The sequence below is a fragment of the Saccharothrix lopnurensis genome (genome assembly GCF_042658445.1).
In the GTDB taxonomy this organism is placed as follows: domain Bacteria; phylum Actinomycetota; class Actinomycetes; order Mycobacteriales; family Pseudonocardiaceae; genus Actinosynnema; species Actinosynnema lopnurensis.
This window is the reverse complement of the sequence record NZ_JBHSQO010000019.1, coordinates 56,313-112,185: the sequence shown is the minus strand read 5'-3', so window position 1 is coordinate 112,185 and position 55,873 is coordinate 56,313. Positions and strand designations below refer to the sequence as shown.

The 55,873-nt window shown below is 70.5% G+C and carries 57 protein-coding genes and 2 pseudogenes (2 of these 59 only partly in view); 15 read left to right on the top strand and 44 right to left on the bottom strand.

Annotated elements, in window-relative coordinates; genetic code table 11:
* The 17 genes from ACFP3R_RS20170 to ACFP3R_RS20090 all read right to left on the bottom strand — a co-directional run.
* Window positions 1-1,025 carry the 5' portion of a vWA domain-containing protein gene (locus ACFP3R_RS20170; protein WP_380637845.1) on the bottom strand. Its footprint begins 754 nt before the window's first position, so 1,025 of the gene's 1,779 nt are visible here — the first part of the coding sequence; the start codon lies at window positions 1,023-1,025; the stop codon falls past the left edge of the window.
* 47 nt (window positions 1,026-1,072) lie between these two features.
* Window positions 1,073-2,308, bottom strand: coding sequence for an AAA family ATPase (locus tag ACFP3R_RS20165; RefSeq protein ID WP_380637843.1), 1,236 nt, complete (start codon window positions 2,306-2,308; stop codon window positions 1,073-1,075).
* Between the two features lie 50 nt (window positions 2,309-2,358).
* Complete coding sequence (locus ACFP3R_RS20160; RefSeq protein WP_380637841.1) at window positions 2,359-2,484, bottom strand: hypothetical protein; 126 nt, start codon at window positions 2,482-2,484, stop codon at window positions 2,359-2,361.
* Between the two features lie 1,086 nt (window positions 2,485-3,570).
* Window positions 3,571-6,618: a BTAD domain-containing putative transcriptional regulator gene (locus ACFP3R_RS20155; protein ID WP_380637839.1), complete on the bottom strand. Its 3,048-nt coding sequence runs from the start codon at window positions 6,616-6,618 to the stop codon at window positions 3,571-3,573.
* A gap of 51 nt (window positions 6,619-6,669) precedes the next feature.
* Complete coding sequence (locus tag ACFP3R_RS20150) at window positions 6,670-7,107, bottom strand: hypothetical protein (RefSeq protein ID WP_380637837.1); 438 nt, start codon at window positions 7,105-7,107, stop codon at window positions 6,670-6,672.
* Between the two features lie 51 nt (window positions 7,108-7,158).
* The gene (locus ACFP3R_RS20145; RefSeq protein ID WP_380637885.1) at window positions 7,159-7,548 is read right to left on the bottom strand and encodes a hypothetical protein; all 390 of its coding nucleotides are present in this window, start codon (window positions 7,546-7,548) and stop codon (window positions 7,159-7,161) included.
* 68 nt (window positions 7,549-7,616) lie between these two features.
* The gene (locus tag ACFP3R_RS20140) at window positions 7,617-8,051 is read right to left on the bottom strand and encodes a TadE/TadG family type IV pilus assembly protein (RefSeq protein WP_380637835.1); all 435 of its coding nucleotides are present in this window, start codon (window positions 8,049-8,051) and stop codon (window positions 7,617-7,619) included.
* A gap of 83 nt (window positions 8,052-8,134) precedes the next feature.
* Window positions 8,135-8,587, bottom strand: coding sequence for a TadE family protein (locus ACFP3R_RS20135; protein ID WP_380637833.1), 453 nt, complete (start codon window positions 8,585-8,587; stop codon window positions 8,135-8,137).
* A gap of 5 nt (window positions 8,588-8,592) precedes the next feature.
* Window positions 8,593-8,760 carry a hypothetical protein gene (locus ACFP3R_RS20130; protein WP_380637832.1) on the bottom strand — a complete coding sequence of 56 codons (168 nt, stop codon included), beginning with the start codon at window positions 8,758-8,760 and terminating at the stop codon, window positions 8,593-8,595.
* Window positions 8,761-8,830: 70 nt separating this feature from the next.
* Window positions 8,831-9,739 carry a type II secretion system F family protein gene (locus tag ACFP3R_RS20125; RefSeq protein WP_380637831.1) on the bottom strand — a complete coding sequence of 303 codons (909 nt, stop codon included), beginning with the start codon at window positions 9,737-9,739 and terminating at the stop codon, window positions 8,831-8,833.
* Window positions 9,740-9,744: 5 nt separating this feature from the next.
* The gene (locus ACFP3R_RS20120) at window positions 9,745-10,668 is read right to left on the bottom strand and encodes a type II secretion system F family protein (protein ID WP_380637829.1); all 924 of its coding nucleotides are present in this window, start codon (window positions 10,666-10,668) and stop codon (window positions 9,745-9,747) included.
* Window positions 10,665-11,927 (bottom strand): CpaF family protein, encoded by a 1,263-nt coding sequence (locus ACFP3R_RS20115; RefSeq protein ID WP_380637884.1) that lies wholly within the window; start codon window positions 11,925-11,927, stop codon window positions 10,665-10,667. The genes ACFP3R_RS20120 and ACFP3R_RS20115 overlap by 4 nt, the downstream gene beginning before the upstream one ends.
* A 218-nt stretch (window positions 11,928-12,145) precedes the next feature.
* On the bottom strand, window positions 12,146-13,051 hold the full coding sequence (locus ACFP3R_RS20110; RefSeq protein ID WP_380637827.1) for a P-loop NTPase family protein: 906 nt from the start codon (window positions 13,049-13,051) through the stop codon (window positions 12,146-12,148).
* A complete protein-coding gene (locus ACFP3R_RS20105) occupies window positions 13,051-13,758 on the bottom strand; it encodes a hypothetical protein (protein ID WP_380637826.1) in 708 nt (235 codons plus the stop codon). The genes ACFP3R_RS20110 and ACFP3R_RS20105 overlap by 1 nt, the downstream gene beginning before the upstream one ends.
* A 119-nt stretch (window positions 13,759-13,877) precedes the next feature.
* Window positions 13,878-14,717, bottom strand: coding sequence for a hypothetical protein (locus tag ACFP3R_RS20100; RefSeq protein ID WP_380637824.1), 840 nt, complete (start codon window positions 14,715-14,717; stop codon window positions 13,878-13,880).
* Window positions 14,711-15,280, bottom strand: coding sequence for a hypothetical protein (locus ACFP3R_RS20095; protein WP_380637823.1), 570 nt, complete (start codon window positions 15,278-15,280; stop codon window positions 14,711-14,713). The genes ACFP3R_RS20100 and ACFP3R_RS20095 overlap by 7 nt, the downstream gene beginning before the upstream one ends.
* 63 nt (window positions 15,281-15,343) lie before the next feature.
* Window positions 15,344-16,000, bottom strand: a complete 657-nt coding sequence (locus ACFP3R_RS20090; RefSeq protein ID WP_380637821.1) for a prepilin peptidase — start codon at window positions 15,998-16,000, stop codon at window positions 15,344-15,346.
* Between the two features lie 129 nt (window positions 16,001-16,129).
* On the opposite strand from ACFP3R_RS20090, the gene ACFP3R_RS20085 reads away from it, so the two are divergent.
* Both ACFP3R_RS20085 and ACFP3R_RS20080 read left to right on the top strand, forming a co-directional pair.
* Window positions 16,130-18,520, top strand: coding sequence for a tetratricopeptide repeat protein (locus ACFP3R_RS20085; RefSeq protein ID WP_380637819.1), 2,391 nt, complete (start codon window positions 16,130-16,132; stop codon window positions 18,518-18,520).
* A gap of 11 nt (window positions 18,521-18,531) precedes the next feature.
* Window positions 18,532-19,833, top strand: a complete 1,302-nt coding sequence (locus ACFP3R_RS20080; protein ID WP_380637817.1) for an FAD-binding protein — start codon at window positions 18,532-18,534, stop codon at window positions 19,831-19,833.
* Window positions 19,834-19,902: 69 nt separating this feature from the next.
* Here the strand turns inward: ACFP3R_RS20080 and ACFP3R_RS20075 are convergent, their stop codons facing one another.
* The 8 genes from ACFP3R_RS20075 to ACFP3R_RS20040 form a co-directional block, all read right to left on the bottom strand.
* A complete protein-coding gene (locus ACFP3R_RS20075) occupies window positions 19,903-20,721 on the bottom strand; it encodes a helix-turn-helix domain-containing protein (RefSeq protein WP_380637815.1) in 819 nt (272 codons plus the stop codon).
* Window positions 20,722-21,089: 368 nt separating this feature from the next.
* Window positions 21,090-21,404, bottom strand: coding sequence for a transcriptional regulator (locus ACFP3R_RS20070; protein WP_380637813.1), 315 nt, complete (start codon window positions 21,402-21,404; stop codon window positions 21,090-21,092).
* A gap of 27 nt (window positions 21,405-21,431) precedes the next feature.
* Window positions 21,432-21,707, bottom strand: coding sequence for an HC3 family zinc finger protein (locus tag ACFP3R_RS20065; protein ID WP_380637811.1), 276 nt, complete (start codon window positions 21,705-21,707; stop codon window positions 21,432-21,434).
* A complete protein-coding gene (locus ACFP3R_RS20060) occupies window positions 21,704-22,522 on the bottom strand; it encodes a helix-turn-helix domain-containing protein (protein ID WP_380637809.1) in 819 nt (272 codons plus the stop codon). The genes ACFP3R_RS20065 and ACFP3R_RS20060 overlap by 4 nt, the downstream gene beginning before the upstream one ends.
* A 120-nt stretch (window positions 22,523-22,642) precedes the next feature.
* A complete protein-coding gene (locus tag ACFP3R_RS20055) occupies window positions 22,643-23,494 on the bottom strand; it encodes a hypothetical protein (RefSeq protein WP_380637807.1) in 852 nt (283 codons plus the stop codon).
* A complete protein-coding gene (locus ACFP3R_RS20050) occupies window positions 23,491-24,111 on the bottom strand; it encodes an AAA family ATPase (RefSeq protein WP_380637806.1) in 621 nt (206 codons plus the stop codon). The genes ACFP3R_RS20055 and ACFP3R_RS20050 overlap by 4 nt, the downstream gene beginning before the upstream one ends.
* Complete coding sequence (locus ACFP3R_RS20045; protein ID WP_380637804.1) at window positions 24,105-24,749, bottom strand: 3'-5' exonuclease; 645 nt, start codon at window positions 24,747-24,749, stop codon at window positions 24,105-24,107. Before ACFP3R_RS20045 ends, ACFP3R_RS20050 begins: the two co-directional genes overlap by 7 nt.
* Window positions 24,746-25,732 carry a radical SAM protein gene (locus tag ACFP3R_RS20040; RefSeq protein ID WP_380637802.1) on the bottom strand — a complete coding sequence of 329 codons (987 nt, stop codon included), beginning with the start codon at window positions 25,730-25,732 and terminating at the stop codon, window positions 24,746-24,748. Before ACFP3R_RS20040 ends, ACFP3R_RS20045 begins: the two co-directional genes overlap by 4 nt.
* A 327-nt stretch (window positions 25,733-26,059) precedes the next feature.
* Between ACFP3R_RS20040 and ACFP3R_RS20035 the strand changes: the two genes are divergently transcribed.
* From ACFP3R_RS20035 to ACFP3R_RS20025, 3 genes are read left to right on the top strand one after another with little or no spacing between them, the layout of a single operon-like run.
* Window positions 26,060-27,553 carry a helix-turn-helix transcriptional regulator gene (locus ACFP3R_RS20035; RefSeq protein ID WP_380637800.1) on the top strand — a complete coding sequence of 498 codons (1,494 nt, stop codon included), beginning with the start codon at window positions 26,060-26,062 and terminating at the stop codon, window positions 27,551-27,553.
* 38 nt (window positions 27,554-27,591) lie between these two features.
* A complete protein-coding gene (locus ACFP3R_RS20030; protein ID WP_380637883.1) occupies window positions 27,592-28,668 on the top strand; it encodes an asparaginase in 1,077 nt (358 codons plus the stop codon).
* Entirely contained in the window at window positions 28,613-29,149 is a 537-nt protein-coding gene (locus tag ACFP3R_RS20025) for a PPC domain-containing DNA-binding protein (protein WP_380637798.1), read from the top strand. Before ACFP3R_RS20030 ends, ACFP3R_RS20025 begins: the two co-directional genes overlap by 56 nt.
* Window positions 29,150-29,162: 13 nt before the next feature.
* On the opposite strand, the gene ACFP3R_RS20020 is transcribed toward ACFP3R_RS20025, so the two are convergent.
* Window positions 29,163-29,939, bottom strand: a complete 777-nt coding sequence (locus ACFP3R_RS20020) for an IS630 family transposase (RefSeq protein WP_380637796.1) — start codon at window positions 29,937-29,939, stop codon at window positions 29,163-29,165.
* A gap of 282 nt (window positions 29,940-30,221) precedes the next feature.
* On the opposite strand from ACFP3R_RS20020, the gene ACFP3R_RS20015 reads away from it, so the two are divergent.
* A complete protein-coding gene (locus ACFP3R_RS20015) occupies window positions 30,222-31,433 on the top strand; it encodes an IS256 family transposase (RefSeq protein ID WP_417750600.1) in 1,212 nt (403 codons plus the stop codon).
* A gap of 75 nt (window positions 31,434-31,508) precedes the next feature.
* Here the strand turns inward: ACFP3R_RS20015 and ACFP3R_RS20010 are convergent, their stop codons facing one another.
* Complete coding sequence (locus ACFP3R_RS20010; RefSeq protein ID WP_380637792.1) at window positions 31,509-32,015, bottom strand: integrase core domain-containing protein; 507 nt, start codon at window positions 32,013-32,015, stop codon at window positions 31,509-31,511.
* Between the two features lie 879 nt (window positions 32,016-32,894).
* Between ACFP3R_RS20010 and ACFP3R_RS20005 the strand changes: the two genes are divergently transcribed.
* The gene (locus tag ACFP3R_RS20005) at window positions 32,895-34,010 is read left to right on the top strand and encodes a hypothetical protein (protein ID WP_380637790.1); all 1,116 of its coding nucleotides are present in this window, start codon (window positions 32,895-32,897) and stop codon (window positions 34,008-34,010) included.
* Between the two features lie 18 nt (window positions 34,011-34,028).
* Here the strand turns inward: ACFP3R_RS20005 and ACFP3R_RS20000 are convergent, their stop codons facing one another.
* On the bottom strand, window positions 34,029-34,880 hold the full coding sequence (locus tag ACFP3R_RS20000) for a helix-turn-helix domain-containing GNAT family N-acetyltransferase (RefSeq protein WP_380637788.1): 852 nt from the start codon (window positions 34,878-34,880) through the stop codon (window positions 34,029-34,031).
* A gap of 101 nt (window positions 34,881-34,981) precedes the next feature.
* Here ACFP3R_RS20000 and ACFP3R_RS19995 point away from each other — a divergent pair, with 101 nt between their 5' ends.
* The 4 genes and pseudogenes from ACFP3R_RS19995 to ACFP3R_RS19980 all read left to right on the top strand — a co-directional run bounded on the left by ACFP3R_RS19995 (window position 34,982) and on the right by ACFP3R_RS19980 (window position 40,416).
* Window positions 34,982-36,307 (top strand): FAD-dependent oxidoreductase, encoded by a 1,326-nt coding sequence (locus ACFP3R_RS19995; protein WP_380637787.1) that lies wholly within the window; start codon window positions 34,982-34,984, stop codon window positions 36,305-36,307.
* Window positions 36,294-37,493 carry an MFS transporter gene (locus ACFP3R_RS19990; RefSeq protein WP_380637785.1) on the top strand — a complete coding sequence of 400 codons (1,200 nt, stop codon included), beginning with the start codon at window positions 36,294-36,296 and terminating at the stop codon, window positions 37,491-37,493. Before ACFP3R_RS19995 ends, ACFP3R_RS19990 begins: the two co-directional genes overlap by 14 nt.
* 151 nt (window positions 37,494-37,644) lie before the next feature.
* A pseudogene (locus ACFP3R_RS19985) lies at window positions 37,645-39,736 on the top strand (PhoX family protein).
* A gap of 191 nt (window positions 39,737-39,927) precedes the next feature.
* Window positions 39,928-40,416, top strand: coding sequence for a hypothetical protein (locus ACFP3R_RS19980; RefSeq protein ID WP_380637784.1), 489 nt, complete (start codon window positions 39,928-39,930; stop codon window positions 40,414-40,416).
* Here ACFP3R_RS19980 and ACFP3R_RS19975 read toward each other — a convergent pair.
* The 13 genes and pseudogenes from ACFP3R_RS19975 to ACFP3R_RS19915 form a co-directional block, all read right to left on the bottom strand.
* Window positions 40,394-41,365 (bottom strand): NAD(P)-binding domain-containing protein, encoded by a 972-nt coding sequence (locus tag ACFP3R_RS19975; RefSeq protein WP_380637881.1) that lies wholly within the window; start codon window positions 41,363-41,365, stop codon window positions 40,394-40,396. The two genes, ACFP3R_RS19980 and ACFP3R_RS19975, sit on opposite strands and share 23 nt — an antisense overlap.
* Window positions 41,366-41,376: 11 nt before the next feature.
* The gene (gene arsB / locus ACFP3R_RS19970) at window positions 41,377-42,441 is read right to left on the bottom strand and encodes an ACR3 family arsenite efflux transporter (protein WP_380637782.1); all 1,065 of its coding nucleotides are present in this window, start codon (window positions 42,439-42,441) and stop codon (window positions 41,377-41,379) included.
* Complete coding sequence (locus ACFP3R_RS19965; protein WP_380637780.1) at window positions 42,438-42,737, bottom strand: ArsR/SmtB family transcription factor; 300 nt, start codon at window positions 42,735-42,737, stop codon at window positions 42,438-42,440. Before ACFP3R_RS19965 ends, arsB begins: the two co-directional genes overlap by 4 nt.
* 424 nt (window positions 42,738-43,161) lie before the next feature.
* Entirely contained in the window at window positions 43,162-43,479 is a 318-nt protein-coding gene (locus tag ACFP3R_RS19960) for a hypothetical protein (RefSeq protein WP_380637890.1), read from the bottom strand.
* Between the two features lie 197 nt (window positions 43,480-43,676).
* A pseudogene (locus ACFP3R_RS19955) lies at window positions 43,677-43,922 on the bottom strand (MerR family transcriptional regulator); the annotation flags it as partial.
* Window positions 43,923-44,093: 171 nt separating this feature from the next.
* Window positions 44,094-44,279, bottom strand: coding sequence for a hypothetical protein (locus ACFP3R_RS19950; protein WP_380637778.1), 186 nt, complete (start codon window positions 44,277-44,279; stop codon window positions 44,094-44,096).
* 714 nt (window positions 44,280-44,993) lie between these two features.
* Complete coding sequence (locus tag ACFP3R_RS19945) at window positions 44,994-45,320, bottom strand: ArsR/SmtB family transcription factor (protein ID WP_380637776.1); 327 nt, start codon at window positions 45,318-45,320, stop codon at window positions 44,994-44,996.
* 54 nt (window positions 45,321-45,374) lie between these two features.
* Window positions 45,375-46,175 (bottom strand): response regulator transcription factor, encoded by an 801-nt coding sequence (locus ACFP3R_RS19940; protein WP_380637774.1) that lies wholly within the window; start codon window positions 46,173-46,175, stop codon window positions 45,375-45,377.
* A gap of 1 nt (window position 46,176) precedes the next feature.
* Window positions 46,177-46,947: a phosphate ABC transporter ATP-binding protein PstB gene (gene pstB / locus ACFP3R_RS19935; protein WP_380637879.1), complete on the bottom strand. Its 771-nt coding sequence runs from the start codon at window positions 46,945-46,947 to the stop codon at window positions 46,177-46,179.
* 131 nt (window positions 46,948-47,078) lie between these two features.
* Complete coding sequence (gene pstA, locus ACFP3R_RS19930) at window positions 47,079-47,972, bottom strand: phosphate ABC transporter permease PstA (RefSeq protein WP_380637772.1); 894 nt, start codon at window positions 47,970-47,972, stop codon at window positions 47,079-47,081.
* On the bottom strand, window positions 47,972-48,958 hold the full coding sequence (gene pstC / locus ACFP3R_RS19925; protein ID WP_380637771.1) for a phosphate ABC transporter permease subunit PstC: 987 nt from the start codon (window positions 48,956-48,958) through the stop codon (window positions 47,972-47,974). The genes pstA and pstC overlap by 1 nt, the downstream gene beginning before the upstream one ends.
* Window positions 48,955-49,929 carry a PstS family phosphate ABC transporter substrate-binding protein gene (locus tag ACFP3R_RS19920; RefSeq protein WP_380637769.1) on the bottom strand — a complete coding sequence of 325 codons (975 nt, stop codon included), beginning with the start codon at window positions 49,927-49,929 and terminating at the stop codon, window positions 48,955-48,957. Before ACFP3R_RS19920 ends, pstC begins: the two co-directional genes overlap by 4 nt.
* A gap of 158 nt (window positions 49,930-50,087) precedes the next feature.
* Window positions 50,088-50,438, bottom strand: a complete 351-nt coding sequence (locus ACFP3R_RS19915) for an ArsR/SmtB family transcription factor (RefSeq protein ID WP_380637768.1) — start codon at window positions 50,436-50,438, stop codon at window positions 50,088-50,090.
* A gap of 88 nt (window positions 50,439-50,526) precedes the next feature.
* On the opposite strand from ACFP3R_RS19915, the gene ACFP3R_RS19910 reads away from it, so the two are divergent.
* Window positions 50,527-51,165 (top strand): arsenate reductase ArsC, encoded by a 639-nt coding sequence (locus ACFP3R_RS19910; RefSeq protein WP_380637766.1) that lies wholly within the window; start codon window positions 50,527-50,529, stop codon window positions 51,163-51,165.
* Between the two features lie 13 nt (window positions 51,166-51,178).
* Here the strand turns inward: ACFP3R_RS19910 and ACFP3R_RS19905 are convergent, their stop codons facing one another.
* Window positions 51,179-51,838 (bottom strand): arsenate reductase ArsC, encoded by a 660-nt coding sequence (locus ACFP3R_RS19905; protein WP_380637765.1) that lies wholly within the window; start codon window positions 51,836-51,838, stop codon window positions 51,179-51,181.
* Between the two features lie 118 nt (window positions 51,839-51,956).
* On the opposite strand from ACFP3R_RS19905, the gene ACFP3R_RS19900 reads away from it, so the two are divergent.
* Genes ACFP3R_RS19900 through ACFP3R_RS19890 form a run of 3 tightly spaced genes read left to right on the top strand, consistent with a single transcriptional unit; the run spans window position 51,957 to window position 54,490 of the window.
* Window positions 51,957-53,366 carry an FAD-dependent oxidoreductase gene (locus ACFP3R_RS19900; protein ID WP_380637763.1) on the top strand — a complete coding sequence of 470 codons (1,410 nt, stop codon included), beginning with the start codon at window positions 51,957-51,959 and terminating at the stop codon, window positions 53,364-53,366.
* Entirely contained in the window at window positions 53,363-54,046 is a 684-nt protein-coding gene (locus ACFP3R_RS19895) for an arsenate reductase/protein-tyrosine-phosphatase family protein (protein WP_380637761.1), read from the top strand. The genes ACFP3R_RS19900 and ACFP3R_RS19895 overlap by 4 nt, the downstream gene beginning before the upstream one ends.
* 33 nt (window positions 54,047-54,079) lie before the next feature.
* The gene (locus ACFP3R_RS19890; protein WP_380637759.1) at window positions 54,080-54,490 is read left to right on the top strand and encodes an arsenate reductase ArsC; all 411 of its coding nucleotides are present in this window, start codon (window positions 54,080-54,082) and stop codon (window positions 54,488-54,490) included.
* 41 nt (window positions 54,491-54,531) lie between these two features.
* Here the strand turns inward: ACFP3R_RS19890 and ACFP3R_RS19885 are convergent, their stop codons facing one another.
* Entirely contained in the window at window positions 54,532-55,146 is a 615-nt protein-coding gene (locus ACFP3R_RS19885; protein ID WP_380637758.1) for a hypothetical protein, read from the bottom strand.
* Window positions 55,147-55,211: 65 nt separating this feature from the next.
* Window positions 55,212-55,873, bottom strand: partial view of a flavin-containing monooxygenase gene (locus ACFP3R_RS19880; protein ID WP_380637877.1) — the 3' portion only. It continues 373 nt past the right edge of the window; 662 of the gene's 1,035 nt are visible here — the last part of the coding sequence; its start codon lies off the right edge, out of view — the gene reads right to left on this strand; it ends in the stop codon at window positions 55,212-55,214.

Here is a 55,873-nt window from a genome sequence, read left to right as displayed (position 1 = left end):
CCGTCGCGGGTACCGCCGGCCGTGAATACCTTCCGTGCCGCCTGCCGGGCGGCCTGGTCGGCGGCGGCCTCGCGCGCCCTGCGTGCGGCGGCGACGGCGGCGGGGTCCTCCGGTGCCTTCTCCCCCGCCACCGCCGCCGCCACGGTGTCCACCACGGCGGCGATCGCGCCCGCCAACGGCGACGGGGTGCCCGATCCGCTTCCGCCGCCGGTGCCGCCGGACGGGTCGGGCGTGCCGGACGGGTCGGGTGCCGTACCGGGGTCGGGGTCGCCGGTGTCCGGGTCGGTGCCGACGATCTCGCACCACCGCCGGCCGAGGGCGAGCATGGTCCCGCCGTCGTCGTCGGCGGTGCACACCGCCCGGGTCCACACCTTCCGCAGCTCCAGCAGCGTGTCGACACCGAGCACGTCCCGCACCACCCGGGCGACCGGGGCGACCTCGACCCTGGTCAGCACGCCGGCTTCCGCGCGTCCCAACAACAGCGCGGCGGTGTGGGCGGCATGGGCGCGGGTCATCTGCGGGGCGGTGGCGGGGTCGGCGTACAGGTGCAGGTCGGCGGCGACGATGCCGCGCACGCACGCCCGCAACCAGTGCCGGTCGTCCGGACGGCGCAAAAGGTGCGCGCCTTCCATGCGGGGCTCCTCCAGCAGCATGGCGGCGGCGACCACGCCGGGCGGGGCGTCGCGCGGGGGCTCCCACCGGGTGTGGCGGGCGTGTCCGCACTCGTGGGTCAGCGCACCCCACGCCGGGGCGTAGCGGGACCGGTCGGACAGGTTCGCGGGGTCCACCGTGGCGGGGTCCACCCCGAGGTGGTCGCCGTCGACCTCGATCAACGCGCGGGCGGGGTAGAAACACGCCGGGGCACCACCGCCCGCGCCCGGGGCGACACGGACCACGAGGTCGTCCCGGTCCGCGATCACGGGGACCTCGTCGGCGAAGGCGGCGGACAGGGCAAGCCATTCGGGGCGGGCGGGGAACACGGCGGCACCGAGGGCGTCCGGGTCGGTGGCGAAGTGGGTGCTCACGGCTACGGGTCCTTTCACGACGGTTCGCGGGTCGCCGGGGTTCGGGGTCACCGTTTGGTGGGGGTGATGCGGGCACCGAGGGCGAGCGGGGTGACGGTGCGGCCGAAGGCGTCGCGCACCACGGCGGCGACGGTGTCGCGGTCCTCCTCCGGCGCAATGCCCACCAGGTTCGCTGCGGCGGCGTCGGTGCCCAACACGGCGGCGATCTTCTTGAACGCCAACAACTCGCGCAGTTGCGGCGACCACCCGACCTCGCCCTTCTCCTGCCGGGTGGCCAGGTTGCGCGCCACCCGCACCGCCTTGCGGTCCACGCCCAACTGGTCGGCCAGGTCGTAGTCCGACGACACCCGCACCTGCACCGAGAACCGGGACGACAGGGCGTCGGTGAGCACCGCCCCGTGCACACCCGGGTTGTGCCCGGCGACCACGTAGAACCCCGGCGCGGCATCCACGACCTCACCGCCGTTGGCCTTGACCACGATCTGTCGGCGGCCGTCCATCGCCGGGTACACCACCGCGAGCACGGTCGGCGGGATCAGGGTCGCGTCGTCGACGAACAACGGCACGCCCTCGCGCATCGCCCGCACCAGCGGACCGTGCACGAACACGAACTCCCCGCCCGGCGTCTTGGTGTAGTCCCCCACCAGGTCCGCCACCACGGTGTCCCCGTCACCCTGCACCGTCACGCAGTCCGGGAACGCCGCCTCCACCACGCTGGTCTTCCCCGTCCCCGGCGGCCCGTACAACAACGCGGCCACCCCCGCCTCCCGCAACCGCCGCAACGCGGTCACATCCGGCAACGCCGTGCCCGCCAACAGGCGCGGGTGGTACTCGGTGCCGTTCGGGCGCAACACCGGACCCGTCACCACGCCCGAACCCGCCGCCTTCCTCCTCCCGCCCGCGCCGGACGGCGCGGGCGGCGTCGCGGTCGTGGTGGGCGGTGCGGCGGAGGGCTTCGGGCGGGGTGTGCGCGGTGGGGCGGGGACGGCGGCGGACGCGGCGGCGGACCCCGTGGTCGAGGTCGCCCGGTAGCTCAACGGCGCGGACGAGACCACCTCCGCCTCGCCCCGCTCCGCCAGCACCCGGCAGGCGTTGCCCACCGCGCCCGACGACCGGTTCAACGTGTGCGCGATGGTGCCCGGGGTGAGACCGGTGCCCGCGCTGTCGACCAGGACCCTGGCGACCATCGCGCGCAGTTCACCACTGCGCAACCGGGACGCCGACCCGCCCGCCGCGACGGGTGCGGGGGTCGCGGGCACTGCGGTGGGGGTGGGCGTGGTCATCGTGGGTGTCCCTTTCGGTCGTGCCGGGGTCGTGGTCGCGGGCGTGTCGGTCAGGTGGTGGCGTAGCCGTCCCGGTTGCGGTGCGTGCGGGTGCGGGGTCCGTCGTGCCCGGTGCTGTGCCGGCTGTCGGAGGTGATCGGGGAACACGTCACCGGCGTACCGGTTTCGGTGTCCATGAAATGCGTGACCATTTCGACCCCCGGTTCCCGTGATGTGACATGGCTCGCGCCGGGCGTGGCATTCGCCGTGGTTCCGTTCCCTTCGACTGCAATTCAATTATGACTCTGCTCCGCACGCCAATCAATGGTTCGGCGGCCCATTTTCAAGACTCTTTTGAAATGTCACCCGATCGGAGTTGCCGAAAATATCCGACATATTCGTGCACACACAATCCCGGATGTCATGCGTCCGCATTTACGCAGGTCGACAACACGCCAAAAGGAGCCGGTACGAAGACGGGCCACCGAAGCGTCGATGCGCACAGAGGGGTTGGGAATTGTTGGACGAGGGTGCGGGAGGCAGGGGCGGGGGAAGGTCCTGGGAGGCCGAAGGGGAGACGACCGGGGCGACGGCCGGACGAGCACCGTCGACCGCAGGGCCGTCCCGATGTGTTCCCCGGCTTGCGGGCAAGCGAGTCTGGGATACCAGCGGATCCCTCTGCGACCTTCCTACCTGGAGCTTTGCAAGTGGCAGGGGGTGGCGTTCTAACAGGATCCCCAACCTGATCCCCAATGTGATCCCCTATATGAACCCCCAACGGAAGTCACTGTACGTACAAACGATCTCCACTCCCGTCACGTACAGCGATCGCCTTGTGCGGTGAGCCCAACGACAGCGACGACGTGGTTGTGCAGGCGGCGACCGAGGCGGCGCGCCTCACGCTTCCCGGAAACCACCTCGACCACAGGCGAATCCCTTGCCACCCCGGCGGCACTCCGGGGAGACTTGCGAAGTCGGCTCGAGACTTTCCGCACGGTCAACTCTTATCCATCGTCGAAGATCTGTCGGACATGCACGTCATCCAGCACGATAGCATTCATTCACATACCCCTCTAAAACACTCGAAAGAACTCTGCGGCGCACTCGAGTTTTGTCGAGACTTTTCGGCGGGATCAACGAGGATGTTCTGGCGGACTTTCCGGTGGAGTCGTGCACGGGCCGGCGACCGGCCGGTGTCGCTCCGTTTTCCTGCACCGTCCGGTCCGGCTTTCGCGGGGCGGGTACCGCCGACGGACAGGCGGTGTCCCGGCTCGGTGCGTTCGTCATCCGGTCCCGCGGTGTGCGCGGTCGGTCTTCGACGGGTGGGGGTTGTCGGTGTCGTGGCGGCGGCGCAGCCGTTCGGCCAGGTCGACGGTCTGCGGGGTGGGCCGGTCCTTGATCTCGGCCAGCCGGGTGGTCAGCAGGGTCAGGGTGCGCGGGATGGCGTCGAGTTGGTCGAGGCGTTCCTGCAGCCGCATGATGTCGCGGTAGATCAGCTCGTTGTGCGGGTCGAACGCCCGTGCCACCTCCAACAGGTCCAGCGTCCGCCGTGGGTCGTCCTCGACCAGGGCGCGGGCGAGGGCGGCCACGGCGTCGATGGCGTCGCGGCGGATGGCCTCGCGGGCGGTTTCGAGCCACTCGGTGCTCAGCCCGTCGGCCAGCGGGCCGGTGTAGTCCTCGACGATGCGCCGGTAGGCGTCGATGCGGTCCTTCTCGGTGGTGGCGGTGCGGCGGGCGGTCACGGCGTCGGCGAAGCGGTGGTAGTCGACCTCCACGAGGGCGGGGTCCAGGCGGCAGCGGCCCTCACCGGTGAGCACCACGTCGGACACCGCGCCCCCGGTCGCCGCGGTCAGGGCGCGGCGCAGCCGGGTCAGGCCGGTGTTCATGGTGTTGGTGGTCTTGTCCGGTGGGCTGGTGGCCCACAGGGCGGCGATGAGCGCCTCGCGGCTGGCGCCGTCGGGGTGCAGCGCCAGGAACACCAGCAGCTCGCGCGTGCGGGGTTGGAACGCCGAGGTGATCTCACGCTCCTCCCCCTCCATGTCCCCCGTTCCGGGGCGCCACCACATCCGCGGCGGTCCCAGCACACTGATCCGCAGGGGCGGGAGAGCCGCGTCGGGAATGTCGCCTGTTCGGTCGCGCTCGGCGACGGCCCGGGAGGTCCCGGGGTTGATCGGCTCGACAACACCGGGCGCGCCGGCGCCAGCGGTGGGTATGCCTGTTCGTTGTTCCCGCGTGGCTGTAGGCCGGCCTGGGTGTGGATGAAGGATTTCCAGGTCGGTGTCGGTTCGTGGGGGCTTGTCGATGGGGACGGCGGGTTCCGAGGCGGTGTCGCCGGGGAGGTGCTGCTCGCGTAGCCCGGCGCCCGGCTCCGGCTCGGTGTCGAGGTCGGGGGCGGGGTTGGCGTGGTGCAGCAGGGTCATCAGGTCGGCGGCGTGGTCGGCGCCGAGGCGGAACACCGTCGTGCCGCGCAGGGGTTCGCCGAGGCCGGGGCTGGTGGTGGAGACGGTGCCGTCGGCGCGGACGTAGGCGGTGATGCCGGCGGGCCATGGGCCCAGCAGCAGGCCGGTCACGCCGACACCGCATCCGTTGTCCAGGACCGCTTGCAGACGCCGATGCCGGTGCTCGGGCGTGCGTGTCACGAGCACGAAGGGCGGCCGGTCCGTGCCGTGCGGTCGTCCGGACCGGCCGGTTCGCATCAGGGTTTCGGCTTCCAGGGCATCCAGGGCCGTGTCCAGGTCCGCCGCCACGTGCACGTTTGCCGGCAGCGGTGCCCGGGTCGCCCGGCGGCCGAGCAGCGGGGCGAGGTCCTGGGCCGGAACGATGATCCGGGCCGCTTCGGTCGTCGTGGCCAAGACGGTGATCAGCAGGGCGCGGGCCGCGGCGGCGGCACCCGCGCCGATCAGCCCCAGGCCCCGCGCCGCGGCCAGGCTCAGGGCGATCTCCCGGCCATCGCGCACACCCACGGAGAACACCGGCCGCTGCTGGTCCCAGGCCGCGTCGTCGGAGTCGGGCACCACTCGCGGTGCCGGTGCGCGCTGCGGTCGTACGTCCGTCGGACCCGGGTCCGGGTCGTCGGGGTCGGGCTCGTTGTCGGGGTCGGGCTCGTTGTCGGGGTTGGGCTCGTCGTCGGGGTTGGGCTCGTCGTCGGGGTTGGTGCGCAGGTGCGCCAGTCGCAGTTGGTAGACCACGGGTGCGACGGGCAGGTCGGTGCGGTCGCCGCTGCCGGGCCGGTAGCGGCGGCGGTGGCGTCTGCGGGCGAGGGTCAGCGCGGCGCTGACCGCCGAGGCCAGACCGAGCCCCACGAACAACTCCTCGCCCCAGCCGAATCCCGGCTCGTCGGGTGCGTCGGGCGCGTCCGTGTCCGGCTGCGCCTGCGGGGGTGGCGCTTGTGGGAGGTGGGGTGTCCGCGTGGTCGGGGAGGCCGGTGTCGTCGGGCTGCCGGGTGACGGGGTGCCCGGCGAGGGCGTCGTGGGGGGCGGAGCGGGCCGGTGGGGAGGCGTCGGGGGTGCGGTGGCGTTCTGGGGCAGGGCCATTTCCTCGCCGGGGAAGATGAGGCCGGGTCGGGTGAAGGTGCCGCCGTCGGGTTGGGGTTTGCCCTTGTTGAGTTCGTAGATCTCGGGCCAGCGGTGGCCGTCGCCCAGGGTGCGTTGCGCCATCCGCCACAGCGAGTCGTGCAGGCCGGTCCGAGGGTCGTAGGGCAGCACCACGGCCGACGTCGCGGGAGTGCGCCGTACCGGCGCGCCGGTACCGGGATGGTCGGGTGCGGTGGGGGTGGCCGATCGGATGTCCTGGGCGCCCTGTGGCGGCGGGTGCTGCCGGATCGGTGCGGTCACCACCACCTCGCAGGTGGTGCCGGGTCCGGTGGTGGGCAGGTTGGCGGGGGTGGCGGCGGCACGGTGGCCCAGGATCGAGATCAGGGTCGCGCCGACGAGCACGGCGGCGATCCGGCGCATCGGTCCGGCCGCGGGCACCTGCGGGATGCGTGCGTGGCGGGCCACGTCGGCGGCGCAGCGGACGGTGTCGAGGGTGAAGCGGGCCCACAGCAGCCACCCGGCGCAGGCCAGGACGTCGAGCAGGAACACCGTGCTCATCCGGGCCGACAGCACGCCCCGCACGTCGGCGAGGGAGGGCAGGTGGTCGGGCAGGGGCCAGCCGATGAAGTGCACCAGCGCCCACGGCAGCCCGGCCAGCAGGCCGACCAGGAGCGCGGTGGCCGCCAGGGCTCGGGCCGGGCCGGCGGCGGCTGCGAGGAGGCGGCCGGTGGCGCGCCACGCGGGTGTGCGCGGTGGTCGTCGCGGTTCTCGGCGGGTGGTGCGCGGTGCTGTGGTCACGGCGTGCTCGATTCCGCGGCGTTGCCGGGGCTGATGCGTGGCGGGCCCGTCTCACCGGACCTGGTCTGCGACCCGCGCCGGCGGGTCGGAGACCTCGGCGGTGGTGAGCGCTGGCTCGCGGGCTGTGGGTGTCCGGCCGGTCGCGGGGGTCCTCGACGTGGCAGGTCCGGGGGTGGGTTCGTGCGGGGTGCCGGCCGCGGTGGTGGAGAACTTCCGGCGCCTGCCGCGGGTGGGTTTGCGGCCGGCGAGCCATCCGGTGAGGTCGGCGACCTTGAGATCGGTGAACTCGGCCAGTTCGTCGAGGTCGATGACGTCCTGGGCGTCGGCGAGGACGTCGCCGAGTTCGCGTTCGACCTGGTCGAGTTGGTCGACGACGGCGGCCCGGCGTCGGGCCAGTTCACCGACCCGTTGGGCGGCGGCGGCTCGGCGGGTGCTGCGGGCGGTGTCGGCGGTCTCGACGCGCCGCCGGATTTCCTCGGGTGTGGTCATTGCGCTTTCTCCTTGATCGTGGTCGCGGCGGCAGGGGGGTGGGGTGAGGTGTCATGGTTCGATCGCGGTCACGCCGCGTTGCGGATGGGCACTGCCCCGCCCGTGCACCCGCAGCGAGCCGATCCCGACCAGGCCGAGCAGCTGGGTGGGGTGGGCGGCGGTCACGGTGACCGTCACGGTGTCGCCGGAGACGGTGACCGTGCCGGTGGCGCCCTCGGCCGCCAGGTGCGCCCGGGCTGCCGTCACCGCCTGGTCGGGCATCACCCGGAAGGTTCCGGTGTCGCGGTAGGCGGTCAGGTCGATGGCCTGGGCGCCGGCGCGGGCGGCGGCCTCGGCCTGACCGGTGGCGCGCACCGCCGCGGCCAGGGCCAGACCGCCGTCCAGGGTGAGCCCGGCCAAGGCGAGGACGCCGGTGGTGAGCACGACGACGAACGAGGTCACGTGGCCCTCGTCGGCGTGCCGCTGGCGGCGTGGGGCCGTCGGCTGCCGGTGCGGCCGGTCGCGGTGGCTCACGGCGTGCTCCCGGTGTTGGTCGAGCGCCACGTGTCGACCGGTTCGACGGCGTCGGCGGTGAGCCGGGTGCCGCCGGGTACGCCGAGGATCAGGGCGTCGCCGAAGTCGACCTGGCAGGACACGGTCACCCCGACCGTGCCGCCGGGGCGCAGGCCGCCGGTGGCGGCGGTCACCGACAGGGACGCGCAGGACACGCCGGCCTGTGCCAGCGCGTTCGCGGCCGTGGAGCGGGCGGCGGCGGTGGCGGCGGCCGGGGTGCGTTCGATGCTGGCGGCGCGGGCGGCCTGGTGGGCGGCGTCGTCGAGGCGGATGCGGGCGTCCACGCCCCGGTGGACGAGCACGCCGACGAACACCAGCAGCATGATCAGCAGCGGGGTGGCGAGAGTGATGTCGGCGGCCACGGAGCCGTCGTCGGCGCGCCACCATTCCACCAGTGTCCGGCGATCGGCACGGCACCGGTCCGGGCGTCGCGGTGGCCTGCGGGGTGTGTGCGCGCGTGGTTGGTTCGCCATGGTCATCCGCCTCTCGGGTCGGGGACGAAGCGCTCGACCGGGCCGTCGGCTTCGGCGTGCACGGGCAGGCGCAGGAACGGCACGACCGGGGTGGCGGTCCCGGTGACGCGCACCGACGCCGAGGTGGCGCCCCGGTCGGCGGTGACGGCCGCGCCGCGCAGCGGACCACCTGCGAGCCGGTCGAGGATCCGCCGCGCGCTCGCCGTGCCCGCCGCGGTGGTGCCGTGCTGGGCCCGTGTGGTGGCCAGGCCCTGTGCGGCGGCGGCCTGGGCGATGTGGGTGGCGTGCGACCAGAGCGCGAACTGCACGATGGCCAGCAGCATCAGCACCAGCAGCGGGGTGGCGATCACCAGTTCCGCGCCGACCGAGCCGCGCTCGCCGCGCAGCGCCCGCCGGGTCCGGTCTGCCCACCTGGCACGCCCCGGTGCGGTGGGGACGGCGTTCTCGTGGCTCATGGTGATCACAAGGTGATGCCGTTGGCCTTGTCGGTGACCTTGGCGACGACGATCGCGATCACGGCCAGCGCGGCGACGACGAGCAGCGCGGTCACCAGGACGGTCTCGGTCGAATACCCGGCCTCCGGGTGCCGGCGCAGCTGCTCCCAGCGGGCTCGCAGTACCGTCCACATCGCTTGCACCTGCGGGTTCATCGTGTTCTCCTTCGTTGCGGTTCACGGGTTCGCGGTGTGCTCGCAGGGGTCACAGGCCGTTGAGGACCTGGGTCAGCGCCGGGTAGGCGATGAAGACCAGGAAGCCGAGGAACAGGGCCATGACGGGCAGGCTCATGCGTTCGGTGGCGGCGTGGGCCCGGGCTTCGGCGTCGGTGGTCTGGTGGGTGCGCAGCGCGTGGGCTTTGGCGGCCAGCGAGGCGCGGACCTTGGCGCCCTCGGTGCCGGCCAGGCTGACCGAGGCGGCGAGTTCGGCCAGCTCGCTGATGTCGAGTTCCTCGCCGAGGCGGCGCAGCGCGGCCCACGGGGTCGTGCGGGTCAGGCGGGCGGTGTCCAGGGCGCGGCGCAGCCGGTCGAACGCCCAGCCGCGGCCGACGGTCACCGAGTCGCCCAGGGCGCTGTCGACCCCGGCGCCGCCGGACAGGGTGATCCACACCAGGTCCAGGTAGGCCGACAGGGCGTGGCGGAACCCGACGCGCAGCCGGGCCGCGGCGGCACGGGCGTGCAGGTCGGGCAGCACGAACCCGAGCCCGGCCGACACCAGAGCGGCGATGACCGGGAACCCGAAGCCCGGGTCGAGCCCGGCGGCGGCGAGGACCGCGGTGGGCAGGGCGGGCAGCAGCAGCCCGGTGACCGCGAGGACGGCCTTCTCCGCCAGGTGGGTGGAGGGCGGGCGGCCGAGGACGGCCAGGTCCTTGCCCAGGCGGGGGCCGGGCAGTCCCAGGGCGCGCAGCGGGGCGACGGCGGGGCGGCCGAGCCGGGCGACACGACCGGTGTCCTCGGCGGCCGGGATCGGCGCAGACGCGGGTGGTGTGGGGGTGGGGGGTGCGGTGGCTCGGGTCAGCACGGTGCTCAGGGCCGGGCGGGGCGGGAACAGGGAGACCGCCAGGGCCCACAACCCGATGCCGCAACCGGCGCCCAGGGCGACGGGGGTGATCATGGTGTTCACTGTCGGCCTCCGATGGTCGTCGCCACCGGCCGCGGGGCGGTGGTGTCGTGGTCCGTGCCGGTGGACAGGAAGCGGTCGGGCCGGGTCACGCGGGCGATGCGGGACAGCCAGGCGAACCCGAGCACGAACAGCAGGCCGATACCCAGCAGCACGATCTGTCCGCTCGGGCTGTCGTAGGCGCTCATGTAGTCGCGGTTGAGCAGCACCACGGCGGCGGCGAACGCGCACGTGGTGCCGACGATGACCCGCACCGAGGTCCGGGTGCGGGCCCGTCCGGCCTCCACCCGCATCCGCATCGAGGCTTGGCCGCGGGCGGCGTCGGCCAACGAGCCGAGCAGGTCGGCCAGCCGGCGGGTCTGCTGTTCGGCGGCCAGTACCAGCGCGGCGATGACCAGGTCTCCGACCGGGTCGTCCAGCCGCTCCCCCAGCGCGCGCAGCGCGGGGGCCAGGCGTTGCCCGTTCTCGATGCCGGCGGCGAGTTCGCCGACCTCGCCGCGGATCGCGGCGGGCACCAGCGGGGCGGTGGCGAGGACGGCCTGCTCCAGCCCGGCGGCGGCCGACAGCGTGTCCCGCAGCATTTCCGTCCAGGTCGCGATGGCCTCGATGCGCGCGACCCGGCGGGCGTGCTCGGGGTCTGCGCCCAGCACCCGGGGCAGCGCCCAGGCCGCCAGGGCGGCCAGCACGGCACCCGCGACCCACCCGGTCAGCAGGCCGGTCACCACTCCGGCGGCCGCCGCCAGGCACAGGCGCGGGCCGCGGTGTCGATCGGCGGCGGCGCGGGCTCGGGCGCGGCGGGGGTGGTGGAGCACGACGCCGCGGCGGCCGAGGACCACCAGCAGCACCCCCAGCGCGGTGCCCAGGCCGAGCAGCGCGGCCGTGGCGGTCGTGGAGCCGAGGGTGGCGGAAGCCGCGGGGGTCATGGCGCCCACCAGCCCTCGGGGTTCTCCAGCACGCCGGGGTCGAAGCCGACGTCGACCAGGTCGTCGAGGGTGTCGCCGCGCACCGCGCCGGCCACCGGGCGGGCGCGGTGGTCGGGGCCGGGGCGGTAGACCTCGTTGGAGACCACCTGCGGGCCGTCGGCGCCGACGACCTCGCGGACGGAGGACACCACGCGGGTGCGGCGGTCCTGGGCGCGGGTCAGGTGCACCACGAAGTGCACCGCCGAGGCGACCAGCAGGTTCGTGGCCTCCAGCGGCAGCCGCTCCGCGCCCTGGGCGGCGTAGGAGGCCAGCCTGGTGAACGCGATCCGGGAGCTGGAGGCGTGCAGGGTGGCCATCGAGCCGTCGTTGCCCTGGGACATGGCGTTGCACATCGGGATGACCTCCGGGCCGCGGATCTCCCCGACGATCACCCGATCAGGGCTCATGCGCAGGCCCCAGCGCACGAGGTCGGCCTGGGAGACCGCGCCCTCGCCCTCGATGTTGGGTTCGCGGGCCTGGAAGGCGGTCACGTCGGCGTGGATGTCGGGGTCGTGGTCCAACCCGAGTTCGAAGGCGTCCTCGACGGTGACGATCCGCTCCAGCGGGTCCATCTCCGAGGCCAGCGCCCGCAGCAGCGTGGTCTTGCCCGCCCCGGTGCCACCGGTGATCAGGATGTTCTTGCGGGCTTTGACCAGCGCCCGCAGCAGCGCCTCCAAGCCGGGGTCGAGGGTGCCGCGGCGACGCAGCTCCGGGAGGGTGACGGTGAGGTAGCCGTGGCGGCGGATCGACACCGCCGTCACCCCGCCCGCGGTCAGGCCCATCACCGCGAACAGCCGCTCACCGCCGGGCAGCTGGAGGTTGACCGCCGGAGAGCCCTGGTCGAAGCGGCGCTCCTGGCTCGACGCCCTGGCCGCGAGCAACCGGACCAGGTCGGTGAGCTCCTCGTTGGAGCCGGCGATCGGAGCGGCTTGGGCGCGGCGGCCGTCGTTGTACTGCACGAACACCCGGTCGAAGCGGTTGGCGTTGACCGTCTCCACGGTCGGGTCCTCCAGCAGCGGCTGCAACCCCGCCATGCCGAACAACTCGTTGACCACCTCCCCCACCATCCGCTGCTCGACCTCGCGGGGCAGTAGCCGGCGGCCCGCGGCCAGCTCGCGCTCGGTGTGCACGCGCAACGCCTCGTCCAGCAGGCCCCGGGTCAGCTCGCGGCGGGCCTCGGGGGTGGCGGTGGTGCCGGTGCGGTCCTGCTGGTCGGCCACCCACCGCGGCAGCTCGGCGTTCACCCGCTCCCGCAGGTACCGCCGCAACCCGGTCGTCGCGGCCGAGAGGTCCACGGTGTCGTTCTCGGCATCCCGACGGTGCGACGCCACACCCGGACCGGATTCGGGGAGAACGTCGACGAAAGCGCTGAAGGGCTGCCGTTCGTGAGGCTGCTGACGGGGCCACGCCGCCGCCGGGCCGTGATCGCTCTGGTGGGTCATGACGCCCGACCTCCTCCGTGCTCGTGCCGATCGGGAACCGCGCCGGGTACGGGACGCAGGCCGTACGGCGAGACCGCGGCAGGCGGAACTCCCGGAATCGGGCACCAAGCCGCCACCGGTACCGAAGAGGCAGCAGGACCGGCCTGGTACGGGATGGGCACAGGTAGCCGGCCGTGAGCGGCCAGGTCAACAGCGACCTCGTGCGCGTAGCGGCCCAACGCCGAACGCGAGGGACTGTGCCGCCACCGGCGCGGGGTGTGCGGTCGCCCGCACAACGCGGCCGCACCGTACGGGTCGTGCGGCACCCGCCCCAGTGGCGTCACGCCGAGTTCGCGGACGACCTCAGCGCCGCTGTAGCCCTCACCGACCAGCAACAGCACCGGACGCGGACTCCACCGACCCACCGCGGGCAGCCGCCGCGGCAGGTGGGCGAGGTCCTCGGCGCGGGCGTGCGAGAGCAACACCAGCACATCGGCTGACCGCACGATCGGCAGCGCCGGTGAACCCGGATCCACGCGCCCGCAGTCAGCCACGACCACGCTGCCGGGCTGGTTCGCCGCCACGCGTAGGACACCGGGTCCATCCGTCGGGTCCGGGGCCAGCGCGGACAGCGCCGCGCGGGCCTGTTCGGCGTCCGGTGGCGCGGCGAGCACCGGCAGACCACCGGGAAGTCGCTGGGTGTGCCGCCACACCAGCTCGGGGTCGACGCCGTGCCTCGCGGCGGCCGCCAGGCTCACCAGACCGGGCGCCGAAGACAGCGAGAACCTCACTCCCAGGTCCCCACCGGACGGGTCGGTCTCCACCACCAGCACGCGAGACGGGGCGGGCCAGCGGGCCGCCAAGGCGACGGTGAACGTGGTCGCACCCGGCGAGCCCTTCAACGACAGCACAGCGACCAACATCAGCGATCACCCCGAACGGAGAGCACGACGATCGACAACTGCCCGGCCGCCACCGCGGCCACCTGACGGGCCGCAGCCTCGGACAGCTGCACCGACACCACGGCGGTCTGCGCGTCGGGCGCGGTGGTCACGCCGACCACCACCGCCGGCCACACCGGGCCGCCCTCACCGGGCGGGCCGGTGGCGGCACCCGCCTGACCCGGTACGAACACCACCGCCACCCGCGCACCGGCGGCGACCTCGGGCGGGAACTGACCGGGCTTGAGCGCCAGCGCGGCAACGGCCTGGCCGGCCACAGGGACAAAGGCAGCGCCGACCGAGGCGGGCGTCAGCAGCGCTCCGGCCGACACGCCGGTGGCCATCGGCCTGCCCACCACCGCGGCCACCTGATCGGCGCCCACCACGGCCACACCCGCGTCGACCGCGACGCCGACCTCCCGCAGATCCGGCGCGGTCAGCACCTGTCCCACCGAGACGTCACGGGCCAGCGCGAGCACGGCCCGACGGTCACCGGAGTGCAGCGAGACCAGCACGAACCCGCCCACACAGACCACCACCAGCAGCACCCCAAGCACCAGGTACGGGACACCGCGGCGGCTTGTGGGCCGCAGCCGCGCGACAGGTGGTGTTCTGCCGTTGATCCAGCGGCCGGTGGTCATGCCGGCGGCACGGTCGGTGCCCGGCCGCGACGTGGTGTCGGTACTCATGCCGAAACCTCCACAAGGCAAAGGGGTGGTGCGCCGCGTCGCCGAAGACCGATCAGCGAGCGGAACGGGATTCGCTGGGGGGTGAAGCGGATGTGGGTCGTCGGTGGCCGGGGTGCCGGTCAGCCGACGCCGTTGTTGAGCGCCTGGGACTCCGCCACTCGGAAGCTCGCCGTACCCGTGGTGGTCATACCCGGGAACGTCCCGCCCTGGCCCGCGCCGGACCAGGTGACCGTCCAGTGCACGGTCGCCGACACCGGGAACGCCTCACCCGGCCGATCGGCCGACGAGCGGCGGTAGACGTGACCGCAGTCCGGCGAGGACGCCGTCGGATCCGCGCCCGCCGTGTAGGCAGTGCCCGGACCGGTACAGCTCACCGTCGAGCCGTCCCCCATCGACCAGCTCACCGACACCGGCCTGGCCGTCGCCGTCACCGACACACCGGGAACCGACGCGCTCTCCGACGCCTCCCGCCATCCACCCGCCAACCACAACCACGTCGGCAGGTGCACCAACTGCGTACCGACGGGATTCCGGGCGATCTGGACCGAGGGCAGGCGCAAGCGTTTACGAGCCGTCTGCGCCAACTGCTCCGGCGAGACCGTGGAGGTGCTGTCCTCCGCGACCCACACCGGACCGTGGGACAGCGGGTCCTTGCCATCGCTGGAGCACAACACGATGAACCAACCGCCGGGCCCCTCCGGCTGCCCGGCTGGATCCTGGTAGTCGACTGGGACGCGGCGGCAGCCCCAGTACGGGTCGTCGCTGTCGTGTCCGAAGAGCGGCTCCGCGTTGCCGGGACGTCCGGTGACCGGGCCCGGCCGGTGACCGATTCCGACGCCGAGTTCGCAAGTGGGAGAGGGGCGTTGAGAGCAGTTCACTCCGCCCCATGGTCCTGCCCATGCGGGGGAAGAGGTCGTCAGCAGCAGGACGAGCGCTCCGGCGGACGCACGCTTCAACATGTCTCCACCTCGTGCACGCCGAAGTCGCTGACCTTCCACGATCCGTCGGCCTGCTTGTCCACTACCGCGTTGATGCGTCGCCTGGTGTCCGGCTTGTCGTCCACCGGCTGCCCGGTATCGGCGTAGTGCTCGGTCCAGTTCGTCGAATCACCGCAGTCGGTGACGACGACCTTGGCCGGGGATTCCTCGGGCTCCACCGAGGCCACGGTGGGGGTCAGGACGGGTTGTCCTCGGGTGAGGATTCCTCGTTGGCTGTACCCGAACAACGCCTGGGTCAGGGTGGACAGTGCCGTACCGGTGGCGTAGAGAGCCAATTCGGGTGATTGCCAATCGGCTGTCATGCCGGCCGTGGCGAAGGAAGCCCACATCCGGCGGTAGGTGTGCACGCCTTGTTCTCGGGCCGCTTCGGCCGGTCCGGGTGTTTGGGTGGGCTCCTGGGACAGGAGGGCGGTGTTCGCTCGGGTGGGTGTGCCGGATTCGGTGGAGGCGTCGGGAGTTGACGGGTTGCACGCCACCAGGAGGAGGACGACGAGAGCGGTCGCGGTGCTGTGGAAGATCATCATGTCGTTCCTCAGGTCGAGGTCGTGGTGGCGTAAGGGAAGGCACATTGGCGGGTTCCTGAGTGGTCAAGGCGTCACGAGGGTGAGGAGCGCGCCGCCGACGACGGCCGGGCCGAAGGCGAAGCGGTCGTCCCGGCTGATCCGTCGGGTGGCGAGGAGGACCGCGCCCACCACCGAGCCCAGGAACAGTGCGAGCACGACCCCGCGAAGCACGTGGGACCAACCGACCCAGCCGAGGTAGAGGGCGACCGTTCCCAACAGCTTGATGTCGCCGGCTCCGAGGGCCCCTGGGGCGGTGACAGCCACGGTCAGTCCGCCGATGAAGACGACGGCGGCAGCGGTGATCGCTCGCAGCAGTGCGATGACCCGGCCTTCTTCGGCCGCGGCGTAGGAGAAGATCACCAATCCCCCGACCAGCATCGCGGTCACCAGGGGATTGGGCAGGCGGTGGTGGATCCAGTCGGTCATCATCAGTTGTGTTCCGGTCACCGCCAACCACGACGATGCGGCCAGCAGCGGAGCACTGGCGAGCTGGTGGTCGAGGACGAAGATCCCCGCCACGAGAACAAGGCTCACCGTAAATGTTTCTCGCGAGATTATGATCTTGTTCGGGTGGGCGAGGCCGCATTCGGGCTCGCCTCGATGCGCCGCCTTCGTGATGGGCGTGGTCATCACCGGGCCGTAAATGATCCCGGCAACCGACCACGCCAGCTCGACCAACATGTTCCATACCTCCCAGTCGCAACGCAGAGCGACCAACTTCGCACCGAGCAGACCACCGTTCACCCGATAGGGGTGTCATGGGCTCGTTTTGGCCGCCGGTACCTGTCCCTCGCGCATATCCTCGAAGTCTTGCCGATCACCGGGGACGTCATCCCCACTGCCGTCAACGGTGACGAAGTCGCCCGGAGCGGACAAGGAGGGAGATGTATTCGGATGAACGGAATAACGAATACAGCGAAGACGCCCGCTCCGACGCGTTCCTTCGGGGAGGAACTGCGGAGGCTGCGTGGGGCGATGACCTTGCGGCGGTTCGCCGAGTTGAGCCACTTCAGCTCGGGGCACATCAGCAACGTGGAGAACGGCACGAAGCCGCCGACGGAGGAGTTCGCCAAGGCGTGCGACTCGGCGTTGGGGACCGAGGGCGCACTGCTGGCGCTGTACCTGCGCACCTGCGACCGCGTCGACCACGGCAAGAGGCCGCGTCCGGCACAACTGCCGCCGTCACCGCGGTTGGTCGGGCGCACCGGCGTGCTGAGGGCCCTCGACGAGCACTTGCGAAGGTACGGGGATGCCGCGTCGGCCACCGTGATGGCGTTGGACGGTCAAGCAGGTGTCGGCAAGACCTCATTGGCGGTCGCCTGGGCGCACGAGGTGAAGGACCGGTTCCCGGATGGGGTGTTCTTCGTCGACCTGCACGGCTACTCGGCCGATGGCGAACCGGTCGAAGCCGCCGAGGTGCTGGAGGACATCCTCAAGGCCCTGGGCGTCCCGTCCGAGTCCATGCCCGCCACGACGGAGCGACGATCCGCGTTGCTGCGGACACGCCTGGACGGCTCGCGCACCCTGCTGGTGCTGGACAACGCGGCCCGCGCCGAGCAGGTCAGACCGCTGATCCCCGCCGCACCCGGTTGCCTGGTGCTGGTGACGAGCAGGCAGCGCATGGCGACCTTGGCCGTGCGACACGGTGCCTTCTGCATGACGGTCGACCCGTTCGACCGGGCCGACGCTGTGATGCTGCTGCGCGATGTCGTCGGCTCGACACGCGTGGACGCCGAACCTGCGGCAGCCGACCGCATCGTCACCCTGTGCGGAGGTCTCCCGCTGGCGGTGCGCGTCGCCGCTGAACGCATCGCGGCGAGCCGGCACCTGACCCTGGCCGGACTCGCCGAGGACCTCTCCGATGTCAATCAGCGCTTGGACGTGCTGTCACCCGACGACGTCGAGGCGGCCGTGCGCGCGGTGTTCTCCTGGTCCTTCCGCGCGCTCGAACCCGACGCGGGGCGCCTGTTCCGCCTACTGAGCCTGCACCCAGGCCGCGAGTTCGGCATCGACTCGGCCTCGGTGCTGGCTCAGTGCGAGACCGCCAAGACCGTCCGCATGCTCGACACGCTGGTGCGTGGACACCTGCTGCAGGAGGCAGGCCGGCACCGCTTCCGCTTCCACGACCTGTTGAGGGACTACGCGGGTGAGCAGGCGCTCGCGATGGAGTCGGGTGAAGTAGCCGCCGTCAGGCGTCGCCTGTTGGAGTGGTACCTGCAAGCGGCTGCGGCGGCGAATCGCGTCATGTCCCCTCACCGCTGTTTCCCCCAGCTGACCGTCGTCGATACGGGGTGTGCGGTGCCGGACTTCGCCACTGCCGGTGATGCGGTGCGGTGGTGCGAGGTCGAGTTGGCCAACCTGGCCGCTGCGACCGTGCAGGCGATCTCGCTGGACCTGGACACCGTCGCCTTCGGGCTTCCACTGGTGCTGACCGGCTACCTCTACCGACGCAACCCGTGGAGTACGTGGCTGGCACCTCTGACCGCGAGCCTGGACCGGGCGCGGCACCAGAACGACCTGCCCGCGCAAGCGTGGATCCTCAACAACCTGGGCAGTGGTCACCTCGATCAGCACCGGCTCGACGAGGCGATGCGGTGCTTCCGGGAAGAACTCGGTATCCGGCAACGCCTGGACGACCGCAGCGGCCAGGCTTGGTCGCGCATCGGGCTCGGCCGGGTCCACCAGGCAGGCGGTGAGCACCGGGCGGCGATCGAGCACCACCGACTCGCCCAGGCCATTTTCGAACGGCTCGACGAGCGGTGGGCGTGGGCCATCGCGAAGTCCTACATCGCCGATGCCCACCGTGCGATGGGCGAGTGCGACCTCGCGCTCGACGGGTTGACCCAAGCGGTCGTGGTCCTGCACGACCTCGGCGATCGTCAGTCCGAGAGCTGTGCCTTGGACAAGCTCGGCGACGTCCACCGGGATCTGGGTGACCTGCGCGGCACCGTCGGCTACCTCGAGCAGGCGCTGGCTGCCGGCATCTCGGTGGTCGACCTGTGGGGCAGGGCCGTGTTCCTGCGCAAGCTCGGCGACGTCCACCACGAACTCGGAGAAGAAGACAAAGCACGCCAGGCATGGACCGAGGCGATAGAACTGTTCGAGGCGCTGGGCGATGCCCGGGCCCGCGGCATCCGTGCCCAGTTGACCGCACTGGACCACGAGCCCGTCCCGAGCCAGCGACGGGAATACCGAACCTGAGGAGGGTGCCCGTGCCCGATCAGCCCACCTGGTACTTCGACCCCGCCGACCACTGCTTCATCCAGAGCGAAGTGCCTGGTGCGGTGGCGCTCCCCGCGCTGGACGGAAGCCTCGACACCGGGGACACCGCGCTCGCGTGGGCCGTGGACGACTTCGGGCGCACCACCGCCCTCCCCCCTCCGCTCGGCGTGCTCCGTCCCGGCTCGGTCGACGACATCAGCACGGTGCTGCGCTTCGCCGGCGAGCACGGCATCGCGGTGGTCGCCCGGGCCGAGGGCCACTCCACCTCAGGTCAAGCCCAGGCGCCCGCCGGGATCGTGCTCGACATGCGCGGCCTGAACGCCGTGCACCTCGTCACCGCCGACCGCATCGTGGTCGAGGCCGGCGCGCGGTGGAGCCAGGTCCTGGAGACGACCCTGCCGCTCGGCGCCGCTCCACCGGTGCTGACCGACTACCTGGAGCTATCCGTGGGCGGCACGCTCTCGGTCGGCGGCATCAGCGGCGCCACCCACCAGCACGGCCTGCAGACCGACAACGTCCTCGAACTCGACGCCATCACCCACGACGGCGTCCACGTCACCTGCTCACCCGATACCAACCCCGACCTGTTCGAGGCGCTGCGCGCCGGCCGGGGCCGCCACGGGATCATCGTGCGGGCCACCCTGCGCCTGGTCCCCGCCCACACCCACGCCCGCTGGTACCGCCTGCGCTACCACGACCTCGACACCTTCCTGGCCGACCAGCGCACCCTCATGGCCGAAGGTCGCTTCCACCACCTGGAAGGCCAGGCCACACCGGAACACGACGGGACGTGGACCTACCGCATCGACGCCGCCACCTACTTCACCCCACCCGTCACACCCGTGCGGGAACAGTTGCTCGCCGGACTCGCCGACCAGCGCGACGCCCTGGAGATCAACGACTTCACCTACCACGGCTTCCAGAACCGCCTGGCCCCAGGCGTGGAACTGCTGCGCACCCTCGGCCCCTGGCAGGGTCCCCACCCGTGGCTCAACCTGTTCCTGCCCGACCACACCGCCCGGCAGGTCCTCGCCGAGACCTTCTCCACACTCACACCCGCGGACCTCGGCGACGACGGCGTCATCCTGGTCTACCCGGTGCCGCGCTCACGCATCCGGACACCGCAAGTCCGACTCCCCGAGGCACCGATCGTCTTCCTGTTCGCCATCCTGCGCTCCGCACCACCCGACGATGCAACGGCCCTGAACGCCAGGGTGCAGGCCAACCACCGCGTCCAGCACCGGGCCACTGCAGCCGGCGGAACCGTCTACCTCGGCGCCATCGAAACCTGACTCCCACATTCCTTCCCATCTAAGTCCGAGGTTCATGCCGGTTCGACAAGACTTCAGGTCCGTGGTGGTTCATGCGGAGTTCGCCAGGTCCAGCAGCAGGGTGCGGGATTCGGCGCCGGGCAGGGCGTGTTCCAGGAGTCGGGTGGCCATGTCGCGGTAGTGCTCGACGAAGTCGGGGCGGTCGATGAACAGGGCATGCGACACGGTCCTGACGTGGACCACGGGCCGGTGGGTCCTGGTCTTCATCAGGGTGAAGGCCACCTGTTCCCAGTGGCCGGCCGGTGCCGAGACGGGCATGATCCGTATGGTCGTGTCGCGGTCGGGCAGGTGTGCCAGGTGGTGCAACTGTTCGATGATCGCCTGGCGGTCGCCGTGCAGGTGCTGCAGGGTGGATTCCCGGACGATGAAGGTGCGCCGTGTCGAGGGTGAGGACCGGAACGACCGATGCCGCCGCAGGCCAGCGGCGAGCCGTTGTTGCGCCTCGACGGAGGGCGTGGTGCCGTCGTGGGCGAGCAGTTCGCGGGCGTAGCGTTCGGTCCGCAGGTGTACAGGCAGGGAAATGACGTCGTAGACGAAGAGGTCGTCGGCGGTCGCCTCGTGCAGCAGTGCGGCGTCGACGCCGTCTGCTTCGCCGATGTCGTGGGGTTGGATCAGCCATCCCGTTTCGGGCTGGCCGTAAAGTGCCATCACCCGTGTGTAGGTCTGGGTGTTCACCCGGTAGGTGCCCAGCAGGCGGGCTAGGGCGTGCTGGTCGATGTCCTGTCGGCCGTCTTCCACGGCGTGGATCCAGTCGACCGGTCGGTGCAGCAGGGCGGCGGCTGTGGTCTGGTCGGCTCCGAGCCGCTCGCGTGCGTTGAGCAGTTCGCGGCCCAGGACCCTGGTGCGCACCGTCGAGAACGGTGGTGGGGAATTCGTCGTGCTCACAATGCATCTCTTCCACTCATGACATCGTCACCAGGATCCGGCCGCGTCCGGACATCCAGGCCGGACCAGGGCTGCTGATGGCAATCGGTTCCGGACGCCACCTCGACCGACACTCCGAAATGCGTAACCCACTCGCGCTTTGCGATGCCCACCCAGCGGTCTTCTTCGCCGGGTTCTCCGTGCCGGAGGCAGCGCTTGCCTGCCGCAGTCACCGCTTACCCCGAACTCCGTGCGATGCCGATCCGGCACGTACTCACGCGACCCCAACCGACTTCAGGGTAACCGGACCGCGGTAGGCGGGAGCCAGGCCGCCGTCATGTCGGGTCGGATGGTCACGACCCGGCCGCCGGGTTCCTGCGGCGCGGTGTGGGGCGGCGGGTGGTCGTGCGGCGTCGGCCCGTGGCCGGTGTGTCGGTGGCGGGCGGTACTTTTTCGATGGTGAACAGGTCGTCGAAGGTCAGTGGTGCCAGGGCGGTGAGGGCGCCTGCGATGAAGGCCGGGCCGGGTTGGAGTTGGCCGGCCAGGACGCGGGTGACGGTGCTGCGGTTGACCTGCATCTCCCTGGCCAGGGAGTAGTCGGAGAAGAACCTGGCTTTTCTCAGCGCGGCGAGGAATGCCTCGGTGCGCAGGCGGATCGTGTAGGGCATCGTGGTGCCGTTTCCGCAGTGGTGTCGTCAGGTGTGGGTCGTCTGCCGGGGTTCTTCCTTGGGCTGCCGGTGGTGTGGGGTGCGTTGGCGGGGGAACAGCGGGATGCCTTCGTGGTGACGCCAGGCGGTGTCGCAGTCGGTGCAGGTGGGCCAGCACCACTCCCGGTTGCCCAGTGGGGTGGCGGGAATGGTCAGTTCCTCGCCGCACAGGGTGGTGGTGGCCTGAAGCGGGACCGCGTCGTGGGTGACGGCGTGGCGCCGCCCGTCGTGCGGCTGCCAACGGAACGGGCGCAGGACCGTCATCGGATGCGCCGTTCGTAGCTGTCCGCCCAGCGGACCAGGGCCTTGCCCGACTCCTGCTCGCCCACGGCCAGGCGGGCGAGGTGGCGCATCTTGTCCCGCAGGCGGGTGACCATGCGCGAGTCGTCGTGGAAGACGGTGGCCAGGTCGGTCTCGGTGTAGGCCAGCGGGCGTTGCGGGTGGGGGAAGGTCAGCAGGGCGGCCGGGTGCGACAGCGCCGGGTGTGCCACGGCCGTGGCGGGGACGACGCGCACGGTGGTGTGGGACGCGCTGTGCAGCGAGGTCAGGCGCAGCAGCTGGTCACGCATCACGTCGGCGTCGCCGACAAGGTGACGCAGGGCGTTCTCGTGCAGGTAGACGGTCAGGTGCGGACCGCGGCGCAAAGCCAACGCCTCCTGCCGTGCCCTACGCCTGGAGACCAGGTCCTCGTCACCGGTCAGGGCCAGGGCGTACGCCTCGGTCTGCACCAGGGCCGGGACGGTGAGGGGTTCGTAGACGGTGATCGAGGTGGCGGTGACCTCGTGCAGGGTCAGGGCGGTCAGGTCGTCGGGGCCGGTGTGGTGCGGGCGCAGGAAGCTGCCGGTGTCGGGTTCGGCGACCAAAGCCAGGATCCGGTCCCGGGTCGCCTTGTCCGCGCCGCAGCGACCGACCAGGGTGCCGATCTCCCAGGCGCTCGTTCCCCGGCTGCCGGTCTCCAGCTTCGACAACTTGCCCAACGACCAGCCCAGGGCCTCGCTGACCCAGCCGGACGACAGATTCGCCTCCCGCCGGACACGGCGCAACTCCTCCCCCAACTCCCGACTACGGGCGGTACTCATCCTCACGAGGGGCCGGTCCGGACGCTCCTCCATACTGCTCTCAACGGCGGTGATATTGGTGTGCTTCATTCGGGTCCTCGTTGCGCTCCGGTGCCGCGCGCAGACTGTCGGCGGCGGTGGTCAGGCGGTCAGGGGTGCCGTGGGTCGGGGCCAGGCGGGTAACCCGAACCCGGCCAACGGCAACACCGTCGACACCGGCACCGTGCCGGGCGTGCGGGGCCCGTCGATCAGGGCACGGACCTCGGCGGAGGCCGAGGGGTCGACCGACAGCAACGTGGCCAGTGCCCGGTTGACGCACCGGTCGGCCTTGGTCGGCTGGTCGAGGTCGCGGTGGGCCAGCGCGGAGAGCACCAGGCACACCGCGTGCTGCCGTGCCACCACATAGGACTTGCCCAACTGTGTGTAGAAGTCGTCCGCGCGGGACAGGTACCGCCGGATCGCCGTGTCGGGGCGACCGGCCTGGAGCATGACCGCGCCCAACTCCCGCAACGTCCACGCCGCGTCGACGGTCACCGCAAGGCCGTGCAGGGCCTGCAGTTCCAGCAGCTCGTCTAGGCCGTTGATCACACGGTGCGAGCGCCCTACCGCGCGGTCGATGCGGGCTAGGGAATCCAGTGCGTCCCGGTACCCGGTGAACGTCTGTTGCCGCAGTGTCGGCTCGCCGGCAGCCCGTGTCCGCCACAGCGCCAACTCGTGGGTGCCCATCCGCCGGGCGAGTTGGTAGTGACCGCCGCCGGCGTACCGGTGGTTGGCGTGCCGGAACACCACCGCGGCCTCGGGCGAGGTCGACTTGCATTCGCCCAGTTCCTCGGTGACCGCACGCAACTCGGCGAGCCGCTCCGGCGCGGTACCTTCGGGCACCTCGTCCCACACTGCGCCCAGCAGGCCGGCTGCCTCGTCCGGGCGGTCGTGCCGCAGGTGTTCCCGTGCCGACCGCAGCCGCGCGGTGAACCTTCCGGATCCCGGCGTCATGGTCGACCGTCCCGTGTGCCGGCCAGCCGGTCGAGGACCAGGCCCAGCGAGTCCTCCAGTGCCTGGTCGTGTCCGTCGGCGGGCAGCAGCCGGTGCGGCAGGTCCAGATCGTGCAGGACCTCGGCGACGTGGTGGTCTGCCAGGCTGCGGAACTCGGCGTCGGCGTCGCGGGGTTTGTCGCAGCCCAGCGGGATGTCGGGGTCCAGGGTGGTGCGCAGCAGCAGGTCGTAGAAGACGCTGTGGTCGCGCACGATCCGCTCCAGCCTCGCCATCACCCTCGGCTCGGCCCGGTCACCACGGTGGGCCAGCGCGGCGCGGTAGTAGCCCAGGGCGTCGGACACGGGCCGGTCGACCAGCACCACGTCGGCGTGGACCCAGGCGCCGAGTTCGTCGCTGATGCCCTTGGTGATGATCCACTCGGTGGACAGCCAGGTGTGGTTGCGCAGGATCGGCAGGCCGATGCGCTGCGCCTGCTCCCCCAGATCCGCCACCGTCGACACCTGCACCTGAACACGCCGCAGCTCGTGGGCCAGGCGGGCCAGGAACGTGCTCTTGCCGGTGGAATGCGTCCCCGTCACCGCCACCACCACCGGCTTCTCCACCTCACCGATCACCACAACCCCTCCCCCAGCGCGTCCGGCTTCTCCGACTTCTCCGGCGACAGGAAATCCTTCAAGGCCGCGGCACGCACCAGCCCGTCCCAGTCCAGACCGGAGTCCTCGACCAGCACGAGGAACAGCCGCCAGGCGCACCAGGTGTCATAGCCCGCGCGATGCGGACGCTGCCCGGCCACCGTGTCCGCCTCCAGACCGGCGTGGGCGACCAGCTCGTTCAGGCTGTAGCCGGGCAGGCCGGGCCAGGTGGACCGGGCGAGGCGCAGGGTGTCCAGCACCATCGGCGGGCGCCAGCCGGGCAGGTGCGCCCCCAGCACCCGGTACTCGGTGGTGGCGTTGTGCGCGATCAACGTCCGACCCGTCAGCGCCGACTCTACCTCCGGTGCCACGACATGCCACCGTGGCTTGTCCTCGACATCGGCGTCGCTGATGCCGTGCACGCGGCGGGCGTGCGGGCTGATCGGCTGTGCCGGACGCACCAACCACGACCGCACCCCCTCACCGGTGACCGGACCGTCGACCGGCAGTACCGCGATCTCCACGATCAACGGCGGCCCGCCACCGTTGCCCTCGACATCGACCACCACCAACGGACGGCCCTGCAGGACGGCGGGCAGTGGGGGTGTCGGTGCGGGGGTCATGACGCCTCCGGAACAGTGGGCCAGCCCAGATCGGCACGGCCGTGACGGTGCGGGAGGTGCGGCCTGGCCGCGTCGTGCACCTGGAACCCCAACCCGTGCTGCAGGAAGTACCGGCGCTGCTCGTCCAGGCCCTCCACGACCACCGCCCGCCCGGTGATCCCGACCAGCCTGCCGCCCACCTCCGCCACCATCGCCGCCACCACGCCGGGCTCCGGGGAGGTCCACCCCGCCTCGCACCGCGCCAGCTGCGCGGCCGGGCAGATGTCGCACAACTCCCGAACACCGACATGCCCGTTGTAGTCGGCGGTGCCGTGCGCGTAGGCCACCGCGCAGGAGGTCTTGCGGAACAACACCGCACCACCCGGCGGGCGTTGCGCCGCGGCGGCGAGAATCCGCGCCTCCAACGCCTCCGGAAAGATCTTGCGCCGCGCCTGCCCCTCGTAGGGCTCCGGCAGGCCGTGGGAGCGGTAGTACTCCCTGATCCCGTCCCGGTAGAACAGACCGGTGAACACCGCCGCGTGCGCGAACCGACTCAACTCCAACCCCCGCGCCAGATGCGCGTCCGAATCGTTGAGGCCCGGCACGATCGGCCGCCAGTACAACACCACCCGAAACCGCTCCGCATGGGCGAACGCCGTACGCAACGACTCCGCCGCTATGCCGGAGTCCACCGGCTCGACCCGATCGTCCTCGATACCCGAATGGGTGACCAGCAGCGTCACCTTCAGGTTGCGCAAAGCGTCGAGTGCGGCGCAGTCCTCCGGCGTGACCCGCCACCGGGTGATCACCAGGACGTGGTTGGTCAACCCCCGCCCGTCCAACATGCGCAGCACCCGCAACAGGTGCGGCTTGACCGCGGGCAGCATCGGATCCGTCGCCCGGTTGAGCAACTGCACCGGCGTCACGTCAGGCCGGAAGAACCGGTGGGACACCAGCGCCTCCACCGCCTCCCCGTCGGTCACCAGCGCCCGCGGCACCTTCATCCCGAAATTGCCGAACAGGTGCCGCACGCAGTACCCACAGTCCAACGGACACCCGACAACCCAGTTCAGGCTCAACCCCGACTTCCGATACTCCACCACCTCCCCCAACTCCGACTGCAACCCCGCCCGCTCGGCATCGTCCAACAACCGCACCCCTGACCGACCACTCCCCGCAGCAGCCATCGCCCGCCTCCTTCTTCACCCGAAATCGGTCTGGGCCTATTCGACCTGGGCGGACTACCATGACGGAACGGGGTAAATGAATCACATGACCGACGAAAATAGATCATGCGAGACGCTTGCCCCCTCCTTTGCCCCCTGGTCTCCATGGAGTCGATCGTGACCGGTACCGAAGTCGATGCAGGGATGCCAGCGGCATCAAGGCTTGCTGCCGAAGTCAAACGACGTCGCGAGGCAGCAGGCTTGAGCCAGCCGCAACTGGCACAGCGGATAGGGTACACACGCCAGTACGTCTCCATGGCCGAGCGGACAGGAAACAACGTACCGTCCTTGGATGTCATCAAGGCCATTGACACGGCTTTGGACACCGACGGCGAGTTGGTCAGACTTCGAGAGCAGGCCAAGCTAGAACAGCAAGCACGCCGCAGGAGCGAGAGGCCATCCGACTCGCTGCAGATGAGCAATTCGTCGTGGGCCGCACTAACGATCAATGATCTGCCGTCCAACTCCCTTCCGGCCGAGAGCGTTTTCACAACACCACCCGGTCGTTTTTTCATGGGCGCAACGATCGACACACGCTGCTTCCCCGTGGAAGTTGACGAGCGAGTGGTCGGCATCGTGCCTCCTAATTTTCTCCATGACCCTTTCATTCGACGGCCACGACGCGGACTTGCGATCGGTGTTTCACGCCAGAACGACCGAGTGGTCCTGTTCGGGCTGGACAACCGGCAAGCTCGCCAGCGGCTGATGCGAGCGCCATTCAGCACCAAATTGCTGATGTCACATGCATACGCCTTGGATGATCTGTCCATGGCGATCATCTGGGCAGTGTCAAACCTTGACGAGGCGCTCCTCGACGACGATGCCGCCCTCACTGAGGCAGGTGACCAACTCGTCGCTTTCGAACGGCTGTCGCGCTCGGCGGCCGGAAAGGATATTGCGGCAGACCTCGCACCGGTGTCACGAATGTGGCTGGGATCAAACTTCTGTGCCCAACACGTGCTGCGCAACTCTGAGCAGTTCACTGATCCAACACTGTTCTGGACTCGCGAACAGCGGGGCGAGGAGGCCAGCACCTGGCTACTCTTTGCACACAAGTTGGCTTACTTGACCGAAACAGTCCAACAGCAGCCGAAGCCGAACAGCGGCTTGAGCAGAACGTTCTGCGTGCCGGACACCGCAGTGACCGAATCCAGCCGACCGGAGCAGTCACTACTTCTGCTCACGGCGGCATTGATGGAATCATTCGGTATTCGAGTCGACGTTACCACCGAACCCGAGTACGGCAGCCTGGAAGGATTCGCTTTCGACGGGCGTCGCGCCGTGGTTGCTAACTGGGTGGGGACAGACGGAATCTGGCAGGTCGACATCACTGACCACAAGCCAAAAATCCGAGAGTTCCGCGATGCCTTGGGTTATGCTCAAGCACACTCTGCGATCAAAGCTTCATCAGCCCGGGAGCGGCTGCGAAACTTCGCGGAGCACCTGGGACTCGACTGGTCCTGGTTGACTCGTCGATGCTCGGAACTCGGAGAGTACGGTACCGCTGGACTGGCTCAACCGCGGAGCCGCCTGCTCTCCCTCGAAGGACTCGACCGGGCATGCAGGTTTGTCGGCGAAGGAGCAGGCACCGGACGCTAGGGTGCTGATCATTGGATCCGACACTGAAGAGGACGTTCGTGGCACTATCCCCAGTACCTGCTTCTTCCGCTCGCGTGGTCGTCATCGGCTTGGGCGGCACGATCGCTATGACCTCGTCCGGAGGTGGTGGTGCAGTCCCCGCGCTGTCCGCGGAGCAGCTGGTGGACGCCGTGCCGGGACTGGCCGAGACCGGCATCGAAGTCGAGGTGGTCGACTTCCGACACGTGCCCGGCGCCTCCCTGACCTTCGACGACCTGACGGCCGTGGCGAACGAGATGCGCGACCGGTGCGCGACCGGAGTCGACGGCGTGGTCATCACTCAGGGCACCGACACCATCGAGGAGACCTCCTACTTCCTCGACCTGCGTCACACCGCGTCCCAGCCGCTGGTGGTGACAGGCGCGATGCGCAACCCGACCCTGGCCGGCGCCGACGGCCCCGCCAACCTCCTCGCCGCCATCCAGACCGCCGCCGACCCCAGCACCCGCGACCTGGGCTGCCTGGTCGTCTTCGCCGACGAGATCCACGCCGCCCACCGCGTCCGCAAAACCCACACCACCAGCCTCACCACCTTCCACTCCCCTAACGGCGGCCCGCTGGGCCACCTCGTCGAAGGCCACCCGAGAATCCTCAACCGGCCCGTCCACCGCTCCGTGCTCCCACTCGAAGCCACGCGCACGAACATCCGCATCGGCCTGGTCACCGCCACCCTGGGCGACGACGGCTCGCTGCTGCGCGGCCTGGACGATCACCTGGACGGACTCGTCGTCGCCGCCTTCGGCGCCGGCCACCTCCCGACCACCTGGGTGCCCCCACTTCAGGAACTCGCCAAGCGGATCCCGGTGGTGCTCGCCTCCCGCACCGGAGCCGGATCCGTACTGGCCGACACCTACGCCTTCCCCGGCTCCGAACACGACCTGCTGGCCCGCGGACTCATCCGAGCCGGGTTCCTCGACCCGCTCAAATCCCGCCTGCTGCTCCACGGACTACTCGCCACCCACGCCGACACCGCCACCGTCACCGCCGCGTTCGCCGCCGCCGGGGGCCACGGCACACCGCATGATTGGCCTTACCCGTCACCGACCGCACCGGGAGCCCGCCATCCGCAGCCATGAACTGACCCTCGGCCGCAGCTTCGGCGTCGCCTTCGACCACGGCGAGGACTTCTTCACCACCCTCGCCGGGTTCTGCCAACAGCACCACGTGCGCCACGCCTACATCCCCGGCTTCATCGCCGGTTTCAGCGAAGTCCGGATCGTCGGCACCTGCGACAAACCCGACGACCCCGACGCCCCGATCTGGTCCGGCGTCCACCTCACCAACGTCGAAGCCCTCGGCAGCGGCACCCTGGCCTACGACGAAGCCAACGACCAGGTCCACCCGCACATCCACGTCTCGGTCGGCCTCAAAACCCACAGCGCCACCGCCTACACCAGTCACCTCCTGCAAGCACAGGTCCAGTTCCTCACCGAAATGCTGATCATCGAAGTCACCAGCCCCGAACTGCTGCGCCACCGCAACACCGACCTCTACAACGTTCCCCAACTGCACTTCGGCCGACACAAAACCAGCCCCACCCCATCTAAAGAAAATTAAGACAAAGCGGATATTAAGTCGAAACTGTTCGATTGCCTACATGTCGGCGTAGCGGACGTGCGGGTCCCAGAAGTAGCCGCGGACGATGTGCGACTGTCGCTGGCGACGGCGCAGGAACCGGCGAGTCTCGTGGACGAGCCGGTCGATGTTGTGGGCTCGGGAGGCGTTGACATTGCGTTTCAGGTCGGCGTTGAGCAGCTCGTCCGGGTTCAACTCTTGGACTGTAGCCGGGCATCAGGTGCAGTTCGACCCGGTCGGTGTTGGCCTCAAGCCAGGCGCGGACGGCCTTGCTGCAGTGCACGGGGTGCCGGTCGGCGACGACATGCACATTCCTGCCCGCCTGGCCGGCGACGCGGTCGAGGAACGCGGTGAATACCGGCGCGGTGAACCGCTCGGTGAACACGGTGAACCACAGCGCGTCGCAGGAGGCGACCGCGGACATGATGTTGACCCGCAGCCGCTTGCCGGTCACCCGCACGATCGGCGTCCTGCCCTTCGGCGCCCAGGACCGGCCGGGCGGAGCGGCGTCCGAGCGCAGTCCGCACTGGTCGACCCAGGCGATCGCCGCGCCCTCGATCTTGGCGCGTGCCTCGATCGCCCAGTAGTCCTCATCGAGCCAGGCGCGCACGGCGGGCTGCTGTTCGTAGGCTCGGCGGGCCGGGCGCTGCGGGGTGAAGCCGTGACGGCGCAACCACAGGCCCACGCCCTGCTCGGTCATGTCCACGCCGACGACCAGGTAGGTCAGCTCGACCACTGCCTGGCGGGTCCACAACGAGCCGCCGATCAACAACTTCTCCGGGTGTAGTCGGCCATCGCCGCGAACAGCGTGCCCCGATCCGCCGCGCAGATCAGTTCGGCAGGACCGGAACGCCCGCTGCGGGTCGCCAGGCCGTCGCGACCGTCCCGCCGGTAGGCGCGCCGGGACTGTTTCAAGATCGGTGTGTTCGGCCCGACACGCCGGGCCTGGGGTCCGGCGGGATGGGCACTGTGAGTGATGACATCTGAGCTTGTGAGCGCACGGAAGAGCGAAACCGGGCGGCAGCTGTCGCCGGAGCAGGCCGCCGCGGCGGCGATGGTGGCCGAGGCCAAGGCTCGAGGGCTGGCGCTGACCGGCCCGGACGGCCTGCTCAAGCTGTTCACCAAGAGCGTGCTGGAGACCGCCCTGGCCGAGGAGATGACCGAGCACCTCGGGCACGAGAAGAACCGGGCCGAACCGGGCCGCGAGTCGACCAACGTGCGCAACGGCAGCCGGACCAAGACCGTGATCTCGGACGCGGCCGGCGAGGTCGAGATCGAGGTGCCCCGCGACCGGGAAGGCACCTTCGAGCCGCAGATCGTGAAGAAGCGGCAGCGTCGTCTCACCGACGTGGACGAGATCGTGTTGTCGTTGTATGCCAAGGGATTGACCACCGGGGAGATCTCGGCGCACTTCGCCGACATCTACGGCGCCTCGGTGTCGCGCGAGACGGTCTCCCGCATCACCGACAAGGTCGTGGCGGAGATGAATGACTGGGCCGCCCGCCCACTGGACGCCGTCTACGCGGCGGTGTTCCTCGACGCGATCGTGGTCAAGGTCCGCGACGGCCAGGTCGCCAACCGGCCGGTCTACGCCGCCATCGGCGTCACCGTGGACGGGCGTAAGGACGTGCTCGGGTTGTGGATGGGCACCGGCGGCGAGGGCGCCAAGTTCTGGATGAGCGTGCTGGTCGATCTGAAGAACCGCGGCGTGCAGGATGTGTTCTTCCTGGTCTGCGACGGTCTCAAGGGCCTGCCTGAGGTAGTGACGAACGTGTGGCCGCGGACCGTCGTGCAGACCTGTGTGGTGCATCTGATCCGCAACACCGTCCGGCTGGTGGCCCGGCAGGACTGGGACGCGGTGAAACGGGGCATCACCCCGATCTACACCGCCCCCACCCCCGACGCCGCGGCGGCCGCGCTGGAGGACCTGGCCGAGAAATGGGGCCGCAAGTACGGAGCGATGATCCGGTTGTGGCGCAACGCCTGGGACGAGTTCGTGCCCTTCCTCGACTACGACGTCGAGATCCGGCGGATGATCTGCTCCACCAACGCGATCGAGTCGCTCAATGCCCGCTACCGTCGGGCGATCCGCGCCCGTGGACATTTCCCGACCGAGCAGTCGGCGATGAAGTGCCTGTACCTTGTCACTCGCAGCCTCGACCCGACCGGGACGGGCCGCGCCAGGTGGACGATGCGCTGGAAGCCCGTGCTCAACGCCTTCGCCATCACGTTCGGTGACCGCTGGCCGAACGCCGAAACCTACTGATCAACAACGCCGAACACACCGATTACGGGATGGCCCCGGCGCGCCTGTGCTTGCCGAAAATGTCGTCCGTGCTGGTCAGGCGGCGTGGTGGTATTCGTTGAGGATGCCGCCGAGTCGTTGCCGTCGGCGGATGTCGAGTTGGGTGAGGGCTGCTTGATCGGTGACGGCTGGTGGCAGCGTGCGCAGTGGTCGGGCGTTGGCGATGCTTTGGTGGGGTCGGTGGGCGTTGTAGAACTGCTCGTACTGGCGTAGCGCGTGGAGCAGGTGCTGCTGGTTCCAGATGAGGGTGCGGTCGAGCAGTTCTCGCCGGCAGCTGTGGATCCAGCGTTCCATGATCGCGTTCATGCGCGGGATGCGGACACCGGTGAGGACGACCTGGATGCCCACGTCGGCGAGGATGTCGTCGAACAGTGCGGGGTACTTTCCGTCGCGGTCGCGGATCAGGAAGCGCATGTGTCGGCCTTCGTCTTCGAGGTCCATGGTGAGGTTCCTGGCGGCTTGGGTGACCCAGGATGCGGTCGGGTGCGCGGTGGCGCCCAGGACGCGGATTCGGCGGCTGGCGTGCTCGATGACCGCGAGCACGTACAGGCGGGCTCCGCTCAACGTGCGTGTCTCGAAGAAGTCGCAGGCCAGTAGCGCCTCGGTCTGCGAGCGGAGAAAGGCCGACCAGGTCGTCGAGGTGCGCTCGGGAGCCGGGTCGACCCCGGCGTTTTGAGGATCTGCCAGACGGTGGAGGCTGCGACTGTGATGCCGAGTACGAGGAGTTCTCCGTGGATGCGGCGGTAGCCCCAGGCGGGATTCTCGCGCGCCAGACGCAGTACCAGGAGCCGGATGGAGCGGATGGTCCGTGGTCGGCCGGGACGCTTGGGTCGGGATCTGGCCGCGTGGCGGCGTGCGATGAGGTCCCGGTGCCACCGCAGGACCGTTTCCGGGCGCACCAGTAGTCGGAGTCGACGAAGCGTGGCGGCCGGGAGTCGGTGCAGCAAGGCGGCGAGGAATGCCCGGTCGCCGGGGGAGAACCGTGGACGGGCGTCTCCGAGCTGGCGCTCCAGGACGGTGATCTGGTGCCGCAGCGCCAGGATCTCTGTGTCTTTGTCCCGGTCGCTTATCGGCAGCAAGCACAGCAAGGCGAACGCGTTGGTCACACCGAGGTAGGCCAGTCGGAGCAGCACGATCGGTCATCGTGCCGTGCTGGTCGATGCCACAGCAGATGGCAGCCGTGACCCTGAGCGCCTCGGGACCCCAAACGTCGTGCGTCTTCTACCTGCATGGATGAGGTTTTCGGCAGGCGCAGGGCCGGACAGCTCGCTCCAGCTCCCCGACCCTCGAGATACATCCGACTGGACATCAACACGGTGGCGACTACTCGAACCGATGGACGACCGCAGCCCATGGTGACACCGGCGCAGGACCCGCACCAGGTCGCCCGCGTCCATCGGCCGAGAAGCTAGGTTCGCGGGGGTGTGGACCTCCATCGACTACCAACTCGACTGGCCAGCGGAACTGCTGCGCGGCGAACTCATCGCACTTCGTGATCATCCCTACCAGCCTGCGAGCAGCAACCAGCTCCAACGGTTGCTGCTCGAGGCGTTTCACACGGACCGCCCGGCCGTCGACTACGACCGGTTCACCAGTGCCGCGGAGTGGGCGGATGATCCGGGCCCGGGACGCCAGTGGGTGGAAGACCTGCTGGTCAACATCTACCAGCTTCGCCCGTTCACGCCACGCCGCCCTTACTGGACTGCCCGCCGTGCGGGGACAACCGAGTTGAACGCCGTTCCCCTGTCCCAGCGCTTCGCCGAGTTGGTCTCCCGACTGCGCTCCGACGGCTACCTTGCGGAGCACTTCGCCGAGCCGTGTGTGGACGAGGACCGGCCTCCGGCAGACTTGAACGCCGAACTGCTGGCTCGGCTCGGCATCACGGAGCAGGAGCAGCTGTGGCCGCTGTGCCCCGACACCTGGGACACCGACACCTTCTACAGCCTGATCGAGGTGTTCCACGACCTGGTGACCCGCCCACGCGTCGCCTGGGAGCACGACCACGGCGACTGTGGGCTGCACTTCGAGTTCTTCGACACCGACGCCGGGCACCGGATCTACCGCGCCCTGGTCAACAGGCTGCTGGCCGAGCACCACAGCGACCTGCGGCTCGCCGACATGGGCGAGGACGCGGGTCGACTCGTCCACGTCACCGACGAAGCGCGCAGCGAGCTTGTCGACCGGGTCCTGGACACCCCGAACCAGGATGTCCGCTCACTCGTCGAGCACGCGATCGCCCGGTTCCGCCACCGCGACGCAGGCGCCGAGGACAAGCGCTCCGCCGTCGTCACGCTGGCAGGTGCGCTCGAGGCGGTGCTGCCGGTCATCAAGCAGGGTCCGCTGCTGAGCAGGAAAGACGAGAGCGACCTGTTCAACATCGCCAACAACTTCGCCCTGCGCCACCAGGACATCAAGCAGCGTCGCGACTACGACCCGGTCTTCCTCGACTGGATCTTCTGGTGGTACCTGGCCACCGTCGAACTCGCCAACCGACTCCTGGCTCGCGCCACTCCCGCCGACGAGGCGGGCTCCTCCTGACCTAGCAGCGTCAGGAGGTCAGCAGGTGGCACCGGAGGCGGAGTCGCTGCGGCGTTCGAGCAGGACGGTGTCGCGCCACACCCCGTGGTGTTGGGCGATGCGCTCGCGGACGCCGACGGTGCGGAAGCCGGCGGAGTGGTGCAGGGCGATGCTGGCGCGGTTCTCGGGGAAAATCGCGGTCTGGAGGGTCCAGAGGCCGCTTTCGTCGGCGGCGGTGACCTGCTTGTGCAGCAGCGCCTTGCCGATCCCTCGGCCGCGGGAGTCCTCGCCGACGTAGACGGAGGTTTCGGCGACGCCGGAGTAGCACTCGCGGGTGGAGACCGGGGTGGCGGCGGCCCAGCCGGCGATGTGGCCGTTGACTTCGGCGACCCAGCGGTGGTCGGGCAGCCACTTGGCGTCGAGGGTGCGGCGGCTGGGGGTTTCGGTCTCGAAGGTGGCGTTGCGGGTGGCGATGCCCTCGCCGTAGATGCGGCGCACGTCGCCCCAGTCGTCGTGGGTCATGGCGCGGACGGTGACGTCGTCGGGCAGGTCGGTGGGGCAGCACGGGCGGGTGACGATGGTGCCCATGACGGCGTCGGCGGCGTGGGGCAGGCCGGTGCAGCAGGCCGGGTTGACCGACACGAGGGTGGCGGTGCCCTCCTTGCGCAGCCGGACGAAGCCGACGTCGGCGAGCTTGCGCAGGTGGTGGGAGCAGGTGGACTGGCTGATGCCGACCGCCTCCGTCAGCGCGCCCACGGTGATCTCGCCCTGGTGGGTGGCGACGGTGTGCAGCAGCCGCACGCGCGTCGGGTCGGCCAGGCAGGCGAACCACTCGGCGTAGGTGGCGGCGTCCTCGTGGGCAAGGCCGACCTGAGGCAGGGTCGTGGTCATGGCACCTAGTCTATCGACGGGAACCGATGGTTGCATTCATCGATTCCGCTCGATAAGTTCTGGCCTAGTCGATCGAGGACAAGCGATGAAGGAGGCGGCTCGTGGACCAGTTTCCCGTGGTCGTGGTAGGTGCCGGTCCCAGTGGATTGGCGGCGGCTGCCCAGCTCTTGGAGCGCGGGTTGCGGCCGATGGTGCTGGAGGCAGGTCCGCAGGCGGGTGCGGCGGTGGCTCAGTGGCACCACGTGCGGCTGTTCTCGGCGTGGTCGGAGCTGGTCGACCCGGCGGCGCGGCGGCTGCTGGAGAGCACGGGCCGGTCCGTTCCGGAGACGGCCGGCTGTCCGACCGGTGCCGAGTGGGCGTCGGAGTACCTGGTGCCGCTGGCCGACGCGCTGGGAGAGCACGTCCGGTTCGGCGCGCGGGTGGTCGGGGTGGCCCGACGGGGCCGTGACCGGGTGGTGGACGCCGGCCGGGACAGCGAGCCGCTGACCGTGCACGTCGTGACCGCCGACGGCGAGGAGCGGATTCCCGCCCGCGCCGTGGTCGACGCCTCCGGCACCTGGGGCTCGCCCAACCCGCTGGGCGGCGACGGGCTGCCGGCGGTCGGCGAACGCGCGGCCGCCGACCGGATCGGCTACCGAGTGCCCGATCTCGGGCAGGAGTCGGCGCGGTACGCGGGCAGGCGGATCGCGGTGGCGGGCAGCGGACACTCGGCGTTGACGGCACTGGTCGCGCTGGCCGAGTTGGCGCGGGAATACCCCGGCACGCACATCACATGGGTGTTGCGCCGCGGCATGGTGGGCAGCGTCTTCGGTGGCGGCGAGGCCGACCAGCTACCGGCGCGGGGCGCGCTGGGGCTCAGGGCGAAGGAGGCGGCCAAGGCTGGGCATGTAGAGGTCGTCACCGGGTTCCGCACCTCCTCGGTCCACCGCGAGCCCGACGGCCGCCTGGTGCTGGAGTCGCAGGACGGGCACCGGCTGGCGCCGGTGGACGAGGTCGTCGTGCTGACCGGGTTCCGACCCGACCACTCGTGGCTGTCGGAGGTCCGGCTCGACCTGGACCCGGTGCTGGGAGCGCCGACGAAGCTCGCGCCGCTGATCGACCCGAACGCCCACTCCTGCGGCACGGTCTACCCGCACGGCGCGGACGAACTGCGCCAGCCCGAGCCGGGTGTCTACCTGGTGGGGATGAAGAGCTACGGGCGCGCGCCGACGTTCCTCGCCCTGACCGGCTACGAGCAGGTCCGCAGCGTCGTCGCCGAGATCGCCGGCGACCACGAGTCCGCCGGCAGGGTCGAACTGGTCCTGCCCGAGACCGGCGTGTGCGGCGGCTCGGGCGTGTTCGACGCTCCGCAGGAGGCAGCAGATGGGTGCTGTGGTGCGCCTGCCCTGGCGGACCTGACGCTGTCGACATCACGTGTCGGTCCCTGAAGTCCAGCAGCCCGGCGCCATCGAGGGGGGCGCCGGGCTGCGGCGTGTCCTGGTGATGCTGTGCCTGAGCCAGATCACCAGTTGGGGGATCCTCTACTACGCCTTCCCGGTGCTCGCGCCCTCGATCAGCGCGGACACCGGGTGGTCGCCGGCCGCCGTCACGGCGGGCTTCTCCCTGGCCCAGCTGGTCTCGGCCGCCGTGGGCGTGCCGCTGGGACACGTCTTGGACCGGCGCGGGCCCAGGGTCGTCATGACGGTGGGCTCGACCGTGGCGGTGGTGGCGGTGGTCGGCATGGCCACGGCGCGCTCGCTGCCGTGGTTCATCGGCGCGTGGGTGCTGATCGGCGCGACGATGGCGGCGGTGCTCTACCAGCCCGCGTTCGCCGCCCTGACCCGCTGGTACGGCGAACGCCGAGTCCAGGCGCTGACCGCGGTGACGCTGATCGGCGGTCTGGCCAGCACGGTGTTCGCCCCGCTCACCGCGAGCATCGCCGAACACCTCGACTGGCGCGGCACCTACCTCGTGCTCGCCGCGCTGCTGGCCGTCATCACCATTCCCGCGCACCTCCTGGGCCTGGGGCGCCCGTGGCCCCCGCACCGGCAGCAGGTGGGACACGATCCGAGTGCGGTCGCCCGCAGCAGGCCGTTCATCGTGCTGGTCGTCGCCCTCGGCCTGGGGTCCTTCGCCGTCTACGCCGTCGTGGTCGCCCTGGTGCCGTTGCTCACCGAACGGGGCCTGTCGACCACCACCGCCGCCTGGGCGCTGGGACTGGGCGGCGTCGGCCAGGTACTGGGACGCCTGGGCTACGCCCGGTTCGCCAGGGCCGCCGGCGTGCGGACCAGGACCGTGGTGGTGCTGCTCGCCGCATCGGCCACCACCCTGCTGCTGGGTCTGCTCCCCGGGCCGACCCTGCTGCTCATCGCCGCGTCCGTGCTCGCGGGTACCGCCCGCGGCGTCTTCACACTCGTCCAGGCCACCGCCATCTCCGACCGCTGGGGCACCGCCCACTACGGGCGCCTCAACGGCCTGCTGCAAGCGCCGATGGCCGTCACGGCCGCGATCGCCCCGTGGGTGGCCATCGCCCTGACCGGAGCGCTCGGCGGCTACCCGGAGGTGTTCATCGCGCTGGCGGTCGTGGGTGTGGTCGCCGCAGGGGTCTCGTGGAAGTCGGTGCCGCCGCCGTAAGGCGGAAGGCGGCCCGGGGCCGCCTTCCGGAACAGCGCAGAGGGTTGGTTCGCAGTTCACCTCCGCTTCGCCGCGCGTCGGTGGCGGGCACTTAAGGTTCTTGCATCGAGATTCGCCGATCCAGCCTGGTTGGCGTGCCCGAATGGACCGCATGGAGGTACCCGTGCTCTCCCGACCGACGACGGACGAGGGGGTCATCCCGCTGCCGTTGGCCGCTCCCAACCACGGCGGGCGTTCCGCTCTGACCTGCCGCTACCGCTGCGGCGACGCCTGCTTCCACGACGCACCCAACACCTCGGGCAACACCTACTTCGGCGACGTGGTCGCCTCGGTGGTGTCACGCCGTTCCGTGCTGCGCACCACCGCGGTGGCCCCGATGGCCGCCGTGGGCATCGGCGCCACCGCCGCGCCTGCCATGGCGCAGCACTCCGACCACCGCCCCGGCGGTGCGGACCCCCGCGGTCTGCGGTTCGAGGCGGTGACGCACAACCGCCAGGACGCCGTCGTGGTCCCGCGCGGCTACGAACAGGACGTCGTGATCCGCTGGGGCGACCCGGTCCTGCCCGGCGCCCCCGCGTTCGACCCGACCGGGCAGACCCCGGCGGCGCAAGCCGAGCAGTTCGGCTACAACGTCGACTACCTGGCGCTGTTGGAGCTGCCGCACGAGCGCCGGCGCTCGGTCATGGTCGCCAACCACGAGTACACCAGCGAGCAGGTCATGTTCGCCGGCTACGACCCGGCCAACCCGACGCGAGAGCAGGTGGAGATCGCCTGGGCGGCGCACGGCATGAGCGTGGGTCGTGCTCGACGAGGGCCGCTCCGGCGGGTTGTCCCCGGTGCGGCACCGGCTCAACCGGCGCATCACCGCCACCAGCACCCTGGAGCTGACCGGTCCCGCCGCGGGCAGCGCGCTGCTGAAGACCTCGGCCGACCCGACCGGGCGCACGGTGCTGGGCACGCTGAACAACTGCGGCGGTGGGGTGACGCCGTGGGGCACGGTGCTGTCGGGCGAGGAGAACTTCAACCAGTACTTCGGCAACGCCGACCTGGTCACCGACCCGACCACGAAGGCGCGGCTGGCCCGGTACGGCTTCCGCGGCCTGGCCAGCGAGCGCAAGTGGGAGCGGTTCGACGAGCGGTTCGACGTCTCCCGGGAACCGAACGAGGTCAACCGGCACGGCTGGATCGTCGAGATCGACCCCTTCGACCCCGACTCGACCCCGCGCAAGCGCACCGCGCTGGGGCGGTTCAAGCACGAGGCCGCCGAGCCGCGCCTGACCCGCGACGGCCGGGTCGTGCTCTACATGGGCGACGACGAGCGGTTCGACTACTTCTACAAGTTCGTGTCGCACAACCGGGTGAAGCCGGGCAACAGCAGGGCCGCCCGCCGCCACAACATGACGCTGCTGGACGAGGGCACGCTCTACGTCGCCCGATTCACCGGCAACAGCCCCGCCGCCGAGATCGACGGCAGCGGCGAGCTGCCCTCCGACGGCGCGTTCGACGGCTCCGGCCAGTGGATCGCGCTGGCCGGAGGCACGAAGTCCTTCGTCCCCGGCATGAGCGCCGACGAGGTCTACGTCTACACGCGGCTGGCGGCGGACAAGGTCGGCGCCACCAAGATGGACCGGCCCGAGGACGTCGAACCTCACCCGCGCACCGGCACCGTCTACATCGCGCTGACCAACAACTCCGATCGCGGCGCGGCGGGCAAGGCCGCCCCCGACGAGGTCAACCCCCGCACCCGCAACCGGCACGGCCAGATCGTCGAGGTCGAGGAGACCCGCGACGACCCAGCCGCGACGGGCTTCCGGTGGCGGCTGTTCCTGGTGTGCGGCGACCCGGCCGACCCGAGCACCTACTTCGCCGGGTACCCCAAGGACCGCGTGTCGGCGATCTCGTGCCCGGACAACCTGGCCTTCGACCACCACGGCAACCTGTGGATCTCCACCGACGGCAGCGCGCTGGGCTCCAACGACGGCCTGTTCGGCGTCGCGGTCGACGGTCGCGGCCGAGGGCTGGTCAAGCAGTTCCTCACCGTGCCGATCGGCGCGGAGACCTGCGGTCCGATCATCCAGGAGAACCGGGTCGTGGTCGCGGTGCAGCACCCCGGCGAGCTGGACGGCGCCACCGTCGAGAAGCCAGGCTCCACCTGGCCCGACGGGCCAGGCACGATCGCCCGCCCCTCCGTCGTGGTGGTGACCCGCTCGGGTCACCACCACGACCGGATCGGCGAGGAGTAGGCGCCCGGCCACCGATGGCCGGGTGATCGGTCAGTGGGAACGACTGGCCCGTCCCGGGTGCCCACGTCGCGGGCACCCGGGACACCCGAGCAGCTCCTTCCGCATCGGCCGCGCCAGGTCACCGGTGCGCTTGTCGCCGCCACCGATGAGGTACGGACCGCCGTCACCGCCGTGTCACAGGGACGGGTGCCATGACCATCGCCATCGCCGCCACACTGCTCACGGTCATCGCCGGATGGGCCGTCAGGCACGCGTTGTTGACGGGCCGACGGCTCACCTACGGCGTGCTGCTCGACACCAGCGTCGACGCCGACATGGTCTCGCCGCCGCGGAGCCACCGGCCGGCAGCCGCCGAACTACCAGGCTCGACGAGCATGGTGATCCTCCAGGTGCGCAATTCGGGCCTGTTCCCCATCACTGCGCAGGACTACGAACGGCCGTTGTCGTTCCACTTCGGCGATCGGGTCGTGCTGGTGCTGGGCGCTCGCGATGAGGCGGCGACTCCCCACCTGGAGGTCCACCTCGCAAACCACGGCCGAACGCTGGAGGTGGGCGCAGTCGGGTTGCGCCGCAATCGCGGCTTCGACCTGTTCCTGCTGCTGCTCGGAGACGGCGAGCGCCGGGTGGGCCACGCGGGTGTCCTGCGGCGAGGCCGCATCACGTCGAAGGCGATCGACTGATCCGGCTCCGGCTCCGGGGTGCCGCCCCCGGTTCGTCGGCGATCGTGCGCACCGCGGCGCGGGCGGTCGGTCCGACGCCGATCAGGGTGGCCGAGGCGGGACCGGTCCAGTTGCCGTAGCCCAGCAGGTGGAGGCGGGGTCTGCCGGTAACGCGGCCGTGGTGGTCGCGCAGGCCCAGGGGTGCCAGGTGGCCGAGAGCGGGGCGGAACCCGGTGCACCAGATGACCGTGTCCGCCGCGGCCAGGAGTTCGCGGTCCATGGGGTGGGCGGTGAGCAGGCCGCGGTCGCGGGCTTCGCGGACGGGTGGGACGGCGACGATGTCGCCGAGGGCGCCGACGCCGCCGGGGTTGTGGGTGGCGATGCCGAACAGGGTCCTGCCGTCGATCTCGTCAGGCAGGTAGCGAGGTGGTCGGCGGGTGATCCAGGTCAGGTCGACGTGGCCGGCGAGGTCGGCGGCGATTTGGGCGCCGGAGTTGCCGCCGCCGACCACCACGACGCGCTGCCCTGTCAGCTGTCGCGGGTTGCGGTACTGCACGGTGTGCAGTTGCCTGCCGCCGAGGCGCCGGGCGAGCGCCGGGACGAAGGGCCGCCACCAGGTTCCGGTGGCGCTGATCACGGCCTCGGCGAAGCGGCCGTCCACGTCGTAGCCGCTGTCGACCCGCCGCACCGAGCGGACGCGGACGCCGCGCTCGACCGGCAGCTCGTAGCGCTTCTCGTAGGCGGTGAGGTAGTCGACGACGTGCTGGGCGGTCGGATAGCCGTCACCCGGGTAGCGGGGCATCGGCCACCCGGGCAGGGGACTGTGCCGTGCCGGGGAGAACAGGCGCAGCGAGTCCCAGCCATGCCGCCACGCGCCGCCGGGCTCGGGTTGGGCGTCGAGGATCGTGAAGTCCAGCCCGGCCCGGCGGAGGTGGTAGCCGGCGGCGAGCCCCGCTTGGCCGCCGCCGATGACGATGACGGTCAGGTAGTGCTCCAGCGCTTGCGCAGCCAGAGGCTGACGTAGACCAGGCCCACCAGCACCGGCACCTCGATCAGCGGCCCGACCACACCGGCGAGCGCTTGGCCGGAGGTCACGCCGAACACGCCGATGGCCACCGCGATGGCCAGCTCGAAGTTGTTGCCGGCGGCGGTGAAGGCCAGCGTGGTGGTGCGCTCGTAGGACAGGCCGGCGGCTTTGCCCAGGGCGTAGCCGCCGAACCACATCACGGCGAAGTAGACCAGCAGCGGCAGGGCGATGCGGGCCACGTCGAGCGGCTGGGAGGTGATCCGGTCGCCTTGGAGAGCAAACAGCAGGACGATGGTGAACAGCAGCCCGTAGAGGGCGACCGGGCCGATCTTGGGCAGGAAGCGGGACTCGTACCAGTCGCGGCCGCGGGTGCGCTCGCCGAGGCGGCGGCTGAGGTAGCCGGCGGCGAGCGGGATGCCCAGGAAGACGACCACGGACAGGGCGATCTCCCACGGCGAGAAGTCGACGCTGGTGGTGTCCAGCCCGAGCCACCCGGGCAGCAGGTCGAGGTAGAACCAGCCCAGTACACCGAACATGAGCACCTGGAAGACCGAGTTGAGCGCGACCAGCACGGCGGCGGCCTCCCGGTCGCCGCAGGCCAGGTCGTTCCAGATGATCACCATGGCGATGCAGCGGGCCAGGCCCACGATGATCAACCCGGTGCGGTACTCGGGCAGGTCCGCCAGGAAGACCCAGGCCAGGGCGAACATCAGCGCCGGGCCCAGCACCCAGTTGAGCACCAGCGACAGCACCAGGGTGCGCCGGTCGCCGGTGACGCTGTCCAACCTGTCGTAGCGGACTTTGGCCAGCACCGGGTACATCATCAGCAGCAGGCCCAGCGCGATCGGCAGCGAGACCTCGGAGACCTTGACCACCTCCAACACGCCTTGCAGGCCGGGCACGAAGCGCCCCAGGGCCAGGCCGGCGACCATCGCCAGGCCGATCCACAGCGGGAGAAAGCGGTCGAGGAAGGACAATCCGCGCAGGACGTCCGACCGGTCGGTGGTGGGCGCGCTCAACAGGGCCTCCGGGGTTGATCAGTGGTGCGCACCTTGTCGGCGAGCGCGGTCAGGGAACCCGCGGCGCGGTCCAGCGCCTCGGGCACGAGCCGGTAGTAGGTGAAGCGACCACACGGCTCGGTCTCCACGAGACCGGCCTCGCGCAGCAGCCTGAGGTGGTTGGAGATGTTGGTCTGCTTCGCCCCGGTCTCCTCGACCAGGTGGCAGGTGCACAACGCCTCGTCCGCCAGCAGCTCCACGATCCGGGCACGCAGGGGATCGGCCAGGACGCGCAACACATCAGCATCAAGTGACATCAGCACGAGATGATATCAGTACAAGCTGATGCCTTGTGTTCGTGGTGCGTCTTCCAGGCACGAGGCACACGCGCGGCGCTCTTCGGATTCCGAACCTGGTTTTGGACCACGCCTCGGGTGTGCGAGCCCACCGTTCGGGTTGACGTCGGACGGTGGGCCCGGTCGGGAAATGCGCCGCTCGCCGGAAGTCGTGCGTGCCGTCAGGAGCGCTCCGTCGGCGTCCGAAGGGTTCGAGCTGGTCGCTGCCGACGAGGACGGTGCGCTCCGATGAGTGCGGGGGGGATGACTCAGTGCACAGGGACGGCGATCGCGGAGGCGACACCAATGTCTCTGCGCACAGCCGGCAGCGACCCTGCACAGGCCATGACAACCGCACCGCCGCCCCACGAGGTTCGCGAGCGGGAAGGGCGGGGTTCCGGGGTACTCACACGGGAACTCCGAACAGGTCGGCCAGCAGGGCTGCGGCGGTGCCGGGAGCGCGCACGGTCAGTTCCAGCGCAGCGGGGGTCAGGTGCAGGGTGAAGTCGAAGAACGCGCAGCAGTCCTTTTCGGCCGCGGCCAGCGCGGCGACCTCGGCGGCCAGCTCGGGCGTGCCCGGGAACGCCAACACCACCCCGTCCGCGGTGTCGCGCCGGTCGGTGGCCCGCGCCGTGACCCGCTGCCACTGCGCGGTCCGCTCGCCCAGCGCCGGACCGTCGAGCGTGCACGCCACCGGAACGTCCCGCCACGACTTCTCAGCCACACCGGCGGCCTCTTCAGGGCGGGGGGGGTACGCGACAGCGTCACCGGAACGGCGCCCGACGCGGTGGTGGCGGTGGTGCAGCCGCAGTCCGGTCCGCACCCGCCCGTCGGGGCCGGTGTCGACAACCGCTCGTGCACCCCGGCCAGTCGCGTGGAGAACGCCACGAGCTCGGCCCGGCGGCGGTCGGCGGCGGCGATGCGCTCGGCGATCAGCGGCAGCATCCGTTCCCGCACCGTCGCGCATACTCCCTGCTCCCACACGCCGAGCAGGTCGCGGATCGCCTCCAGCGGCAGGCCGAGCGTCTTGGCCGAGGAGATGAACGCCAACCGCTCGACGGCGTCTGGACCGTAGACCCGGTAGCCGTTGGCGGTCCGACCGGCGGGCAGCAACCCGACCGTCTCGTAGAAGCGCAGCGTCGTCGCTGGGACACCGGTGCGGGCCACGAGCTGGGAAATCCGCGAACTGGTCACGCACCGAACGTAAACCTTCGACCCGACTCGAAGGTCAAGCCCGGTGAGCGAACCGCTCCCCACAACGTCGACGGATCACCGCCGCCGCGCGGCGGGACGGTGCGGGCGGGACAGAAAGTGGGTGGTCCGGTCGACACAGGCGCGCTAGGTGTCGCCATGCAGGGCGAACAGGTGCGGTTCCTCGACCGCACGAACCCGCAGGTGTACCGCCACCAACAGGGCCATCAAATCCGATAGCGACACCACGTCGCCTGTGGTGAGGCCCAGTCCGGCACCGGTGGCGGTCATGGCGGTGAAGCCCGAGGTTGCATACGCGGGCGAAAAGCCCATCGGTGATCAAGGCGGTGACCTCGACGGGGTCGACGCCCACGCGCCATCCGGCCCACCGGTGCCCACCCGCCGGGTACGGCTGTTGGTCGCCGCCACCATCGCCTACAACGTCATCGAACCGAGAAGATTCATGAAATTTAATACGAACCTTTCGCCATGCCGAAAAACGCAAGAGTTGCAGAAGTCGGGCCGCCCGCGAGATCCGACCCAACGACCAACTAGAACAAATCGCGCAACCAGCGCCAAGCCGTGTACGCAATTTGTAGGGCAGCAGCGAAAATCCCGGCCCTGGACTGCCCCGGACCCTCGAAGCGCCGAGCCGGCCGAGCTCGGCGCTTCGACGCCGCTCGCGAACGAATCACCATGTCAACTCCCAGGAACGGAACCTTGTCGGGGACCGGCCTTCCAGTGCCCGCGAGGCACTGGAAGTTCGAGGCGAGTGTTCGCCGGTCCGGAATTGAACCACTTCGCCCGAGAGCGCGGCAACCACCAAACCGCCCCGCTTCCGGGACATGTCTCACTTCACGGAGAACATGGTGAGACAGACGAAGACCAAAGAGGCCCGAAAGGCGTACTGGCGTCGGAAACAACCAGTACCAATCGGCATCAACCGGCATCAACCAGCACCAGTACGCGTCTCACCCAACTCGAGTTTCATGAGACAGCCGACCAGCGAAAACAACAACGAAGTGATACGTTTCACACCACCACAGCTCAGCCCTGATGCTGGTGCTCGACCGGTTCGTCGCGCAGCGGCCCGCCGGGGCGCAGCATCTGCTCCATGGTGTCCAACGCGGCGTGCTCGACCTGGTACCAACTCCAGGTGCCGCGCCGCTCGCGAGTGAGCACACCGGCATTGACCAGGATTTTCAGGTGGTGACTGAGCGAGGACTGGGGCATGTCGAATTCGGCGGCGAGGTCGCAGAAGCACGCCTCACCCGAGGGCGCCCGCCGCACAAGGGCCAGCAGTTGCACCCGTACCGGGTCGGCCAGGGCCTTGAACAGCTGCGCCGCCGCCGCGGGGTCGCGCTCGTCCGCCATGAGCAGCGCAGCCTCCCCGCTGGTCCGAAATCCGTCGATGCAATGGTCGCATCCTCAACGACCGGGGTGAACGTCAGGTGAACGCGGCGGCACGGTGAACTGATAACCCAGCCGACGGACGACGCGGATCCACTGTGGATCTTGGTCGTCGTCGCCCAGACGCTTGCGCAGGCGTCCGACGTGCACGTTCAGGCTGTTGCTCGACGGTGGGGCCTGGCCCCACAAAGCCTCGCTGACGGCCTGGCGGGTGAGCACCGAGCCGACCCGTTCGGCGAGGTAGCGCAAGAGCAGGAACTCCATGGGCGGGAGGTTGACCTCGATGCCGTCGAGCCACATGCGGGGCACCTCGCCGTCGACCTTGAGGCGGCCGAGGTCGATGGCCATGGGCCGGATGTCGATCTTCTCGGTACCGGTGGACAGGGACTTGAGCAGCGCGAGGAGCTGTTTGACCCGGTAGGGGCGGGGGACGACGATGCTGGCTCCGGCGTCGGTGGCGCGGCTGGCGAAGTCGCCGCCCGGGTCGGCGCCGACGACCACCGGGACGTCGGGGTCGTCGGCGCGCACGATCGACAGGAACTCGAGCGGGTCCAGGCGCCCGGCGGCGGGGCCGAGCAGGACCACGTCGGGGCAGGTCCGGCCGACGACGAGCAGGGCTTCGGCCGGGTCCGGGCAGGTGCGCAGCTCCACGGGCTGCCCGGCCATCGACCGGGCCAGCTCGTCGGCCTCGGGCCCGCCGTCGACCACGAGGAGGGCGAGTCGGTCGGGCAGCTTGCGGCCCGTGGTGCGGCAGGCCCGTCCGCGGCTGTGGAAGCGGGAGTTGTCCGACTCCCACGCCGCTACCACCGGACCGGGCATGTCAGCCGAACCTGCCGGTGATGTACGCCTCGGTGCGGGCGTCGGAGGGGTTGCCGAAGATGTGCTCGGTGGTGGCGAACTCGACGAGCTTGCCGGTGCGCTGGCCCTGCTCGTCGGCCTCGGCGGTGAAGAAGCCGGTGCGCTGCGAGACGCGGGCGGCCTGCTGCATGTTGTGGGTGACGATGATGATGGTGAACCGCTCGGCGAGCTCGACCATCAGGTCCTCGATCTTGGCGGTGGCGATCGGGTCGAGCGCGGAACAGGGCTCGTCCATGAGGATCACCTCGGGCGAGGTGGCGATGGCGCGGGCGATGCATAGCCGCTGCTGCTGGCCGCCGGACAGACCGAAGGCGTTCTGCTTGAGCTTGTCCTTGACCTCGTCCCACAGGGCCGCGCCGTGCAGGGCTCGCTCGACGACCTCGTCCATGCTGTCGACCTTCATGCCGGTGACGCGGGGGCCGTAGGCGACGTTGTCGTAGATGGACTTGGGGAACGGGTTGGGCTTCTGGAACACCATGCCGATGCGGCGGCGGACCTCGATGACGTCGACCTCGGGGGCGTAGATGTCGGTGCCGTGGTAGGCGACCGCGCCGACGACTCGGGCGCCGGGCACGAGGTCGTTCATGCGGTTGAGGCAGCGCAGCACGGTGGACTTGCCGCAGCCGGACGGGCCGATCAGCGCGGTGATCTCGCGGCTGCCGAAGCTCATGTCGACGTCGGTGACCGCGCGGAAGTCGCCGTAGTAAACCTCGAGATCCTTGAGGGTGATCACACCGTCGGGTTCTCCTCCCACGGATCGGGGGTGGTTGTCCCGCCCCACGGTCACGTGCGGGGTGGGCTGGTCGTCGCGGGTCACGTGGTCCTGCTTCGCTCTGGTCACGGGGGTCTCCTTCACGGCGCGCCTCACCACCGGCGCTGGTAGCGGTTGCGCAGCCAGATGGCCAGCGCGTTCATCGCCAGCAGGACGATGATCAGCAGCAGGATCGCGGCGTAGGCCAGGTCGCGGAACTCCTGGCGGTCCTGCGGCACGAGGTTGTAGATCTGCACAGGCAGGGTGGTGTAGCGGGAGAAGATCCCGTCGGGGTTGAAGGTGATGAACGTGGTCGCGCCGACCAGGATCAGCGGGGCGGCCTCGCCGATCGCGCGGGACAGGGCGAGGATCGAGCCGGTGGCGATGCCGGGCACGGCGGCGGGCAGGGTTTGTCGCCAGGTGGTCTGCCACAGCGTGGCGCCGAGGGCGAGCGATCCGCTGCGGATCTCGGAGGGCACCGACCGCAGCGCTTCCCTGGTGGTGATGATGACCACCGGCAGGATCAACAGGGACAGGGCGACGCCGCCCGCGAGCACCACCGCGCCGACCGAGAGGGGTCCCCGGACGACGAACGCGAGGGTGAGGATGCCGTAGATGACCGTGGGCACGGCGGCGAGGTTCTGGATGTTCAGCTCGATCAGCCGGTTCCACCACGCGCGCGGGTCGGCGTACTCCTCCAGGTAGACCGCCGCGCCGATGCCCAGCGGCAGGGCGATGAGCGCGGTGAGGCCGCTGACCCATAGCGTGCCGTACAGCGCCGAGGCCACGCCCGCGGTCTCCGGGTGGATCTTCGACGGTTGCCGGGTGACCAGGTCGAGGTCGAAGCGGGCCAGGCCCTTCTGGATGATGACGGCGAGGATGAAGAACAGGAAGGCGCAGATGATCGCCAGGCACGCCCACAGCACGGCCGCGAAGATCGTCGACGACGTGCTGCCTCGGCGCCCCGAGCGCAGTGCCCCGGCCGGGTTCCGGGTCGTGGTGCTCATCAGTAAACCTGCCTGTACTTGCGGACCAGCCGGATGCTGATCATGTTGATCAGCAGGGTCATCACGAACAGCAGCGCGCCCACGGCGAACAGCGAGTAGTAGACGGGGCTGCCCTGCGGGGCGTCACCGGAGGCGATCTGGGCGATGAAGCCGGTCATGGTCTGCGCGCCCTCGCGCGGGTCGAAGGTCAGGTGCGCCTTGCTGCCCGCCGCGATCGTCACGATCATGGTCTCGCCGACGGCGCGGGAGATGCCGAGCACGATCGCGGCGACGATGCCGGACAGCGCGGCGGGGAAGACCACGCGCAACGTCGTCCTCATGCGGTTGGCTCCCAGCGCGTAGGAGCCCTGCCGCAGCACCAGGGGAACGGCCGACATGGCGTCCTCACTGAGCGATGCGACCGTCGGCACGATCATGAATCCCATGACGATGCCTGGCGCGAGGTTGGTGTGGATGCCCTCGAAGTCGACGACCAGGGCGAGTGCCGGCGTGATGATCGTCAACGCGAGGAAGCCGTAGACCACCGTCGGGATGCCCGCCAGGATCTCCAGCACCGGCTTGAGCACCTTCCGGACGCGGTCGGAGGCGTACTCGCTGAGGTAGATCGCCGCGCCCAGGCCGAGGGGAACCGCGACCACCAGCGCGATGAGGGTGATCATCAGCGTGGACACGACCAGCGGCAGCACACCCCAGGACTTGTCGTCCCAGGTGAACTTGTCGCCGAAGGACGCGGTCCACTGGGTGCCGAACAGGAACTCCCCCACGCCGACGTGCCCGAAGAAGCTGATCAACGGGGTGAGCAGGGACAGCACGATGCCGGCGGTGACGGCCACCGACAGCAGCGCCGCGCCCATCAGGGCGATGTGGATGGCCTTCTCGCCGAAGCGGCGACGCTGCGGGGTCAGGTCGACCGCGACTCCCCTCCACAGGTCCGGGTGGCCTCCCGTTTCCGGGAGACCACCCTCGGTGCGGTGACCGCCGGTCACTTGCCCGCCTTGGCCTTGAGCTCGGTCAGGGCGTCCTTGGCCTTGGTCTTCTGCTCCTCGGTCAGCGGCACGAAGCGCGCGGCCTCGACGACCTCGTCGTTGTGCTCCAGGTAGAACTCGACGAACGCCTCCACCTGCGGCTTGGCCAGCGCGGTGTTGGAGGGGTAGATGAACAGCGGTCGGGCCAGCGGCGCGTAGGTGCCGTCCTGCGCGGTCTCCACCGACGGCTCGACGCAACCCGCCCCGCCGTCGACCTTCAGCGCCTTGAGCCTGGAGGCGTTCTCCTCGAAGTAGGAGAACCCGAAGTACCCGAGCGCGCCCTTGGCGCCGGACACGCCCTGGACGGTGATGTTGTCGTCCTCGGTGGGGTTGTAGTCGGTCCGGCTCTCACCCTCCTTGCCGTTGACGGCCTGGGTGAAGTAGTCGAATGTGCCGGAGTCGGCACCCGCGCCGTAGAGGTTCAGCGGCTCGTCGGGGTAGGACGGGTCGACCTCCTTCCAGCTCTTGACCGTCGAGCCCGGCTCCCAGATCTTCTTCAGCTGCTCGACGGTGAGGCAGTCGGTCCAGGTGTTCTCCTTGTTCACCACGACGGTCAAGGCGTCGTTGGCGACCTGGAGCTCGGTGTAGCTGATGCTCTTGTCGCCGCAGAGCTTGCCCTCCTCGTCCTTGATCGGACGGGAGGCGTTGGAGATGTCGGTCTCGCCGGCGCAGAACTTCTTGAAGCCGCCGCCGGTGCCCGAGGTGCCGACGGTGACCTGGACGTCGGGGTTCTCCCCCATGAACAGCTCGCCGGCGGCGGCCGAGAGCGGTTCGACGGTGCTGGAGCCGTCGATCACCACCGGGCCGGACGGCTTCTGCTCGCCCTGTGCCGCGCCACCGTCGTCCTGGCCGCCTCCACAGGCGGTCAGGACCAGGGCGGCGGCTGCCCCGATCGCGATCATGTGCGCACGCTTGGCCTGACGGATGGTCACTGACGTGCCTCCTGCTTGATCCCCGGGTCTGGAGCCGGGACGACTGGAGCCCCGCGTTCCGAGGCCCTTGCATCGAAGTTTTTCGTTCTAAACGGAAGGTGAACTACAGGTGACCGCCAGCTCTAGGATTGAAAAATCTCGATCCAACAAGTGTCAGATCACGTGCCGCCGAGCAGCGCACGCACGACGGCGACCCGCTCGGCCACCACTTCATACCGCCCTTCGACACCGCTCGTGACCAGCCCCGCGTCAAGCAGGACGCGCAGGTGGCCGACCACGAGGTCCTCGGCGACGCCCATGCGCGACGCGAGGCCGGAGGGCCCCGCACCCGGCTCCCCCTCCAACAGCCAGAGCAGTCGAACGCGCACCGGGTCGGACAGCGCCTCGAACACGTCGGCGGCCGATCGCGCCTCCCCGAAGGGGAGTGGACCACCGACTCGGGCACACCGGATCGGGCGGCTCACCAGGGGCGCACCACCCACGCGCAGGTCACCCGGGAACTCCACCACGACCTCCGAGCGTAGGGCCTGGATTGACATAAGTCGATCCAACCTGCTGTGCTCCGCGACGACGATCGCCGGTCCAGGGAGGGACCTCATGCACCGCGGGGACGGTCTTCCGCACCACGAGATCGGCGACCAGCTGCACCGCATCGCGGACGAGCTGACCGACAGGTTCCAGGGGGTGTTCAGCGCGCAGACCGTCCGCCGCTTCGTGGCCGAGACCTACGACCTGCTCGACGCCGGGGCGACGGTCCGCACGCACCTGGCCGCGCTGACCGCGCGGTTCGCCCGGCAGCGGCTGACCGACCTGGGCCGCTTGACGGGCCTGACCACGGTGACCGTCCCACAGGTGCTGTTCGTGTGCGTGCACAACGTCGGGCGCTCGCAGATGGCCGCCGCGCTGCTGGAGCACCACGCGTTCGGCAAGGTCGCCGTGCGCTCGGCGGGCAGCAACCCGCTGGGCGTCATCCCGAACACCATCGTGGACGCCCTGGGCGAACTGGGCATCCCGCTCACCCGCGGTTATCCGAAGCCGCTGACCGACGAGGTCGTCCGCGCGGCCGATGTGGTCGTCACCATGGGGTGCGGCGACGCCTGCCCGGTATACCCGGGCAAGCGCTACCTCGACTGGCAGGTGGCCGACCCCGTGGACGCGCCGATGGAGACCGTGCGCGTCATCCGCGACGACATCGACCGCCGCGTCCGCGGCCTGATCACCGACCTGCGCGACTGACCGGCCTGCGGGCTCAGGCAACGGGCACGTCCAGCTCGGCCAGCAGCGCGCGGACCCGTCGTTCGATCTCGTCGCGCACCGGCCGGACGTCCTCGACCGCTTTGCCCGCGGGGTCGTCCAGCACCCAGTCCAGGTAGCGCTTGCCGGGGTGAACCGGACAGGCGTCGCCGCAGCCCATCGTGACCACGACGTCGGCGGCGCGGACGATCTCCTCGGTCCACGGCTTGGGGAACTCGCCGGAGATGTCGACGCCCCGCTCGGCCATCGCGGCGACCGCCGCCGGATTGATCTCGCGACCGGGCTCGGAGCCGCCCGACCACGCCACGGCGCCGTCACCGGCCAGGTGCCGGAAGAAGCCCAGGGCCATCTGGCTGCGCCCGGCGTTGTGCACGCACAGGAACAGCACGGCGGGCTTGCCGTCCCGCTGGCGCCCCTCGACCCGGGCCAGCGCGTGCAGGCGTTGCCGGGCGAAGCGCTCGGCCAGCAGGGGCAGGTAGTTGGCCACGGTGCTGCCCGCGGCGAACCGGCCGTAGCTGGAGTACAGGAACCGCTCGATGGTCTCCGCACCGAAGACCCCGTCGAACGCCTCGCGCAGGCGGGACGCCGCGGTGCGCAGCGCCAACTGCTGGTCGACGCTCAGGTCGTTGCGCCGGTACTCGTGCGTCGTCGGCATGGCCGGACCCCCAACAATTTCAGTCAGTGTTTGTTGACTCAATACTCGTTGAGCCTTAGCGTTGGAGTCAACCCGCCGAGCTACGACGGCGGATCCACTTCTGCGAGAAACGAGTTCCATGACGCGCCTGGTGGTGATCGGGGGCAGCGACGCGGGCATCAGCGCGGGACTGCGCGCCCGCGAACTGGATCCGACCGCACGACCGCTGCTGGTGGTCGCCGACGCCTACCCGAACTTCTCCATCTGCGGCATCCCCTACCACGTCTCCGGCGACGTCCCGGACTGGCGATCGCTGGCCCACCGCACCCGCACCGACCTGGAGGACGCCGGGCTGGATCTGCGGTTGGACACCCGCGCGCTGTCGATCGACCCGAGACGCCAGGTCGTAACCGTGCGGGACGCCACCGGCACCCACGAAGTCGGCTATCACAAGCTCGTGGTGGGCACTGGCGCCGTGCCCGTCCGCCCGCCGATCACCGGCCTGGACGACCTCGGCCCCGCCGACGGCGTGCACCTGCTGCACACCATGGACGACACCTTCGACCTCACCGCGAGCCTGGGCCGGGCCCCGAAGTCCGCGGTCGTCGTGGGCGCCGGCTACATCGGCCTGGAGATGACCGAGGCCCTGCACGCCCGCGGCCTGCGGGTGACCGTCGTCGAGCGGCTGCCCCAGGTCCTGCCCACCGTCGACCCCGAGCTCGGCGCCCTGGTCGCCGACGAGCTGCGGGCCCACGACGTCGACGTGCGCACCGGCACCACCGTGCAGCGCATCACCAAGACCGACGACGGCCTGCTGGTCACCGGCAACCAGGACCTCGACCTGCGCACCGACCTCGTGCTCGTCGTCGTCGGCGTGCGCCCAGACACCGCCCTCGCCGAGACCGCCGGCGTCGCCTTGGGCGTACGAGGCGCGATCGCCGTCGACCGCCACATGCGCACCAGCGTCGACAACGTCTACGCCGCCGGCGACTGCGTCCACACCCACCACCGCGTGCTGGGCACCGACACCTACCTGCCGCTGGGCACCACGGCGCACAAGCAGGGCCGCATCGCCGGCGAGAACGCCCTGGGCGGCGACCGCGAGTTCGCCGGCTCGTTGGGCACCCAGGTGCTCAAGGTGTTCGACCTGGTCATCGCCCGCACCGGGCTGCGGGAGCACGAGGCGGGCGGGTTCAGCCCGGCCACCGTCGCCACGGTGGCCGACGACCACAAGCGCTACTACCCCGGCGCCCACGGCATCCACATCCGGGTCACCGGTGACACCGGCACCGGCCGCTTCCTCGGCGCCCAACTGGTCGGCCACCTCGACAGCGCCGTGCACAAGCGCGTCGACACCTTCGCCACCGCCCTGCACCACGGCATGACCGTGCCCGACCTCGAAGACCTCGACCTGTCCTACACGCCGCCGCTGGGCAGCCCGTTCGACGCGGTGCAGACGGCGGCGCAGGCGTGGGCGCGCGAGCACGGGTGGTGTCGATCGCACCGGGTTGACGCGGACATTCCGCCTCAAGCAGCATTGAGTCAATGAGCACTGACTGGCCTTCGGACCTGGTGGAGCGGGCGCGCCTGCACGCGGCTCTGGGCGAACCCGCCCGCCTGGCCGTGGTGGAACTGCTGCTGCTCGGCGACGCCTCCCCCAGCGAGGTCGGCCGCGAACTCCGGCTGCCCAGCAACCTGCTCGCCCACCACGTCAAGCTGCTGGAGCAGGCCGGGGTCGTCGAGCGGTCGCGCTCGGAGGGCGACCACCGCCGCACCTACCTGCGGCTGCGCACCACCGTGTTCACCGATCTGGTCCCCACCGGATTCCGCCGGGCGCCGCGCGTGGTGTTCGTGTGCTCCCGCAACTCCGCGCGCTCGCAACTGGCCGCCGCGCTGTGGAAGGAGCGCAGCCCGGTGCCCGCCGCGAGCGCGGGCACCCGGCCCGCCGACCGCGTGCACCCACTGGCCCTGGCCACCGCCCGCGCCCACGGCCTGTCGCTGCCCCGTGCCCGCACCCACCACCTCGACGAGGTGCTCCAGCCCGACGACCTGGTCGTCGCCGTGTGCGACAACGCCCACGAGGAACTCGGCGCCGACCGCACGGACCGGCTGCACTGGTCCGTGCCGGACCCGGCGGCCGTCGGCACCGAGGACGCCTTCGACACCGCCTTCCGCGACCTGGCCGACCGCGTCGAACGCCTCGCACCCGCCGTCCACCCCACTGCGTAGCCGATCACCACCTGATACCGAAGGACAACCGCGTTGAACCGCAAGCCCGAGGTCCTGTTCGTCTGCATCCATAACGCCGGGCGCTCCCAGATGGCCGCCGCGCTGCTCCAGCACCACGGCTTGGGCCGCGTCGAGGTCCGCTCCGCCGGCTCCGCGCCCGCCGACCAGGTCAACCCCGCCGCCGCCCAGGCCCTCGCCGAGTGGGGCCTGGACATCACCGCCGAGGTGCCCAAGAAGCTCACCACCGAGGCCGTCGAAGCCTCCGACGTCGTCATCACCATGGGCTGCGGCGACACCTGCCCCGTCTTCCCCGGCAAGCGCTACCTCGACTGGGAGCTCCAAGACCCGGCCGGCCAGGGCGTCGAGGCCGTGCGACCGATCCGCGACGACATCGACCGCCGTGTGCGGGGCCTGCTGGCCGAACTGCTCGACCAGCCGGCCTGACGGATCACCCCGGTTCCGGTGGTCCGTGCGGGCCACCGGCATCAGGACGGCAGGGCACCCTGCTGTTGAGCGAGGTCGAGCAGGCCGTCGACTCGCAGGGCCGTGGTTCCGACGGTGTGGAACAGGCGCATCACCGCCTGGTTGTTCCACTCGGCGCTGGCCGGTCCCGCCAGGGCCTTGAGCAGTCGCCGCGGTTCGGGCTGCACGTGCACCAAGCCACCGCCGTAGAGCATGGCCTCGGCGACCTCCCAGTCCGTGTAGACCCTGTCCGGCGGCGCCTCCCCCTCCCTCCACGTGCCGGTCGTGGCGAACAGCACGCTCTTGCGGGCCCTGTTGTAGTCCTCCCGCAGATCGTCGAACCCCTTGGCGATCAACGGATCGGTGCACCCCTGCCGGAATTGGCCGAAGCAGATTCCGAGCGAGACCATGTCGCTCTGGGACAGGAACGGGCGCAGCACCGAGGCCAGGTAGTGCTGCTGGTCCTCAGTGGCGGGCGGGAACAGGAACCTGCTCCCCTGCGGCGAGCCGACCATCGTGAACGAGAACGAGTACACCGCGGTCGCGAACAGCGGGTGGGTGCGCACCTTCGCGGCCTGCACGCGGAACGCCTCCACCCGCTCGCCCACGCCGACCTGCTGCACCGGCTTCCTGCCCATGGCCGGGCAACGTACGCCCACCCACCGACAAAAGCATCCCGGACATCACGGCCGGCAGCCGCCGGTCACCGGCCCAGGCGCCGCACGACGTAGCGGGCGTCCGGCCCGACACCGCGCAACGTCGCCGAAGACAGGCTGCGCTGCCACTCCAACCCCACGAACCCCAGCCCGGGATGGGTGGTCGACAGGCCCGAGCGGTGCCGGGGGTAGCCATTGGCGTCCAACGCGCCCATCGCCTCCAAGTACCCCAGTCCCGGCCGGTACCCGGTGGCCAGGATCAACGCGTCGACCCGTTCACGGATGCCGTCGAACCAGGTGACCGCGTCACCGTCGAGGCCGGTGAACATCGGCCGATGGTCGGGCCGACCCGCCGTGATCGCGGCCCGATAAATGCCCTCGTCCAACACCGGGGTGGAGAACTGCTGGGGCAACCACCGCCCGACCGGTGCCCGGTCCACCCCGGTCACCGACCACCACCAGTGCACGTCCCGCCCCAACGGACGCTGGTTGACGAAGTGGACCGGCTTACGGCTGGCCAACGTCACCCGCGCTTCCGCCGCCAACTCGTGGGCGATCTGCACCGCCGAGTTGCCCGCACCCACCACCACGACCCGCTTCCCGGCGTACGGCTCCGGGTTCCGGTACTCCGCCGCGTGCACCACCGCGCCGGCGAACCGCTCCAACCCCGGCAACGCCGGCCGGTAAGGCGCGCCGAATCCCCCGGTCG

Coding starts and splice junctions, on each gene's coding strand:
- ACFP3R_RS19950 (WP_380637778.1), bottom strand. CDS start 44,279: ATGGGCTTTTCGCCCGCGTATGCAACCTCGGGCTTCACCGCCATGACC.
- ACFP3R_RS20060 (WP_380637809.1), bottom strand. CDS start 22,522: ATGAGTACCGCCCGTAGTCGGGAGTTGGGGGAGGAGTTGCGCCGTGTC.
- ACFP3R_RS19940 (WP_380637774.1), bottom strand. CDS start 46,175: ATGCCCGGTCCGGTGGTAGCGGCGTGGGAGTCGGACAACTCCCGCTTC.
- ACFP3R_RS20165 (WP_380637843.1), bottom strand. CDS start 2,308: ATGACCACGCCCACCCCCACCGCAGTGCCCGCGACCCCCGCACCCGTC.
- ACFP3R_RS20035 (WP_380637800.1), top strand. CDS start 26,060: ATGGAGTCGATCGTGACCGGTACCGAAGTCGATGCAGGGATGCCAGCG.
- pstA (WP_380637772.1), bottom strand. CDS start 47,972: ATGAGCACCACGACCCGGAACCCGGCCGGGGCACTGCGCTCGGGGCGC.
- ACFP3R_RS20105 (WP_380637826.1), bottom strand. CDS start 13,758: ATGAGTACCGACACCACGTCGCGGCCGGGCACCGACCGTGCCGCCGGC.
- ACFP3R_RS19905 (WP_380637765.1), bottom strand. CDS start 51,838: ATGCCGACGACGCACGAGTACCGGCGCAACGACCTGAGCGTCGACCAG.
- ACFP3R_RS19980 (WP_380637784.1), top strand. CDS start 39,928: ATGACCATCGCCATCGCCGCCACACTGCTCACGGTCATCGCCGGATGG.
- ACFP3R_RS20000 (WP_380637788.1), bottom strand. CDS start 34,880: ATGACCACGACCCTGCCTCAGGTCGGCCTTGCCCACGAGGACGCCGCC.
- ACFP3R_RS19945 (WP_380637776.1), bottom strand. CDS start 45,320: ATGGCGGACGAGCGCGACCCCGCGGCGGCGGCGCAGCTGTTCAAGGCC.
- ACFP3R_RS20120 (WP_380637829.1), bottom strand. CDS start 10,668: ATGACCCCCGCGGCTTCCGCCACCCTCGGCTCCACGACCGCCACGGCC.
- ACFP3R_RS20065 (WP_380637811.1), bottom strand. CDS start 21,707: ATGACGGTCCTGCGCCCGTTCCGTTGGCAGCCGCACGACGGGCGGCGC.
- ACFP3R_RS20055 (WP_380637807.1), bottom strand. CDS start 23,494: ATGACGCCGGGATCCGGAAGGTTCACCGCGCGGCTGCGGTCGGCACGG.
- ACFP3R_RS20135 (WP_380637833.1), bottom strand. CDS start 8,587: ATGAGCCACGAGAACGCCGTCCCCACCGCACCGGGGCGTGCCAGGTGG.
- ACFP3R_RS20130 (WP_380637832.1), bottom strand. CDS start 8,760: ATGTGGACGGTACTGCGAGCCCGCTGGGAGCAGCTGCGCCGGCACCCG.
- ACFP3R_RS20090 (WP_380637821.1), bottom strand. CDS start 16,000: ATGTTGGTCGAGCTGGCGTGGTCGGTTGCCGGGATCATTTACGGCCCG.
- ACFP3R_RS19895 (WP_380637761.1), top strand. CDS start 53,363: ATGAGCACTGACTGGCCTTCGGACCTGGTGGAGCGGGCGCGCCTGCAC.
- ACFP3R_RS20025 (WP_380637798.1), top strand. CDS start 28,613: ATGATTGGCCTTACCCGTCACCGACCGCACCGGGAGCCCGCCATCCGC.
- ACFP3R_RS20095 (WP_380637823.1), bottom strand. CDS start 15,280: ATGATGATCTTCCACAGCACCGCGACCGCTCTCGTCGTCCTCCTCCTG.
- ACFP3R_RS20040 (WP_380637802.1), bottom strand. CDS start 25,732: ATGAAGGTGCCGCGGGCGCTGGTGACCGACGGGGAGGCGGTGGAGGCG.
- ACFP3R_RS20160 (WP_380637841.1), bottom strand. CDS start 2,484: ATGGACACCGAAACCGGTACGCCGGTGACGTGTTCCCCGATCACCTCC.
- ACFP3R_RS20110 (WP_380637827.1), bottom strand. CDS start 13,051: ATGTTGGTCGCTGTGCTGTCGTTGAAGGGCTCGCCGGGTGCGACCACG.
- ACFP3R_RS20015 (WP_417750600.1), top strand. CDS start 30,222: ATGGTGGCCGAGGCCAAGGCTCGAGGGCTGGCGCTGACCGGCCCGGAC.
- ACFP3R_RS20150 (WP_380637837.1), bottom strand. CDS start 7,107: ATGACCACACCCGAGGAAATCCGGCGGCGCGTCGAGACCGCCGACACC.
- ACFP3R_RS19965 (WP_380637780.1), bottom strand. CDS start 42,737: ATGTCACTTGATGCTGATGTGTTGCGCGTCCTGGCCGATCCCCTGCGT.
- ACFP3R_RS20070 (WP_380637813.1), bottom strand. CDS start 21,404: ATGCCCTACACGATCCGCCTGCGCACCGAGGCATTCCTCGCCGCGCTG.
- ACFP3R_RS20125 (WP_380637831.1), bottom strand. CDS start 9,739: ATGATCACCCCCGTCGCCCTGGGCGCCGGTTGCGGCATCGGGTTGTGG.
- ACFP3R_RS20100 (WP_380637824.1), bottom strand. CDS start 14,717: ATGTTGAAGCGTGCGTCCGCCGGAGCGCTCGTCCTGCTGCTGACGACC.
- ACFP3R_RS19885 (WP_380637758.1), bottom strand. CDS start 55,146: ATGGGCAGGAAGCCGGTGCAGCAGGTCGGCGTGGGCGAGCGGGTGGAG.
- ACFP3R_RS19900 (WP_380637763.1), top strand. CDS start 51,957: ATGACGCGCCTGGTGGTGATCGGGGGCAGCGACGCGGGCATCAGCGCG.
- ACFP3R_RS19910 (WP_380637766.1), top strand. CDS start 50,527: ATGCACCGCGGGGACGGTCTTCCGCACCACGAGATCGGCGACCAGCTG.
- ACFP3R_RS20045 (WP_380637804.1), bottom strand. CDS start 24,749: ATGACCCCCGCACCGACACCCCCACTGCCCGCCGTCCTGCAGGGCCGT.